Annotated in this window: 47 protein-coding genes and 6 pseudogenes (2 of these 53 cut by a window edge); 32 read left to right on the top strand and 21 right to left on the bottom strand. The window is 71.5% G+C overall.

The window, feature by feature from the left end; all coding sequences use genetic code 11:
- Window positions 1-305, top strand: partial view of a universal stress protein gene (locus FB157_RS19975; protein ID WP_145881596.1) — the final stretch only. The gene continues 514 nt to the left of window position 1, outside the view; only the last 305 of its 819 coding nucleotides appear in the window; the start codon falls outside the window, past its left edge; it ends in the stop codon at window positions 303-305.
- An 82-nt stretch (window positions 306-387) separates the two neighbouring features.
- Here the strand turns inward: FB157_RS19975 and FB157_RS19970 are convergent, their stop codons facing one another.
- Window positions 388-1062: a CBS domain-containing protein gene (locus FB157_RS19970; protein WP_145881594.1), complete on the bottom strand. Its 675-nt coding sequence runs from the start codon at window positions 1060-1062 to the stop codon at window positions 388-390.
- A gap of 117 nt (window positions 1063-1179) precedes the next feature.
- On the opposite strand from FB157_RS19970, the gene FB157_RS19965 reads away from it, so the two are divergent.
- The 3 genes and pseudogenes from FB157_RS19965 to FB157_RS19955 form a co-directional block, all read left to right on the top strand.
- Window positions 1180-2100: a pyridoxamine 5'-phosphate oxidase family protein gene (locus tag FB157_RS19965; protein ID WP_145881592.1), complete on the top strand. Its 921-nt coding sequence runs from the start codon at window positions 1180-1182 to the stop codon at window positions 2098-2100.
- Between the two features lie 151 nt (window positions 2101-2251).
- Window positions 2252-2356 (top strand): annotated as a pseudogene (locus FB157_RS19960) (IS5/IS1182 family transposase); the annotation flags it as partial.
- An 11-nt stretch (window positions 2357-2367) separates the two neighbouring features.
- Window positions 2368-2734 (top strand): annotated as a pseudogene (locus FB157_RS19955) (PP2C family protein-serine/threonine phosphatase); the annotation flags it as partial.
- A gap of 242 nt (window positions 2735-2976) precedes the next feature.
- On the opposite strand, the gene FB157_RS19950 reads toward FB157_RS19955, so the two are convergent.
- Complete coding sequence (locus FB157_RS19950) at window positions 2977-3573, bottom strand: cation transporter (RefSeq protein WP_145881590.1); 597 nt, start codon at window positions 3571-3573, stop codon at window positions 2977-2979.
- Between the two features lie 220 nt (window positions 3574-3793).
- Window positions 3794-4471, bottom strand: a complete 678-nt coding sequence (locus FB157_RS19945) for a CBS domain-containing protein (RefSeq protein WP_186581580.1) — start codon at window positions 4469-4471, stop codon at window positions 3794-3796.
- A gap of 196 nt (window positions 4472-4667) precedes the next feature.
- Here FB157_RS19945 and FB157_RS19940 point away from each other — a divergent pair, with 196 nt between their 5' ends.
- From FB157_RS19940 to FB157_RS19925, 4 genes and pseudogenes are all read left to right on the top strand, one after another.
- Complete coding sequence (locus tag FB157_RS19940; RefSeq protein WP_145881746.1) at window positions 4668-5543, top strand: universal stress protein; 876 nt, start codon at window positions 4668-4670, stop codon at window positions 5541-5543.
- A gap of 56 nt (window positions 5544-5599) precedes the next feature.
- Window positions 5600-8002 carry a glycoside hydrolase family 65 protein gene (locus FB157_RS19935; RefSeq protein ID WP_145881587.1) on the top strand — a complete coding sequence of 801 codons (2403 nt, stop codon included), beginning with the start codon at window positions 5600-5602 and terminating at the stop codon, window positions 8000-8002.
- Between the two features lie 170 nt (window positions 8003-8172).
- On the top strand, window positions 8173-8355 hold the full coding sequence (locus tag FB157_RS19930) for a hypothetical protein (RefSeq protein WP_145881585.1): 183 nt from the start codon (window positions 8173-8175) through the stop codon (window positions 8353-8355).
- A gap of 75 nt (window positions 8356-8430) precedes the next feature.
- Window positions 8431-8799 (top strand): annotated as a pseudogene (locus FB157_RS19925) (sulfatase-like hydrolase/transferase); the annotation flags it as partial.
- Here the strand turns inward: FB157_RS19925 and FB157_RS19920 are convergent.
- Complete coding sequence (locus tag FB157_RS19920; protein ID WP_398946959.1) at window positions 8712-9473, bottom strand: SUMF1/EgtB/PvdO family nonheme iron enzyme; 762 nt, start codon at window positions 9471-9473, stop codon at window positions 8712-8714. The pseudogene FB157_RS19925 and the gene FB157_RS19920 sit on opposite strands and share 88 nt — an antisense overlap.
- Window positions 9474-10101: 628 nt before the next feature.
- Between FB157_RS19920 and FB157_RS19915 the strand changes: the two are divergent.
- From FB157_RS19915 to FB157_RS19905, 3 genes and pseudogenes are all read left to right on the top strand, one after another.
- A pseudogene (locus FB157_RS19915) lies at window positions 10102-10418 on the top strand (alpha-ketoglutarate-dependent dioxygenase AlkB); the annotation flags it as partial.
- A gap of 92 nt (window positions 10419-10510) precedes the next feature.
- On the top strand, window positions 10511-11257 hold the full coding sequence (locus FB157_RS19910) for an MBL fold metallo-hydrolase (RefSeq protein WP_145881584.1): 747 nt from the start codon (window positions 10511-10513) through the stop codon (window positions 11255-11257).
- Window positions 11258-11287: 30 nt separating this feature from the next.
- Entirely contained in the window at window positions 11288-12562 is a 1275-nt protein-coding gene (locus FB157_RS19905) for a DUF4032 domain-containing protein (protein ID WP_145881582.1), read from the top strand.
- A gap of 28 nt (window positions 12563-12590) precedes the next feature.
- Here the strand turns inward: FB157_RS19905 and FB157_RS19900 are convergent, their stop codons facing one another.
- Window positions 12591-13457 carry a universal stress protein gene (locus FB157_RS19900; RefSeq protein ID WP_145881580.1) on the bottom strand — a complete coding sequence of 289 codons (867 nt, stop codon included), beginning with the start codon at window positions 13455-13457 and terminating at the stop codon, window positions 12591-12593.
- 199 nt (window positions 13458-13656) lie between these two features.
- On the opposite strand from FB157_RS19900, the gene FB157_RS19895 reads away from it, so the two are divergent.
- From FB157_RS19895 to FB157_RS19885, 3 genes are read left to right on the top strand one after another with little or no spacing between them, the layout of a single operon-like run.
- Complete coding sequence (locus FB157_RS19895) at window positions 13657-15333, top strand: FAD-dependent oxidoreductase (RefSeq protein ID WP_145881579.1); 1677 nt, start codon at window positions 13657-13659, stop codon at window positions 15331-15333.
- A complete protein-coding gene (locus FB157_RS19890) occupies window positions 15330-16811 on the top strand; it encodes an ATP-binding protein (protein ID WP_145881577.1) in 1482 nt (493 codons plus the stop codon). Before FB157_RS19895 ends, FB157_RS19890 begins: the two co-directional genes overlap by 4 nt.
- Window positions 16808-17158: a UBP-type zinc finger domain-containing protein gene (locus FB157_RS19885; protein WP_145881575.1), complete on the top strand. Its 351-nt coding sequence runs from the start codon at window positions 16808-16810 to the stop codon at window positions 17156-17158. The genes FB157_RS19890 and FB157_RS19885 overlap by 4 nt, the downstream gene beginning before the upstream one ends.
- Window positions 17159-17231: 73 nt before the next feature.
- On the opposite strand, the gene FB157_RS19880 is transcribed toward FB157_RS19885, so the two are convergent.
- The 5 genes from FB157_RS19880 to FB157_RS19860 form a co-directional block, all read right to left on the bottom strand.
- Complete coding sequence (locus tag FB157_RS19880; protein ID WP_145881573.1) at window positions 17232-18452, bottom strand: SGNH/GDSL hydrolase family protein; 1221 nt, start codon at window positions 18450-18452, stop codon at window positions 17232-17234.
- Entirely contained in the window at window positions 18449-20800 is a 2352-nt protein-coding gene (locus FB157_RS19875) for a glycosyl hydrolase family 95 catalytic domain-containing protein (protein ID WP_145881571.1), read from the bottom strand. The genes FB157_RS19880 and FB157_RS19875 overlap by 4 nt, the downstream gene beginning before the upstream one ends.
- Window positions 20801-20812: 12 nt before the next feature.
- The gene (locus tag FB157_RS19870) at window positions 20813-22615 is read right to left on the bottom strand and encodes a carbohydrate-binding protein (protein ID WP_145881569.1); all 1803 of its coding nucleotides are present in this window, start codon (window positions 22613-22615) and stop codon (window positions 20813-20815) included.
- 36 nt (window positions 22616-22651) lie between these two features.
- On the bottom strand, window positions 22652-23839 hold the full coding sequence (locus tag FB157_RS19865) for an ROK family transcriptional regulator (RefSeq protein ID WP_145881567.1): 1188 nt from the start codon (window positions 23837-23839) through the stop codon (window positions 22652-22654).
- Window positions 23840-23994: 155 nt separating this feature from the next.
- Window positions 23995-25779: a M4 family metallopeptidase gene (locus FB157_RS19860; protein WP_186581579.1), complete on the bottom strand. Its 1785-nt coding sequence runs from the start codon at window positions 25777-25779 to the stop codon at window positions 23995-23997.
- 311 nt (window positions 25780-26090) lie between these two features.
- On the opposite strand from FB157_RS19860, the gene FB157_RS19855 reads away from it, so the two are divergent.
- The 8 genes from FB157_RS19855 to FB157_RS19820 all read left to right on the top strand — a co-directional run bounded on the left by FB157_RS19855 (window position 26091) and on the right by FB157_RS19820 (window position 35345).
- Window positions 26091-27290, top strand: a complete 1200-nt coding sequence (locus FB157_RS19855) for a serine hydrolase (protein ID WP_145881563.1) — start codon at window positions 26091-26093, stop codon at window positions 27288-27290.
- Window positions 27291-27371: 81 nt separating this feature from the next.
- A complete protein-coding gene (locus FB157_RS19850) occupies window positions 27372-28616 on the top strand; it encodes a CAP domain-containing protein (RefSeq protein ID WP_145881744.1) in 1245 nt (414 codons plus the stop codon).
- A gap of 56 nt (window positions 28617-28672) precedes the next feature.
- Window positions 28673-29350, top strand: coding sequence for an AIM24 family protein (locus FB157_RS19845; protein WP_145881561.1), 678 nt, complete (start codon window positions 28673-28675; stop codon window positions 29348-29350).
- Window positions 29351-29503: 153 nt separating this feature from the next.
- Window positions 29504-30544: a tetratricopeptide repeat protein gene (locus FB157_RS19840; RefSeq protein WP_145881559.1), complete on the top strand. Its 1041-nt coding sequence runs from the start codon at window positions 29504-29506 to the stop codon at window positions 30542-30544.
- Window positions 30541-31566 (top strand): polyprenyl synthetase family protein, encoded by a 1026-nt coding sequence (locus tag FB157_RS19835; protein WP_186581578.1) that lies wholly within the window; start codon window positions 30541-30543, stop codon window positions 31564-31566. Before FB157_RS19840 ends, FB157_RS19835 begins: the two co-directional genes overlap by 4 nt.
- A gap of 226 nt (window positions 31567-31792) precedes the next feature.
- On the top strand, window positions 31793-33427 hold the full coding sequence (locus FB157_RS19830) for a serine/threonine-protein kinase (RefSeq protein ID WP_145881557.1): 1635 nt from the start codon (window positions 31793-31795) through the stop codon (window positions 33425-33427).
- 122 nt (window positions 33428-33549) lie between these two features.
- Window positions 33550-34584 (top strand): hypothetical protein, encoded by a 1035-nt coding sequence (locus FB157_RS19825; protein WP_145881555.1) that lies wholly within the window; start codon window positions 33550-33552, stop codon window positions 34582-34584.
- Window positions 34585-34691: 107 nt separating this feature from the next.
- A complete protein-coding gene (locus tag FB157_RS19820; RefSeq protein ID WP_186581577.1) occupies window positions 34692-35345 on the top strand; it encodes a DUF2238 domain-containing protein in 654 nt (217 codons plus the stop codon).
- A gap of 15 nt (window positions 35346-35360) precedes the next feature.
- Here the strand turns inward: FB157_RS19820 and FB157_RS19815 are convergent, their stop codons facing one another.
- On the bottom strand, window positions 35361-36344 hold the full coding sequence (locus FB157_RS19815; protein ID WP_145881553.1) for an aldo/keto reductase: 984 nt from the start codon (window positions 36342-36344) through the stop codon (window positions 35361-35363).
- 191 nt (window positions 36345-36535) lie between these two features.
- Between FB157_RS19815 and FB157_RS19810 the strand changes: the two genes are divergently transcribed.
- The gene (locus FB157_RS19810; RefSeq protein ID WP_261386379.1) at window positions 36536-38215 is read left to right on the top strand and encodes a cholesterol oxidase substrate-binding domain-containing protein; all 1680 of its coding nucleotides are present in this window, start codon (window positions 36536-36538) and stop codon (window positions 38213-38215) included.
- A gap of 113 nt (window positions 38216-38328) precedes the next feature.
- On the opposite strand, the gene FB157_RS19805 is transcribed toward FB157_RS19810, so the two are convergent.
- The 3 genes and pseudogenes from FB157_RS19805 to FB157_RS19795 all read right to left on the bottom strand — a co-directional run bounded on the left by FB157_RS19805 (window position 38329) and on the right by FB157_RS19795 (window position 41485).
- Complete coding sequence (locus FB157_RS19805) at window positions 38329-38934, bottom strand: TetR family transcriptional regulator (RefSeq protein ID WP_145881551.1); 606 nt, start codon at window positions 38932-38934, stop codon at window positions 38329-38331.
- Entirely contained in the window at window positions 38931-40424 is a 1494-nt protein-coding gene (locus tag FB157_RS19800; protein ID WP_145881548.1) for an MFS transporter, read from the bottom strand. Before FB157_RS19800 ends, FB157_RS19805 begins: the two co-directional genes overlap by 4 nt.
- 100 nt (window positions 40425-40524) lie before the next feature.
- Window positions 40525-41485 (bottom strand): annotated as a pseudogene (locus FB157_RS19795) (FAD-dependent monooxygenase).
- Window positions 41486-41835: 350 nt separating this feature from the next.
- Here FB157_RS19795 and FB157_RS19790 point away from each other — a divergent pair.
- On the top strand, window positions 41836-42210 hold the full coding sequence (locus tag FB157_RS19790; protein ID WP_145881547.1) for an apotyrosinase chaperone MelC1: 375 nt from the start codon (window positions 41836-41838) through the stop codon (window positions 42208-42210).
- 34 nt (window positions 42211-42244) lie between these two features.
- Window positions 42245-43066, top strand: coding sequence for a tyrosinase MelC2 (locus FB157_RS19785; RefSeq protein WP_145881545.1), 822 nt, complete (start codon window positions 42245-42247; stop codon window positions 43064-43066).
- Here the strand turns inward: FB157_RS19785 and FB157_RS19780 are convergent, their stop codons facing one another.
- Window positions 43067-43759, bottom strand: coding sequence for a ribonuclease H (locus FB157_RS19780; RefSeq protein ID WP_145881543.1), 693 nt, complete (start codon window positions 43757-43759; stop codon window positions 43067-43069).
- Between the two features lie 44 nt (window positions 43760-43803).
- Window positions 43804-44598: a VOC family protein gene (locus tag FB157_RS19775; protein ID WP_145881541.1), complete on the bottom strand. Its 795-nt coding sequence runs from the start codon at window positions 44596-44598 to the stop codon at window positions 43804-43806.
- Between the two features lie 147 nt (window positions 44599-44745).
- Here FB157_RS19775 and FB157_RS19770 point away from each other — a divergent pair, with 147 nt between their 5' ends.
- The 5 genes from FB157_RS19770 to FB157_RS19750 all read left to right on the top strand — a co-directional run bounded on the left by FB157_RS19770 (window position 44746) and on the right by FB157_RS19750 (window position 50447).
- Complete coding sequence (locus tag FB157_RS19770) at window positions 44746-45783, top strand: zinc-binding alcohol dehydrogenase family protein (protein WP_145881540.1); 1038 nt, start codon at window positions 44746-44748, stop codon at window positions 45781-45783.
- 230 nt (window positions 45784-46013) lie between these two features.
- Entirely contained in the window at window positions 46014-47456 is a 1443-nt protein-coding gene (locus FB157_RS19765) for a family 2B encapsulin nanocompartment shell protein (protein WP_145881537.1), read from the top strand.
- Window positions 47457-47472: 16 nt separating this feature from the next.
- Window positions 47473-48525: a family 2 encapsulin nanocompartment cargo protein terpene cyclase gene (locus tag FB157_RS19760; protein ID WP_145881535.1), complete on the top strand. Its 1053-nt coding sequence runs from the start codon at window positions 47473-47475 to the stop codon at window positions 48523-48525.
- Between the two features lie 49 nt (window positions 48526-48574).
- Window positions 48575-49459: a geranyl diphosphate 2-C-methyltransferase gene (locus FB157_RS19755; protein WP_145881533.1), complete on the top strand. Its 885-nt coding sequence runs from the start codon at window positions 48575-48577 to the stop codon at window positions 49457-49459.
- 97 nt (window positions 49460-49556) lie between these two features.
- On the top strand, window positions 49557-50447 hold the full coding sequence (locus tag FB157_RS19750; RefSeq protein ID WP_145881531.1) for an aminoglycoside phosphotransferase family protein: 891 nt from the start codon (window positions 49557-49559) through the stop codon (window positions 50445-50447).
- Between the two features lie 249 nt (window positions 50448-50696).
- Here FB157_RS19750 and FB157_RS19740 read toward each other — a convergent pair whose 3' ends face one another.
- On the bottom strand, window positions 50697-51179 hold the full coding sequence (locus FB157_RS19740; protein WP_145881530.1) for a VOC family protein: 483 nt from the start codon (window positions 51177-51179) through the stop codon (window positions 50697-50699).
- 122 nt (window positions 51180-51301) lie between these two features.
- On the opposite strand from FB157_RS19740, the gene FB157_RS19735 reads away from it, so the two are divergent.
- Window positions 51302-52507, top strand: coding sequence for an epoxide hydrolase family protein (locus tag FB157_RS19735; protein ID WP_145881527.1), 1206 nt, complete (start codon window positions 51302-51304; stop codon window positions 52505-52507).
- A gap of 19 nt (window positions 52508-52526) precedes the next feature.
- Here FB157_RS19735 and FB157_RS19730 read toward each other — a convergent pair whose 3' ends face one another.
- From FB157_RS19730 to FB157_RS19720, 3 genes and pseudogenes are all read right to left on the bottom strand, one after another.
- Entirely contained in the window at window positions 52527-52952 is a 426-nt protein-coding gene (locus tag FB157_RS19730; protein ID WP_145881525.1) for a helix-turn-helix domain-containing protein, read from the bottom strand.
- A 9-nt stretch (window positions 52953-52961) separates the two neighbouring features.
- Window positions 52962-53414, bottom strand: coding sequence for an ATP-binding protein (locus tag FB157_RS19725; RefSeq protein ID WP_145881523.1), 453 nt, complete (start codon window positions 53412-53414; stop codon window positions 52962-52964).
- Window positions 53415-53953: 539 nt separating this feature from the next.
- Window positions 53954-55171: pseudogene (locus FB157_RS19720) on the bottom strand (DUF6777 domain-containing protein); the annotation flags it as partial.
- A 183-nt stretch (window positions 55172-55354) separates the two neighbouring features.
- Here FB157_RS19720 and FB157_RS19715 point away from each other — a divergent pair.
- Window positions 55355-56629, top strand: a complete 1275-nt coding sequence (locus FB157_RS19715) for a streptophobe family protein (RefSeq protein WP_145881520.1) — start codon at window positions 55355-55357, stop codon at window positions 56627-56629.
- On the opposite strand, the gene FB157_RS19710 is transcribed toward FB157_RS19715, so the two are convergent.
- A protein-coding gene (locus tag FB157_RS19710; protein WP_145881518.1) for a serine/threonine-protein kinase crosses the window boundary here: on the bottom strand, window positions 56626-56927 show its end. It continues 694 nt past the right edge of the window; 302 of the gene's 996 nt are visible here — the last part of the coding sequence; its start codon lies off the right edge, out of view; it ends in the stop codon at window positions 56626-56628. The genes FB157_RS19715 and FB157_RS19710 overlap by 4 nt on opposite strands.

The following is a 56927-nucleotide window of genomic DNA, read 5'->3' as shown; positions in this document are numbered from 1 at the left end:
CGTTCGGAGCTTTCGCCACATCTCAGGCCCCGTCGTGGCCCCTGGAGGCCCACCGGCGCCCGCCGGCGCAGGTGCTCGACGACGCCCTGCGCAGCCTGCCGGAGCAGTACCGCGATTCCCTGGTCGAGCCGATCCTGATCGAAGCACCGGCACGCCAGACACTGCTGGAAGCCGCATCAGGGGCGGACCTTCTGGTCGTCGGTGCCCGCCCGCGCCTCATGCATCGAGGTCTGCAACTGGGCCTGATCAACCACGCGGTACTGCATCACGCGCCGTGCCCTGTCGCGGTCGTGCCCCAGATCTGACGACTCCTTGGAGCAGGCTCGTGTCGAGGGCGACGGAACCAGGGCTTCCTCGCGCCTCCCAGCAGCCGCGTCGGCGGTCTGGTCAGGTGCCGGTGGGGGAACGGCGCGCGTCGTCCGTTCGGTACGCAATGTCAGCGGTGACCGAGACCACGCCGTCGACACCACGGCACAGCTGCTCGATGACGGGGATCAGGCTCCTGTACTCCACGGAACCACCGAGGGTGACCCGCCCGTCGCGCACCTCGACCCGCACGTCCGAGGGTTCGAGGCCCATGGTGCGTCGCAACACGTCCCCCGTGATCTCCTCACGGATGGCATCGTCACGGCGCAGGAAGACCCGTAGCAGGTCACCACGGCTGACGATGCCCAGGAGCCGGTCGGCCTCGTCCACCACGGGAAGCCGCTTGACGTGCTGGGCCTCCATGAGGCGAGCGGCCTCGACCACGGTCCACTCGGGGCGCGCGCACACCGCGGGAGCCGACATCAGTTCCTCGGCGCGGGAGCCCTCGGCCTTGGCCCGCTCCCACGCCTCCAGGTCGGGGACCGGGGACCTGCCCGACGGGTCGGCCTGGTCGGCGCTCTTGCGCAGCAGGTCGGCCTCGGAGACCACCCCCATGGGGCGCCCCAGGTCGTCCACCACGGGTACGGCGGTGACGTCGTTCTCGGCCAGCAGCCGGACGAGCTCCTTGAACGGTGTGTCAGGCCGTGCCCGGACGACGTCCCGGGTCATGAGCTCCTCGACCGTTCGGTGGTGCATGGTGCCTCCCGTAGACGGGCCGCCCGCCTCGCGGCCCCGGGGGCTCTCGCCCCATGCGGTGGTCTCTCCCGCGTGGCAGGTTGGATACAGCACCATTCTGAGGAGAGGGCGGCGATCATGCGAGCTCACCTCGGCGACCAACTGGTCATCGAAAGTCCTGCGACCGGCGCCGCCAGGCGCGACGGCGAGATCGTCGGACTCCACCACGACGACGGAACACCTCCCTACGATGTGCGCTGGTCGGACACGGACGAGGTGACGCTCGTCTTCCCCGGGCCCGACGCACACATCCGGCACCTTGAGCATGAACAGTCCGGGGCCACCCACGCGCAACGGCCGGAGACGGGCGGGGCGGAGGCCGTGTCCGCAGCTGCCCCACCGGCCGGAACAACCAACCCTGGCGACATCGGTCGGCGCGTGGCCGTCGAACGCCGGAGACAGGGGATCAGCCGGGAGGAGGCCGCCCGCCGCGCCCGGATGTCGCCCGACTACCTGGCATACCTGGAGGAACAGCCCGCCGACCCGCCTCTGGCGACTCTCATCAGGCTGGCCGACGCACTGGGCACCACGGTCGCTGCTCTGCGCGGTGGAGGCATGGACCTCCCACCCGGTCAGGGGTACGCACTGCTGCACCCTCAGCTGCGGGACCTCGATCCGGAGGAGTGCCGTTCCCTGCTCTCCACGCATGGGGTGGGGCGCATCGCGGTGACGACGTTCGACGGCCGCCCGGCGGTCGTCCCGATCAACTACGACGTCGTCGATGAAGCCATCGTCTTCCGGACCGCACCCGACTCCGTGGCGGCGGCGGCCGCGGAAACGGACATCGCTTTCGAGGTCGATCACGTGGACGAGGCTCTGAGCCAGGGCTGGAGCGTGCTCGCCGTCGGCCGCGCGAGCGTCGTGACTGACCCCGAGGCCGTGCGCAGGCTCACCCAACACGCCCACACCACGCCGTGGGCGGGCGGTGAACGCGAGATGTGGGTGTCGATCCGGCCCACGAGCCTCACGGGCCGTCGGATAACCCCGGCCGATCAGTGAACGGCCACGGGCCACCGAAGAGACACCCCTCCCCAGCGTGCGCCGACTCGCCAGCAGAGTCTGGTGGGCACCTACCGCCCGACGAGCAGGCGCGGCCCTGCCCCATGACGCTGCGGCCGCCCCGTCGATGCACAGCGCGCAGCCTCTTCTCAAGGAGGTCCTCTTCCGCCTCCGTCTGATGTACCCCGAGATCACCATCGTCTGGGCCGACCGCGCCTGTGCCGGAAAGCTCGTGACCTGGGCAAAGAAGCACCTCCTCGCCGCCGGGCGACCATCGCCATCGGCGCCTACCGGCACGCCCGGCGCGTGTTCGTCAGCCTGGCCGAGAAGTACGCCTTCATGGACGACGCCATCTCACGGCAGTTCGGACCCGACCACTTCGTCACCGCCCAGCTGATGCACCTCAACATCGCCACCGGTGAGCTGGAACTGGTCAACGCGGGCCACCCCGCGCCGCTGCTGATCCGCGAAGGCAGCGTCGAGCGGCAGCTGGAGAGCGCGACGACCCTGCCCATCGGCTTCGGCGGCGAGGAGCCCCCGGATCCGAGAGCACCTGCTCCAGCCGGGCGACCGGGTGCTGTGCTACACCGACGGCATCATCGAGGAACACGTCACCGGCGGCGAGCCGTTCGGTGGGCGCGCAGAGCGGGTGCGCGAAGACGTCACGGGTGACCGCCCCCCCCGTACCCGCTCCAGGGCTTTGATCAGCTCGAACACCGAGGTGGAGATGGGAGCGGCCACAAAGGCGCCGAGTCCTACCGCCTCGCCCACACCAAGGCCGAGGCCGAGCAAGCCAGCAAGCCCAGGCCGGCTGATCAGGGGGACATCTGCGGCATCTTCCTCGGTGGAGGGCTGTCAGAACCTACTCGTTCACTTTCAGTGGTGCCCGAAGATCTCTTTCACTTCGCGGACCGCGTAGCACACCAGCACATAGCCGGCGGCCGGATCCGCCCACCACAGCCCTGCCAGGGCGTTGAGGACCAGACCGAGCAGCACCGCGGCGGCCAGCAGTCCGTCGATCAGGGTGACCCGGCCCTCCGTCTTCAGCACCGGGTTGTCCAGCGCGGCACCGGTGCGGGCCTTGCCGAAAGCGAGGACGAACATCACCACCGCGGTCACCGCGGTCCACGCGATCCCCAGCGGCGAGTGATGCGGCCGGAAGCCGCTGATCAGCACCCATGTCGACTGCACCAGCAGATACACCGCCAGCAGCGCGAAGCCGACACCGATCAGCCGCAGGGCACGACGCTGCCGGTCTTCGCCCGTTCCGGACAACTCCCAGATCACCACGGTGGAGGCGCCGATCTCGATCAGGGAATCCAGGCCGAACCCGGCCAGCGCCACCGACCTCGCCGCAACCGCCGCGACGGCCAGCACCACGATGCCGACCACGTTCCAGCCCAAGGTCACGTACTCCAGCACGAAGCCCCGGCGCAGCAGGGACTCACGGAAGATCTCCTTCACGTCGCTCACCAGGCGAGTCTCGCAGCAGTCCCACACGGCAAGCAGCCCGGGCCAGCTCCCGGAGGGGCCTCGGTGCCGTTCCTCGGCAGGAGCCCGAGCCTGCCTTCTGAGCCGACCGCCGTGCACCGCCGAGCGGCGACATGCCTCCTGTCGTAGATGCGTGCGGCGTGCCGGCTCTCCTCGCTCGTGCCGTGTCGGCTTGTTCCTTCAGGCGCCGCGCGTGCGCGGGTCACAGCGTGGTCTCGGCTCCGCCCGAGCCGGCATCCTCGCCGCCAAGCCGGGACTCGACGCCCACCACGCCCTCCAAGGCACGAACAAGGCGCTCGGCGACCCAGATGAGCGAGGTGTCCTGAACCGGGCCACGAAACGTGACGACCCCGTCCTGCACTGACACGTGGATGGCGTGAGCGAGCGTGGGGAACAGGTAGGCCACCACGGTGCGACGGACCTCCTCCTCAATGTCATCGTCCGACCGCAGGAAGACTTTCAGCAGGTCGCCACGGCTGACGATGCCCCGCAGCCTGTCCTCGTCATCGACCACGGGCAGCCGTTTGACGTGTTTCACAGCCATGATCCGGGCCGCCTGCGCCAGGGTGACGTCGGAGCGGACTGTCACAGCGGGCGTGGTCATGAGTTCCTCGGCGGTCAGCGCCTCCACCTTGGCCAGGTCGGACCGGCGACGGATCCGTTCCGGGCGGGTGAGGCCGCGGTCCCGGAACTCCTCCTTGGGCAGCAGGTCCGCCTCGGAAACCACACCGACGACCCGCCCCGCACCCTCCACGACCGGAACGGCGCTGATCCGCCGCTGTTCCATGGCCCGCACGATCTCCTTGAACCGGGCATCGCGCCCGACGGCCACCACGGGCAGGGTCATCACATCGCTCACGATGTGCGGAGCATCAGGCATGTCCTAAGTCCTTCAGGGGCGAGCCGGAGGAGTCGGTCAGGCCGTATGACTCCAGCATCACCGCGCCCTGGCGGACCGCAATCCGGCTGGAGGCCGCCCGATCCGAGACCCGGTCGGTGTGTCGCGGCGGTACCCGGACGGTGCGACGGTATTCACAGGGGCTCTCGGCAGCCGGACGGAGAAGGCGGTGGCGGCGATGGAACTCCCGCTGGTCGTGGGCGTCGACGGATCGGACTCCAGTCTGCTCGCGGTCGACTGGGCGGTGGACGAGGCGGCACGGCACCGGCTGGCACTGCACCTGGTCCACGCCTCCCTCTGGGAGCGATACGAGGCAGTCCAACCGTCGTTCAGCACCGACCGTCCGGCTGAGGCCGTCATGGCACAACACATCATCTCTTCCAGCTTGGAACGTGCCCGGCTTCGCGATCCCGAGGTGAAGGCGTCGGGCGAGGTACTGCCTGACGATGCCGTGTCCGTGTTGCTGCGGGCGGGCCCCGAGGCGTTCGCCCTGGTCACTGGCTCTCATGGGCGCGGCGAGGTCGCGGGGCTGCTGCTGGGGTCGGTCAGCCTTGCGGTGGCAGCTCGTGCCGTGTGCCCGGTCTTCGTGGTCCGAAGCGGGGACCCGATCCATCAGGGAACCTTCGGCCGGGTCGTGGTGGGGGTCGGGGACCCGACCGGTGACGCGGGCGCCGTACGGTTCGCCGTCCGCGAAGCCGAGGTGCGCGGCTGCGCCCTGACGGCCGTACGGGCCTGGCGCAACCCGGCCCAAGAGCCCGTGGACCACATGCTGATCGCCGACGACGCCGCCCGGCTGCGCGAGGAGCGGGCCTCGGCTGGCCTGGACGACGCGCTGCGCGAGGCCGCACGGGAATACCCTCAGGTCGACATTCAGCGCCGACCGGTCGAAGGCCCCGCCCACCGGGTCCTCCTGAAGGCATCGGCCGAAGCCGACCTGGTCGTCGTCGGCGCTCAGCGCCGGCACGGTCACTTCGGCCTGCAGCTCGGCAGAGTCGCCCATGCCCTGCTGCACCACTCGGAATGCCCAGTCGCCGTCGTCCCCCAACCGGTCTGAAGCTCACCGCGCGGGCCCAGGCCCAGCGGCCTTCGAAGGAGAGGGAAGAGTGGCGGATGTCGGAGTGGACATGGGAGTGGACGGGCTACGACCCCACAGCCGAACAACTGCGTGAAGCGCTCTGCACACTCGGCAACGGCTACTTCGCCACGCGGGGCGCGGTGCCCGAGTGCCGGGCGAGCCTGGTGCACTGCCCGGGAACCTACGCGGCCGGGTGCTACAACCGCCTGGAGTCGACCGCGGCAGGGCGGCAGGTGGTGAACGAGGACCTGGTCAACCTCCCGAACTGGCTGGTTCTCCGATTCCGTCGGCGCCGCACCGAGGGAGGGTGGGGCCCGTGGTTCTCCCCCGACACGCATGCTCTCCTGGACCACCGGCACGCCCTGGATCTGCGCCGCGGCACGCTCACCCGGACGTTCCGCCACCAGGACGACGAAGCAACTGTGCTCGGCGTCGAGCAGACCCGCCTGGTGCACATGGGCGATCCTCACCTGGCCGCACTGCGGACGGTTTTCACGGCCGAGGACTGGTCGGGAGAGATCGAGATCGAATCCTGCCTCGACGGGGAGGTGATCAACGGCAATGTGCATCGTTACCGCGCCCTGAACCGCCGGCATGTGGCCCATGTGCGCACTGGGGCAGAGGAACCCAGCACGGTATGGCTGAGCTGCCGGACCAGCGCATCGGACATCGCCGTCGCCCTGGCTGCCCGGACGACGGTCGTCGCCGAAGGGGAACCGGCCTTTTCAGTGCTTCGTCCGGCCCGTCACCGCGCGGTCCACCGCCTGGTGGTCCCGATCTCCCCCGGCCGGCCCGTCACGGTGGAAAAGACGGTGGCGCTGCACACCTCACGGGACGCGGCGATCAGCGACCCGCTCGGCGAAGCGGTCGACCGGGTGTCCACAGCGGCGGACTTCCCCGCCCTGCTGGACTCCCATGTCTCCGCGTGGGAACGGCTGTGGCGGCGCACGGACATCCAGGTGCCCGGCGAAGCCGGCCGCATCCTGCGCCTCCATCTCTTCCACGTCCTGCAGACGCTGTCACCGAACACCGCGGATCTGGACGTGGGGGTGCCCGCCCGAGGCCTGCACGGCGAGGCGTATCGGGGCCATGTGTTCTGGGACGAGCTGTTCGTCCTGCCCTATCTCAACCTGCACTTGCCCGAGGTCTCCCGGACGCTGCTGAACTATCGCTATCGGCGCCTCCCGCGGGCCTGCCGGGCGGCCGCGGCGACCGGCCGAGCTGGGGCGATGTACCCGTGGCAGAGCGGCAGCGACGGTCGTGAGGAGGCTCAGGAGTGGCATCTCAACCCGCACTCGGGGCGCTGGCTGCCGGACCACTCCCGCCTCCAGCACCATGTCGGCTCCGCCATCGCCTACAACGTGTGGCAGTACTGCGAAGCCACCGGGGACACCGAGTTCCTGCACACCAAGGGTGCAGAGATGCTGCTGCAGATCGCCCGCTTCTGGGCGAACCTCGCAACCTTCGACGCCGACACGGACCGATACCGCATCCGCGGCGTCGTCGGCCCCGACGAATACCACGACGCATACCCGGGTGCCGCACAGCCCGGGCTGGACGACAACACGTACACGAACGTCATGGCGGCCTGGGTCCTCACCCGCGCCCTGGACCTCCTGCGGCACCTTCCGGTCTGGCGCCGACAGGACCTCATCGAACGCGTCCGGCTGGACAGCGACGAACTCCCGAAGTGGGGGGAGATCTCCCGGCGGCTGCGGGTGCCCTTCCACCAGGGCGTGATCAGCCAGTTCGAGGGCTACGACAGCCTCGTCGAGCTCGACTGGGACGCCTACCGTGCGCGCTACGACACCATCCGGCGACTGGATCGGATCCTTGAGGCCGAGGGCGACACGGTCAACCGCTACAAGGCGTCCAAGCAGGCCGACGTCCTCATGCTCGGCTACCTGTTCTCGCCCGTCGAGCTGCGGCACCTGTTCCGACGTCTCGGCTACGACCTGGACGACGAACTCTGGGGCAGAACCGTCGACTACTACCTCCAGCGCACCAGCCACGGCTCCACACTCAGCCAACTCGTCCACGGCCTCGTCCTCGCCCGAGCCAGACGAGCCGAGGCATGGCAGTACGTCCACGAGGCCCTGGAGGCAGACATCGCCGACATCCAGGGCGGAACGACCGGCGAGGGCATCCATCTCGGAGCCATGGCCGGGACCCTCGACCTGGTCCAACGCGGCCTGACGGGACTGGAGGCCCGCGAAGACGCCCTGTGGCTGGACCCAGTGCCTCTCCCAGCTCTCTCCGAGTACGGGTTCTCCCTTCGCTACCGCGGCCACTGGGGTGTCGGCGTACGGCGCCGGAGCGGGCTGTTGGAGATCGGTGTGCCCGACTCGGAGGAGACACCGATCCGGGTGGTGCTCGCGGACCGCGCCGTGACCATCGCGCCCGGGGAGACGTGCACGCTCGTACTGCCCGAGAGTTGATCCGCACAGATGGACGTGCCGGCTCTCCTCCTGACGGGCAGCAGCTCCCTTCCCCTCGGACCGCTGGTCACCGGTGTTGGCACAGGGATTCCAGGCGCTGGGTCGCCTCCCGGAAGAGCCGGTCGACGTGGTGTCGGCTCGCCCTCAGGAGCAGGTGGACGGGTGCAGGCATGGCGGAAAGGGGCACGGTCGAGGAAGCCGAGGTCTTCCGTGCGCAGCTGGTGGATCATGACGTCCCGGCCCCTTCCGATGCCGACGCGACGACAGCGCACGGGACCGTCAAGGCCCCTTTCGTCGCGCTCATCGTCACCCGACGCGGACGGACTCTCACCCTGGTACGGCCGATGGGATGAGCTGTCGTCGGGCCCGGTCACCCATCGCTCCGGGGCGGGGACGTTCCCTCTGGCAGAGCCGTCGACGACGGCGTCATGACCAGCGGCTTCCCCGGGTCCAACGGGCGGATCCCGTTCGAGAACGCGAGCCTGGCCGAGGTGCTGGTCGAGCGCGGCTGGAACACCTACGCCCTGGGCAAGTGGCACTTGGTGCCCTCGGACGAGGCCAACCTGGCGTCCTCGAAGCGGCACTGGCCGCTCGGCCGCGGATTCGAGCGCTTCTACGGCTTCCTGGGCGGCGAGGCCGACCAGTGGTACCCCGACCTCGTCTACGACAACCACCCCGTCGAGCCGCCGGCCACCCCTGAACACGGCTATCACCTGTCGAAGGACCTGGTGGACCGGGCCATCGAGTTCATCCGGGACGCCAAGGTCATCGCTCCGGAGAAGCCCTGGTTCACGTACTTCTGCCCGGGCGCCGGCCACGCACCGCACCACATCTTCAAGGAGTGGGTGAGCGGCGTGTACCAATCGGCGCACCACTCCCACACGTTGCCGCACGCGTTGTACAGGCCATGCCCACCGGGCGCGTAGGCGGTCACTGGGGCTGTGCCGTACCAGCCGTCGGGGCGGGTGTGGTGGTCGGGGAAACGGCCCTGCCACACGTTCATCCGGCGCTCCCCGCCCGGCTCCGGCTCGTCCCCCCACGGGAACACCGCCTGCTCCAGACCTCCGCGGGCGGCGTACTCCCACTCCGCCTCGGTCGGCAGGCGCTTGCCCGCCCAGGCAGCGTACGCGGAGGCGTCATTCCAGGACACGTGCACCACCGGGTGGTCGGCGCGGTCGACGAGATCGGACCCCGGCCCCTCGGGATGCCGCCAGCAGGCTCCGTGCACCTGACGCGACCAGGGAGCCGCAGCCACAGCTCGGGTGTCAGGGAAACCGGGCGGAAGCAGCCCAGCGAAGACGAACGACCACCCGTACCGCTCGGCCTCCGTCACGTAGCCCGTGGCGGCCGTGAAGGCGCCGAAGTCCGCATTGGAAACGGCGCATCGGTCGATCCAATAGGCGCCCACAGCCACCTCGTGGACCGGGCCTTCGCCGTCACCCGGGACCGTCCACTCGTCCTGAGAACCCATCCTGAACGTGGCCGCCTCCAGACACACCATGCCCGCTCGGTCACGGCTGCCTGCGGCAGACGCACGTACGGATGGAACCGGCCCCCGGGCAGGTCCGGGCCGCGAAGGGCCGCAGCAGACGGAGCGCACCTCATTGTCGGACGTCATCTGGCCTCCACAGGGATCGTCACCGCTCTCGTTGGCAGATTCTGGGCAGTGGGTGAAGCGTGAGAGCGGCGACACGGCGGTGCCCCGACTCCACATGAGCATCAGCGGTCACTGCCTCCGCAGTGCGGCGCAGGCCTCCCGCACGGTAGGAAACGCCCGCAACTGCCGGGGGGGCCGTCCTCGTAGGGGTGGGCACGCAGTGCGTGGATGCGGTTGGCGTCGGGCGGTGGCGAGCACGGCCGCGGCGCCCCGGGCGTCTGGGTGCTCTGCACGCCTCGCCTTGCCCGCTCGGCGAGCTCGGCGGCGTAGCCGAGGTGGAAGGCCAGCGAGATGTCGCCGGGTCCTTCGTGGAAGTAGTAGGACTCGGGTGTATTGGAGCAAGTCCACGCAGGTACGTGCGATGTCGGCAGCGAGTTGGCCGAGGACGGCGATGTGCGGCCAGTACACCAGGGCCCAGCCCACGGCCACGGCGCAGGCCCACGTGGGCGAGCCCTTCACCACCGCCGGTCTGTGCTTCCACCGCGACGGGCGGGACAGCGTGGCCTGGCACGGCGACCGGATCGGGCGGGGCGCCCGGCAGGACACGATGGTCGCGATCCTCTCCGTCGGCGCACCCCGCGACCTGCTGCTGCGGCCGGCGCCAGGCGGCGGCACGACGGTCCGGCGCCGCTCGGGCACGGCGACCTCATCGTGATGGGCGGCTCCTGCCAGCGCACCTGGGAGCACTGCGTCCCCAAGACCGCCCGTGCGACGGGGCCGCGGATCAGCATCCAGTTCCGCCCGCACGGCGTACAGTGACCGGCCCGTGACGGCCGCCCTCTTGCGGAGGACGGTGCGCCATCTGGTTGGCTGTCCCCCGACGACCGGTTGCTCTGGGCCTCGGGGAGATCATGCAGGCAGACGTACGCCAAGTCGCCGACGGCACCTACCTGGTGCACGGCCACAACACCAACTGGGTGATCCTCAAGGACGGCGACGCCGTCACGCTGGTGGACACCGGGTACCCCGGGGACCGGCAGGGGCTCCTCGAATCCCTCGCCGTGGTGGGCAGTTCGCCCGAAGCGGTCGCCGCCGTACTGATCACCCACGCGCACAACGACCACGTGGGCTCCGCCGAGTACCTGCGCAGCAACTACGGCACCCCGGTCTACCTGCACCCAGCGGAAGTCCCGCACGCGCGCCGGGACTTCCTCCAGCAGGCCACGATCGGCGACGTCGTGCGCAACGCCTGGCGGCCCGGTGTGGTCCCCTGGGCGGTCCATGTGATCCGGGTGGGCGGGATCGAGCACAACCCGGTCACCGCACCCGAGCCGTTCCCGGCCGAGGGCGCGCTCGACCTGCCGGGCCGGCCCGTCCCCGTGCACACCCCCGGCCACACGGACGGCCACTGCGTCTTCCACCTGCCCGACGCCGGCATCGTCATCTCCGGCGACGCCCTGGCCACCGGCCACGCCACCTCACGGCTCAAGGGCCCCCAGATGCTGCACGACTTCTTCCACCACGAGCGCACCCGGGCCATGGCCTCGCTGGACCTGATCGGGGCGCTCGACGGCGACACCCTGCTGCCCGGGCACGGCCCGGTCCACCGGGGCTCCGTGCGGGCCGCCGCCGAACAGGCCAGGGAACGCGCCTCCTGAGAACGCCGGCGGGGCCTTAGGGTTCGTGCCATGGCCTTGCAGATCAGTGCCACGAACCCGGAGCACCCCGCGCTCCTGCTCGAACTCCCCTGGGACGTGCCCCTGGAGGAGTGGCCCGAGGAGTACCTCGTGCCGCTCCCCCGGGGCATCTCGCGGCACGTCGTGCGCTACGCGCACGCCGGCGACGAGGTGATCGCGGTCAAGGAGCTGGCGGAGCGGCCCGCCCTGCGCGAGTACGAACTGCTGCGCGACCTGGACCGGCTGGGCATCCCGGCGGTCGACCCCCTCGCGGTGATCACCGGCCGCACCGACCGCTCGGGCGCCCCGCTGGAGCCGGTGCTGGTGACGCGGCATCTGCGCGGCTCGCAGCCGTACCGCTCGATGTTCGAGACGACCATGCGCCCGGCGACCATGCACCGCCTGATGGACGCCCTGGCTGCGCTGCTGGTACGGCTGCACCTGGCCGGGTTCGCCTGGGGCGACTGCTCGCTGTCCAACACCCTGTTCCGCCGGGACGCGGGCGCCTACGCCGCGTACCTGGTGGACGCCGAGACAGGCGAGCTGCATCCCCGGCTCAGCCCCGGGCAACGGGACTACGACCTCGACCTGGCCCGGGTGAACATCAGCGGCGAGCTGCTCGACCTGGAGGCGTCGGGCGCGCTGCACCCGTCCGTCGACCCCGTCGAGTTCGGCCACGAGATCTGCACCCGCTACGGCGGCCTGTGGCAGGAGCTGACCCGCACCTCGGTGTACCCGGCGGGCAAGTACCACTACATGGAGCGACGGATACGGCGCCTGAACGACCTCGGCTTCGACGTCGCCGAGATGCAGATCGAGCACTCCGCGAACGGCGACTCGGTCACCTTCGTGCCCAAGGTCGTCGACGCCGGCCACCACCAGCGCCAGCTGCTGCGGCTGACCGGCCTGGACACCGAGGAGAACCAGGCCCGGCGGCTGCTGGGCGACCTGGAGAGCTGGATGGCCGGACAGGACGACCACGCACCTGGTGACCCTCCCCCAAGCTCTCGGCTTCGCTCGAGCAGGGGGGACCCCCATGCCGCCCGCCCGGAAGTACTCGCCCACCGCTGGGTGCGGGACGTGTTCCGGCCCACCGTCCGAGCCGTCCCGCCGGAGCTGCGGGGCACCATGGACCCGGCCGAGATCTATCACGAGCTGCTCGAACACCGCTGGTACCTGTCCGAGCAGGCGCAGCACGACATAGGCCTCGAGACCGCGGTCGAGGACTACATCGCGAACGTTCTCCCCAAGGCCCGGGCGACCCTGTTGCCGACGACCCCGGACTAGATCACCCGCACCGGGTCCGCGTACCGGGTCACTCGTGCGGGACGACGGCCACCGGGCAGTCGGCGTGGTGCAGCACGCCGTGGGCGACCGAGCCGATCCGGGCGCCCACCGCCGTGTGGTGCGCCCGTCGGCCGACGACCATCAGCTGGGCCCGGCCGGCCACCGAGAGCAGCACCTGCCCCGCGCTGCCCATCTCGATCTGCTCGGCCACGGGCACCTGCGGGAAGCGCTCGCGCCACGGCTGGAGCGCCTCGCTCAGGGCCTTGCGCTCGTACGGTTCGAGCCCGCCGGCTTCGTCCAGGAGCTTCAGCGAACCGGGGCTGTAGGCGAAGACCGGCGGCACCGTCCAGGCCCGGACGGCCCGGACGGTGGCGCCGCGGGCGGCCGCCGTCTCGAACGCGAACCGCAGTGCGGCGGCGCTGTCCTCCGGTCCGCCCTGCTGACCGACCACGACGTCCCGTCCGGCCGCCTCCGCCGCCGGGTCGTTCCCGGCGCGCACCAGGACCACGGGCCGGTCCGTCGCGGCGATCACCTGCTGGCCGACGGAGCCCAGCAGGAACCCCACCACCGTGCCGTGCCCGCGCGAGCCGAGCACCAGCATCTCGGCCTCCGCTGCGGCCGCGACCAGCGCCTCGACGGCCCCGCCCTCGACCACGTCGACGCTCGTCCGCAGCTCCGGATGGCGCGCGGCGAAGGCGCGCACGGCGTCCGACACACCCTCCGACACCCAGCCGTGCTGGGTGTCCCGGTCGGCCGCGTGCAGGCCCTCGTGGAAGCGCCAGGCGTGCACCACGCGCAGGGGCAGCCCCCGCCGTACGGCCTCCCGGCCCGCCCAGTCCAGCGCGGCCAGGCTCTCCTCCGTACCGTCCACCCCTGCCGTGATCGGGCGTGTCATGCTCGGGCCTCCCAGCCTTCCGTGTCCGTGGGGCCAGTCTTCACCACGGCGCGGTCCTCCCGCCGGTGGCCGTCCCCCGGGGCCGTATCCCGGAGCGAACCGGGGCGATCGAACATACGATGGGCGGGAACCGGTGCGGTGGACTGCGCTCCAGATGGTCCACCGTCCCGTGGAACCGATCGCTCGGGGTGGGAGACCCATGGCACAGGCTGCCGACGCAGCGCGGACCGTCATTCTGACCGTGGACGACGACCCGGGGGTCTCCCGCGCCGTCGCCCGTGACCTCCGGCGGCGCTACGGCGAGTCGTACCGGATCGTGCGCGCCGAGTCGGGAGAGTCCGCCCTGGACGCACTGCGGGAGCTGAAGCTGCGCGGCGACCTGGTGGCCGTGATCCTCGCCGACTACCGGATGCCGCAGATGAACGGCATCGAGTTCCTGGAACAGGCCCTGGACGTGTATCCGGGGGCACGGCGCGTGCTGCTCACTGCGTACGCGGACACCAGCGCGGCGATCGACGCGATCAACGTCGTCGATCTCGATCACTATCTGCTCAAGCCGTGGGACCCGCCGGAGGAGAAGCTCTATCCGGTGCTGGACGACCTGCTGGAGGCGTGGCGCCACAGCGACTACCGGTCGGTGGCCACCACCAAGGTCGTGGGGCACCGGTGGTCGGCGCGGTCGTCGGACGTGCGTGAGTTCCTGGCCCGCAACCAGGTGCCGTACCGCTGGTACTCGGTGGAGGAGCCGGAGGGGCAGCGGTTGCTGGCGGCGGCCGGGCAGGACGGCCAGCGGCTGCCGCTGGTGATCACCCCGGACGGCTCGGTGCTGGTCGAGCCCGAGGCGCCGGAGCTGGCCGCACAGGTGGGCCTGGCGACGACCCCCACGGCCGACTTCTACGACCTCGTGGTCATCGGTGGCGGTCCGGCCGGGCTGGGCGCTGCCGTGTACGGCGCCTCGGAGGGCCTCAGGACCGTGCTGGTGGAGCGGTCGGCGACCGGCGGGCAGGCCGGGCAGAGCTCCCGGATCGAGAACTACCTCGGCTTCCCGGACGGCGTCTCCGGTGCCCAGCTCACCGACCGGGCGCGGCGGCAGGCGGCCAAGTTCGGCGCCGAGATCCTGACCGCGCGCGAGGTGACGGGACTGGAGGTCAACGGCGCGGCCCGGATCGTACGGTTCGCGGACGGCTCGGCGATCGCGGCGCACAGCATCATCCTGGCGACCGGCGTGCAGTACCGGCAGCTGGAGGCCCGGGGCTGCATCGACCTGACCGGCTGCGGGGTGTTCTACGGCTCCGCGCTGACCGAGGCGAACGCCTGCCAGGGACACGACGTGTACATCGTCGGCGGCGCCAACTCGGCGGGCCAGGCGGCGATGTACCTGTCGCGGTTCGCCAAGTCGGTGACGCTGCTGGTGCGCGGCTCCGACCTGTCGGCGTCGATGTCGTACTACCTGATCCAGCAGATCGGCGAGGCCCCGAACATCTCGGTGCGCAGTCAGACGGTGGTCGAAGCCGCGCACGGCTCGGACCGTCTGGAGCAGCTGACGCTGCGTCATGTGGCGAGCGGTGAGAGCGAACAGGTCGACGCCCAGTGGATGTTCGTGTTCATCGGCGCGGCTCCGCTGACCGACTGGCTGGGCGACACGGTGCTGCGCGACGAGCGCGGTTTCATCCTGGCCGGGCCCGATCTGACCGCCGACGGGCGGCCGCCGGCCGGCTGGGAGCTGGACCGGCCGCCGTACCACCTGGAGACCAGCATTCCCGGCGTGTTCGTGGCGGGCGACGCACGCGCCGAGTCCGCCAAGCGTGTCGCGTCCGCCGTCGGAGAGGGAGCCATGGCCGTGATGCTCGTCCACCGGTATCTGGAGCAGTCATGAGCGGACAGCTGATGCCGTGCAGCCCGGGGGAGATCGGCTCCCTGTTCCTCTTCGAGAAGCTGACGCCGGAGCAGTTGGGCCGGCTGTGCAGCGAGGGCCGGGTGGAGCTGTTCCAGCCGGGCCCGGTGTACACCGAGGGTGACCCCGCGACCTGCTTCTTCGCGATGATCGAGGGCACGGTCGTGCTCTCGCGGCGCGTCGGCGGCGACGACGTGGAGGTCACCCGCACCTCGCAGCGCGGGGTGTACGCGGGCGCCATGCAGGCGTACCTGGGTGACCGGGTGCGGCAGGCGTACAACAACTCGATGCGGGTGACGGAGCCGACGCGGTTCTTCGTACTGCCGGCGGACACCTTCGCGGCCATCATGAGCGAGTGGTTCCCGATGGCCGTGCACCTGCTGGAGGGCCTCTTCTTCGGTTCGAAGAACATCCAGGCCACCGTCGGGCAGCGGGAGCGGCTGCTGGCGCTAGGCTCGCTGTCGGCCGGTCTCACGCACGAGCTGAACAACCCGGCAGCGGCGGCCGTCCGGGCCACGTCGACTCTGCGGGAGCGGGTCGCGAAGATGCGGCACAAGCTCGCGGTCATCGCCGAAGGCCCGTTCTCCCGGGACGCGTTGGCGGGCCTGATCGAGATCCAGGAGCGCACCGCCGAGCGGGTCGCGAAGGCTCCGTCGCTCAGCCCGCTGGAGGCCTCCGACCGGGAGGACACGCTCACGGAGTGGCTGGAGGACCACGGTCTCGACTACGGGTGGCAGCTGGCGCCGACCTTCGTGCAGGCCGGGCTCGACGTCGACTGGCTGGAGCAGGTCGCGGCGGCCGTGGACGAGGAGATCCTGCCCGGGGCGATCGGCTGGCTCAACTACACCGTCGAGACCGAGCTGTTGATGACCGAGATCGAGGACTCCACCACTCGTATCTCGCAGCTGGTCGACGCGGCCAAGCAGTACTCGCAGCTGGACCGGGCGCCCTACCGGGTGGTGGACGTGCACGAACTCCTCGACAGCACGCTGCTGATGCTGTCGGGCAAGATCGGCTCGCGCATCCAGGTGGTCAAGGAGTACGACCGTACGCTCCCACCGGTCCCCGGCTATCCGGCCGAGCTGAACCAGGTGTGGACGAACCTCATCGACAACGCGGTCTGCGCCATCAACGGCGCGGGCGGGGAAGGCACGTTGACCGTGCGGACCGCGCTGGACCACGAGCGGTTGCTGGTGGAGTTCCGGGACACCGGGCCGGGAGTCCCGCAGGAGATCAAGAGCCGTATCTTCGACCCGTTCTTCACGACCAAGCCGGTCGGTCAGGGCACCGGTCTCGGTCTCGACATCTCGTGGCGGATCGTCGTGAACAAGCACCACGGCACGCTGCAGGTCGAGTCGGTGCCCGGCGACACCCGTTTCCAGGTGCTGCTGCCGCTGACCGCCGAGACGCCGGAAGACGCGGCGTCCGCCCTGACGACCACCTCCGAGGAGGCAGTATGAGCGACGAGGCCACGATCGACCCGAGCGTTCCGCCCAGCGGCGCCGGGTGTGTGGAGTGCGACGAGGCCGGTGGCTGGTGGTTCCACCTGCGCCGGTGCGCGACGTGCGGGCACATCGGCTGCTGCGACGACTCCCCCGCCAAACACGCCACGAGCCACTACCGGGAGACCGGGCACCCGGTGATCCGCAGCTTCGAGCCGGGTGAGGGCTGGTTCTGGGACTACGCCAAGAACGAGCTGTACGACTCCGGTCCCGAACTCGCGCCCCCGGTCAGCCATCCGGCCGACCAGCCGACACCCGGACCGGCGGGCCGGGTGCCGGCCGACTGGGCCGAGACGCTGCGCTGAACCGGCGGCGGACCGCCGGGGAGACGGAGCACCGGGGCCGGCCGGGTCCGGGCGACCCGGCCGGCCCCGGCTCTCAGCGGGCGCAGTCGAGGCTGCCCGGGTCGACGGAGTCGGCCAGCGCCTGCATTCCCTTGTCGTTGGGGTGCAGATGGTCGCCGTTGTCGAAGAAGGGCAGGATCCGTTCGCGGACGTAGGGGCTGCGCAGGGTGCGGTCGAAGTCGGTGACCGCGTCGAACTCCCCGCTGGTGCGGATGAACCGGTTGACGTCCTGGCGTACGGCTTCGCCGACCGGGTCCCACTCGGACCAGCCCTCGAACGGGCCGACGGTCGCGACCACCACGCACTTCCCGGCGGCGTGCGCCCGCCGGAGGATCTCCCGGTATCCGGCGATCAGGTCGGCCGCGGTGACGCCGGTGTGGGCCTTGAGGTCGTTCACCCCCTCGAAGAGGAAGACGGTGCGCACGCCGGGCTGGCTGAGGACGTCCCGGTCCAGCCGGTGGAGGGCGCTCTGCCCGGCGCCGTCCGCGAGCACCTTGTTGCCGGAGATGCCCTCGTCGGCCACGCCCTGGACGGCCGTACCGGCTCCGCCGAGGCGCCGGGCCAGGTAGTCGGGCCAGCGCCGGTTGAGGTCGGTGGTGGACTGCCAGCCGTCCGTGATCGAGTCGCCGAGCACCGCCACGGCACCGGTGGCGGCGTTCGGCGGACGTACGGAGACGGCGTCGAGGTACCACCAGGATCCGGTCGTCCCGGTCCAGTTGGCCGCGCCGGCCTCGGCGGTGTGGTCGCCCCGGGCGAGGTACGACGTCTGCATCGCCATGCCGTGGCCGGTGGCCGGGCCCGCCGCGTCCGGGGTGTGGAGGCTCACGACCAGGTTGACGGCGGCGGGGACCTTTCCGGGCAGCGGGTCACTCCATGCGACGGCGCCGGCCGGGACGGTGACCGTGCGGGCGCCGTCGAAGGTCAGCCGCCGGTTGCTGCCCGGCCGGAGTGCGGCGCCCTCGCTCTGCAGCCCGGCGTAGACGCTGTCCAGGGTCAGCGGCCGGTCGCCGAAGGCGTTGGACAGGCGGATGCGCAGGTCGCTGCCGCCGACGCTGGTGTGCAGGACCAGCCGGTACGCGCTGTCGGCCGTGCCCTCGCCCAGCCGGTCGGCACCGGCCGCCCAGGTGACGACTCCGGAGCCACGGGCGGTGGCCCCGGGGAACGGGCCGGAGGCCCTGGCGGGTACGGACTGGCAGGCGACGGCCACCAGCAGGACGGCGGCGATCCGGCAGACGCGCCCCAACCGGCCGGTCATTGCGCGAGGTCCTTCAACGTGACGGACTCGCCGGGCTTGAGGCGGACCGTCCGGGACGTGCCTGCGTATCCCACGGAGGTCATGGTGCCGCCGATGCTGCGGATCCGCACCTCGGTGGGTTTCCCGTCCCGCCAGCGCAGGTCGACGACGAAGCCGCCGCGGGCCCCGGCACCGGTCAGCGACCCGGACGCGGCCCAGGCGTCCGGCAGGGCGGGCAGGAGTTCCAGGCGGCCTGGGCGGGAGTACAGCAGCATCTCCACCGCGGCGGCCGGGGTGCCGAAGTTGGCGTCGATCTGGAAGATGCCCCGGCCCTGCTCGACCTGGTAGATGTCGAAGAGGTTGGGAGCGGTGCCGTTGCCGCCGCCGGTGGACGGGCGGAGGTTGTTGACGATCAGCCGGTAGGCCTTGTCGGCGTTCTTCAGCCGGGCCCAGCACAGCGCGCGCCAGGCGTTGGCCCAGCCGAAGCTGTCCATGCCGCGGGCGGTGAGCAGGGCGGTGGCGCCGGCAACGATGTCGGCGGGGGTGGAGCCGTCGGGGCGGATGCGGTCGCCGGGGAAGAGGCCGATCAGCGGGGACAGGTGCCGGTGGGTGGTCTCGCCGAGGTTGTCGGGGGACATCCACTCCTCCAGCCAGCCCGTCTTCGGGCTGACGACCGGGAGGTAGAGGCGGTCGCGGAGTGCGCCGACGGTACGGGCGTACTCCGCGTCCCGGCCCAGCTCGGCCGCGGCGGTACGGAAGTTGCCGAAGAGCGCCCGGACGAGTTCCTGGGCGTAGGTGATGCCCTTGGCGTCGAGCGGGCCCTGCTCCGGTGACCAGTCGCTGTCGGCGATGAGGACTTCCCGGCCGGTGTCCGGCAGCGTGTGGGTGAGCAGCCGTGCCTCCCAGAACTGGCAGGCGCCCTTGAGGAGCGGGTAGATCTTCTTCAGATGGGCGCGTGACGCCGTGAACTCGTAGTGCTCCCAGAGGGAGTTGCACAGCCAGGCGTTGCCCGCCGGGTGCCACCACCAGCCGCCTCCGCCGTACGGGTTGGCCGAGATGGCGACCGTCCAGCCGGCGGTCCTGCCGCTGGAGTTGCGGTAGCGGTTGCGGCGGTCGTCGAAGAGTCTCCCGGTGAGGTCGGTCCACGAGGGGAGCTGGGCCACGCAGTAGTCGGTGAACGCGTCGAAGCAGGGTGAAAGGCCCGCCCGGTCGGCCATCCAGTAGTTCATCTGGATGTTGATGTCGGTGTGGTAGTCGCCCATCCAGTCCGGGTCGTTGCCGTCCAGCCACAGTCCCTGCAGGCCCATCGGCAGGCTGCCGCGGGAGCCGGAGATCATCAGGTAACGGCCGAACTGCAGGTAGACGGCCTCGAGTTCGGGGTCCGGTGTGTCGTCCAGGGCGCGGGCCCTGATCCGCTCCCAGGTGTCCAGGGCGCGCTGCCCGTCCGACGAGGTGCCGAGCCGGATGTCGAACCGCCCGTACAGCGCCTGGTGATCGGCGACGTGGGTGCGCAGCAAGGTGTCCGCCGCGTGACCGGCGGCCGCGTGGACCTTGGCGCGGGCCAGCGCCCCGGGGTCGAGGGAGGGGTCGCGGTAGTGGGCGGCGGCGTCGGGCGCGTAGTCGGTGCCGCCGCTGAGCACCACGGTCAGGTCCTTGCATCCGGAGAAGGCCACGCGGGTGCCGTCGACACGGACGGTGCCGCCGCTGCCGTACGCGGTGACCGCGGCCGCGTACCGCAGTCCGTTGCGGAAGGAGCCGGTGAAGGACGTGGCGTTCGACGTCTCCTCGCCGTGCGTGCCCTCGAGGGTCACGGTGCCGGTGTAGGGTCCGCCGCCGTTCTGGGTGAGGTGCAGGACCACGACGTCGTCGGGGCGGCTGGCGAACAGCTGCCTCTGGTAGGTCACTCCGGAGCGGACGTACGACGTCGTCACCACGCCCTGGGCGAGGTCTAGGGTGCGGCGGTAGCCGGTGACGGCGCCCAGGTCGTGGTCCGGGATGGCGACGGTGAGGCGGGCGAGCAGGGTGAGCGAACCGAAGTCGTCGCGGCCGTAGGGGAACTGGCCTTCGGAGTCGAGGGTGTCGTTGAGCCCGCCGGTCCACAGGGTGGCGTCGGTGACGAGCAGGACGTCGCGTCCGGGATCGTTGGTGGCGAGGGCGCCGAGCCGGCCGTTGCCGACGGGCAGTCCCTGTTCGATGAGCGAGTGCTCGTCGGCGGGGGCCCGCCACCACAGCTGGTGACGGGGGTCGGGCGCGGTGGTCGCGGTGGGCCGCTGCGGGGCGGCGGTCGCCGTGAAGGAGGGCAGTGAGGCGAGGGCTCCGGTGGCCGCGGCGAGGGCGAGGAAGCCGCGTCTGCTGGGCGGATTCTCCATGGCGGGCTCCGATCACCGGCGGGGGGAGGCGGGGACGTCGATGCGGTCGATGTCCGGTGCGTAGTCCGAACCGCTGTCGAAGGTGAGGGTGTTGGCCCCCGCCTTCAGGGTGACCGGCACGCTCACCGTCTCGACGCTCCCCCAGTCGCCGGTGGAGGGGAACTTGTGGCGGGTGGCGCCGCCGGAGTCGGCGGAGACGTTCACGGAGCGGGCGTCGCCGCTGACGTAGGCGACCCTGACCAGGTAGGTGCCGGGCCTGTCGACGACGACGTTGTCGAAGCGGAGCTTGCCGCCCAGGTACAGGTTGCCGACCTTCTTGCCGCCGGAGCAGACGGAGCAGTCGGCGACGGACGCGTTGCCGCTGAGGGTGTTGCCGGCGGACTCGGCCTCGTAGCCGGTGGTGTGCAGGGCGCTGCCGTGCGGGGTGACGGTGAACAGGCGCGAGCCGTGGGCGGGCAGGGCCTCGGTGATCTTGTTCTTGTACGTGCCGAGGTCCTCGTGGTTCCACAGGTCCCGCACGGCCGCGCTGCCGGTGAAGCCGAGGGTGGACCAGTCGGCGGTGACGGCGGCCGGTGAGTCGGCGAGGTTGAACAGCGCGACGGTGTGGCTGCCGTCGGGGTTCTTCGCGGCCCACACCTGCTGCGGGTCGGAGGGCGTGACCGGCCGGGCGGGCGGCGTGTCGCCCTGGTCGACGGCGATGACCTCCTTGTTGGTCAGCAGGGAGAGGCCGTAGCTGTCCAGCCCGGTCAGGTCGTCGCCGGTGTAGAGCGGGGACTTGGCGACGGCCCACAGGGTCGCGTAGGTCTGCCGTTCGGCCTTGGTCAGGCCGTCCATGGCGCCGTTGCCGACGTCGAGCGAGTCGAGGTCGTTCCAGCCGCCGGGGCCCGCGTGCCTCGTCCAGCCGGGGGTGTCGTCGAAGCGGTCGTCGACGGAGTTCTCCCAGCCGACGAGGGTGTTGCAGTAGCACTCGACGTCGGTGTCGACGCGCCAGCCGTTGGAGTACTTCTTCCAGTCGGCGGCGTGCCCGATGTCCAGGGACCAGGAGATCTCCAGGTGGACCGGCCGGCCGGTGGCGGCTATGGCCTGCTGCCAGGCGGCCACGTCGGCAACGTTGTCGTGGTTGTCGCCGCTCTTGAAGGAACCGGGTCCGACGCCGTCGAGCTTGAGGAAGTCATAGCCCCAGTCGGCGACGGCCCGGGCCTGGGAGTCGACGTACTTCTGGGTGCAGGGCCTGGCGAAGTCGAGCTTGTAGGCGCTGTCCCAGCCGTTGGTGGTGCGCAGGTCGCCGTAGACGATGTCGGCGGTGGTGCAGCCGTCGGCGTGCCATATCGGCACCCTGCCGTCGCCGTACGCCTCCTTCTCCAGGCCGACCGGCAGGTAGATGCCGGCCTTGAGGCCCTTGGCGTGGATGTGGTCCGCGACCGCCTTCATGCCGTGCGGGAAGCGGACCGGGTCGGGTGTCTGGCGGGCGTACCGGTCGAAGGCGGGTTTCCAGGTCTTGTCCCGCCACCAGCCGGCGTCGATGTTGACGTACTCGTAGCCGTACTTCTTCAGCTTGGCCGCCAGGGCGTCGGTCTGCTTCAGGACGTTCGCCTCGGTGAGGTAGCTGTAGTCGCCGTCCGGGTTGAGCCCCGGGTACTTGGACGACTGCATGCTCCAACTGGACCAGCCCATGTACGGCTTGGCGGCGGGGCCGGGCCGGGCGTCGGCGTGTGCCGCGGCCGGTGCGGTGGTGGCGAGGCCCGCGGTGAGGGCGAGGACGACGGCGGCTCTGAGCCCGCGTGCGGGCAGGACGGAATACGAGGGTGACCACATGGGCCGTACCTCCTGGGTGGGTTCGGGTCGGGACGCTCAGCCCTTCCGGCTGCTGGGGGGCGAGGTGATGAAGGACTGGATCGCGGCGGCAGCGGCGCCGCGGGCCCACTCCTCGAAGGGGAGCGGGCGGGTCTGGACGTCGCACCGGGCGGCCGAGCCGAAGGCGGCCGCGGTGAACGCCACGCGGATCTGCTCGGCGAAGAGGTCGTAGGCGGCCAGACCCTCGCCGGAGATGATCACGCGCTCGGGTCCGAGCAGGTTGGCCACGGTGGCGATGCCCCGGCCGATGGCCTCTCCGGCCCGCGCGTAGACCTCGCGGGCCCCGGCAACGCCCTGATGGGCGAGGGCCACCGCCTCGGTGCTGTCGGCGACTTGACGGCCGGTCACCTCGCGGACGCGGGTGACGATGGCGGCGTCCCCGGCGATCGCCTCCACGCAGCCGCGGTTGCCGCAGTGGCAGGGCGCTCCCGCCGGGTCGACGACGATGTGGCCGATCTCCCCCGCCACGCCGTGCGCACCCGCGACCACCTGTCCATGGACCACGAGTCCACAGCCGATGCCCGCGCCGACGGTGACCACGGCGAAGTCGCTGAGGCCCGCTCCGGCGCCGAACCACTGTTCGGCGACGGTCAGGGCGCGCACGTCGTTGTCGACGGTGACCGGCAACCCGCTGGTCATTGCGGCGAGTTCGGCGAGGGGTACGTCCCGCCACGCCAGGAACGGCGAGTAGCGCACCACGCCCTCGGCGCGGTCGACGTCACCGGAGACGGCGATGCCGAGCCCGAGGACGGGGGCACCCGACTCGGCGGCGTGGCCGAGGAGTTCCTGGACGAGGTCCGCGATCGAGGCCAGCACCCGGCGGGTCGCCCGGTCCGGCAGGGGGACGCGCCGGGCGAGGCGGATGCGGCAGCACAGGTCGGTCAGTACGGCGATCAGCTCGTCGCCGGTGACCTTGACGCCGATGAACAGGGCCCGTTCGCCGTTGACCCTGACCAGGCCGGCGGGCCGGCCGAGGGCGGGGCGGGCGTCCTCGTCGGCGCCCTCCACCAGATACCCGGCCTCCAGCAGCGGGCGGACGGCCTTGGTGACGGCGGCCGGGGACAGCCCCGCGCGGCGGCCCGCCTCCAGGCGGGTCAGCGGGCCGTGGGACAGGACCGTCGTGAAGACCTGCGAGACGGCCGGTGTATGGGCCGGGAACGTCTCGGCGGCGGGGGTCGAGCGCATGGCCGGGAACCTACGGCCATTATTTTCCGCTGTCAATAAAAGAAACAGCGGTTGTTGCGGCGGCAGTTGGCCCGGCACCGGCTCATGGCCCCGGACATGCGGATGCCCCGCGCGAGGCGGGGCATCCGGTGGTGCTGGTGTACTGCTGCCGTCCGTCAGTGGGCGGCCGACGGCGTGTTGGCGGCGGTGACGTTCACCGCGGCCCACGCCTTGTCCACCGTCTTGTACTCGGTGCTGGTGGAGCCGTACAGGTCCTTGGCCGCCTTCAGCGTCGCGATGCGCGCCTGGTGGAAGTCGGTGGTGGAGACCATGTAGCGGGTCAGCGCACGGTAGAAGATGGCGGTGGCCTTGGTGCGGCCGATGCCCTTGACCGTGGCGCCGTTGTACGTCGGCGAGTTGTAGTTCACGCCGTTGATCGTCTTCTTGCCGCTGCCCTCCGCGAGGAGGTAGTAGGCGTGCGAGGAGACACCGGAACCGGCGTGCACCTCGGTGTAGTAGGTGTCCGGCGACCAGTAGTCGATCGTGCCCTCGAGCTTGTCGAGCGACGGGTGGTCGAGGCGGCGCAGGAACTTCTGGTCGAGGCCCAGCTTCTCCCCGATCAGGTAGTCCGGCGTGTCCTTCGTGTTGTTCGCGTAGAACTCCACGTTGGAGCCGAAGATGTCCGCGAGGGACTCGTTCAGCGAGCCGGGCTCACCGTACTGGTTGCCGTCCGAGTCGACGTAGGTCGGCTCGAGCTTGGCGGTGGCCTCCACGACGCCGTGGGTCAGCTCGTGACCGGTGACGTCGAGGACGACGAGCGGCTTCTTGAACATCGTGCCGTCGCCGTCGCCGTACAGCATGCAGTTGCAGGTCGGGTCCCAGAACGCGTTGGCGACCTTGTTGCCCCAGTGGACCATCGCGCGAGCGGCCTTGCTGTTGTTGGCAATGCCCTTGCGGTTGAAGGTCTTCTTGTAGAAGTCCAGGGTCTTGGTCACGCCGTACTGGGCGTCCGCGGCCGCGCTGGCACGGCTGCTGGTCTTGTTGTTGCCCCACACGTTGGTGGTGCTGGTGAACTTCGTGCCCGCGCCGAAGCTCTCCGTGTACTTGCCCTTGGCGTCCCGGGTCTCGGTGCCGTACCGGCTCGGGTCCTTGAGCTGGTAGTGGCCGCGCGAGGTCGCCGTGGTGGTCAGACCGACGTTGCCCACGAAGAGGGTCTTGCCGGTGCCGTGCGCGGTCGACGGGTAGCTCGTCGCGCCGGAGACACCCGAGCCGAGCAGGCCGGCACTGGCGTCGGAGCCGATGCCGGTGGCCGGGTCGATCGTCTCGCCGCGCTTGCGCAGCGTGTCGACCAGCTTCGGCGACAGGAACTGGTCCGCGTCGGGCGTGTTGCTGCGCACCTTGCCGGTGACGGCGTCGATGACGACGGTGCTGGAGGCACCCTTGTCGGTGACGGTCACCTGGTAGGCGAGGGCGGAGGCGCCGTCACGGGCGTCCAGGACCAGCTGGGCGTCACCCGCGTCACCCTTGGCGACCTGGGCGGCCTTCGCCGCGGCCTGACCCGCGGTCAGCTTCGCCGTGGCGGTGCCGGCCTTGACGGGCTTGCCGGCCGCGCGGGTGACACCCGCGTAGGCCAGCTGCCGGTTCAGGTGGACGATGAGGTCGCCACCAAGAACGGGCATTCCGTTGTGAGTACGGACGAAGCGGACGTGGCGCGCACCCTCGGGGTCGATCATCACGTCCTGGACGTGGAGCTCGTCGCCCTTCGAGACGCCCGTCGCCGCGTTGTGGGCGAAGGCCGCGGTGCGCGCGGCCTCCACCACCAGCGTGGCCGTCGAGGCAGCGGAGGCGGCGGACCGCTCCGCCCCCGTGGAGGGACCCGCGAAGGCAGTACCGGCCAGGCCCGTAGCAGCCGTGGTCACCGCGACGGCGACCGCCACGCTGCGTATGTGCGGTCTACGCAATCTGATCAGGGTTCCTTCGTTCGAAGACGGCTGGGATCACCAACCGCCTTGAGACATGGCACTGTTGGGCGCCATGGGAGCTAGTCGGGCTCCGAGGGGTAACCCTTACGGATGAGTCATGCGCACGTAAAGCCGGAATGATCCATTTCGCGGTTTTCTATGACAATCCTTTACGAATGCCTGCCGCGAGGGTGATCACGATACGGCCAACTGTGTGTCGGCTGTGGAGACGTTGCCCGAATCCTCTAGGTTCCCAGGCCGGAATGTGACCGATGTCGCATCGGCAATCGCATGGACGGAGTGAGGGCCGGATGGTCTCAGCAAGGGTGAGCAGGGGTGCGGTACTCGGAGCGGTCGTGCTGTCGCTCGTCGCGGTTCCGGCGCGGGCCGCGACCGCGCAGGCCGACGCGCCCACGCCGGCGGCGCTGCCGGCGCCCGACACCACGGGCCTGGACGCGGTGCTGCGCTCGGCGGTGGCACAGGGCGCGCCCGGTGCGCTGGCCCGGATCGACGACAACGGCAGCACCTACCGGCTGAGTCGGGGCGTTGCCGACCGCGGCACCCGGCAGAGCATCAGCACCGACGACCGCTTCCGAATCGGCAGCGTCACCAAGTCCTTCTCGGCCGTGGTCCTGCTGCAGCTGGCCGACGAGCACAAGCTCGACCTGGACGCCCCGGTCAACCGCTACCTGCCCGGGCTGCTGCCGGACGACCGCATCACGGTCCGGCACGTCCTGAGCCACCGCAGCGGCCTGTACGACTACAGCAACGACATGTTCGCCCAGAGCGTCTCCGGCTTCGAGGCGGTACGGAACAAGGTCTACACCTACCAGCAGCTGGTCAACCTCTCCCTGCAGAAGCCCCGCACCAACGCGCCCGGCGCCGCGTACTCGTACTCCAACACGAACTTCGTCGTGGCGGGCATGCTCATCGAGAAGCTCACCGGGCACTCCGTGAAGACCGAGTACGAGAACCGCATCCTCAAGCCGCTGAGCCTGACCGACACCTTCTACGTCCATCCCGACACGAAGATCCCGGGCCGGTACACGCGCGGGTACCTCACCCCGGACACGGCCGGCGCCCCGCTCGTCGACGCCACCACGCAGACGGTGTCGTGGGCGCAGAGCGCGGGCGCGATCATCTCCAGCGCGCGCGACCTGAACACGTTCTACTCGGCGCTGCTGCGGGGAGAGCTCATGTCCGCCGCCCGGCTGGCGGAGATGGAGCGCTTCACCCGGGTCAACAGCACCACGGCGTACGGGCTCGGGCTGCGGCGGCGGGATCTGTCGTGCGGGGTGTCGGTGTACGGGCACACGGGGGCGGTGCAGGGGTACTACACGTACGCGTTCGCCTCCAAGGACGGGAAGCGCAGTGTCGCCGCCGTGGCCAACACGTCCAACAACTCGAAGGTGCTGAACACGATGGCGGGGGTGCTGGAGACGGCGTTCTGCGGCAAGCCGGCGCAGGCCATGAGCGGCTCGGCGATGACGGAGAGGGATCTGAAGGAGTAGGGGTTCGTCCTCGCCGGAACCCGCCCGGGCCTGCCGTGCGTTCCTTGTGATGTGACGAACGAGTTGGTCCCCGGAGGGAATGTGCCCCTGCCGGGCGGTGCGCTGGTGTTGCGGGTTGCCGGGCCCTTCGACGTGTCCGCCCTCGTCACGGACGGGGGCGGCAAGGTCGGCGGGGACGCGGACTTCGTGTTCTACAACCAGCCGGGTGCGCCCGGCGTCCGGTTGCACGGTGGCACGCTCCACCTCGACCCGGCGCGGCTGCGGCCCGCGGCCACCCGGGTCACCGTCGCCGTCAGCGCGGCCGAGCCTGGCACGCCGCTCGGGCGCTTGCCCGCGCCCCGACTGGAAGTCACCGACGGCTCCGGGCGCGCTCTGGCCTGCTTTGTCCCGCCGCGCCTCGGGCCGGAGACCGTACTGCTGCTAGCCGAGCTGTATCAGCGGGGTACCGGGTGGAAGCTGCGGGCGATCGGACAGGGCTATGCCGACGGGCTGGCGGGGCTGGCCCGGGACTTCGGGGTGGACGTCGTGGACGACGGCCCGCAGACGGAGCCCGCTCCGGATGCCGACGGCTTCCTGGGGCTGGTCAACTCCGCCCGGGCCCGGGCCGGCTCCCCTCCGGTGGCGCTCGACGCACGCCTCGGCGCCGCCGCACGGGCGCACGCCGAGGCGATGGCCGGCGCCGGCCGGCTCGCCTCCGAGGGCCTGGACGGCGTCTCGGTTCACCAGCGGATCACGGCCACCGGGTACGCGTACGTCACCGTGGGCGAGCATCTCGTGTCCGGGCCGCGCACCCCGGCCGAGTTCGTCGCCTACTGCCTGGACACCGGCCAGGCCCGGCACACCCTGCTCGGCCCCGGCTTCACCCATCTCGGCCTGGCCCACGCCGACGCGGGCGACCGGTACTGGACCGCGCTGTGGGCCAGGCCCCTGACCCCGGGCGAGCTGTCCCAAACGGTCGCCGAGGTCGTCGCGCTGACCAACGCCGAGCGGGCGCGGGCCGGGCTGGCTCCGCTGGCGGCGGATCCACCGCTCGCGCGGGCCGCGCAGGCGCACTGCGCGGACATGGTGGCCCGCGACTTCTACGCGCACACCTGCCCCGACCGCAGCCGGCCCTGGGACCGGGCCGCCCGGGCGGGCTCCCGCCGGCGCACCATCGGCGAGAACATCGCCTGCGGTCAGCGCTCCCCCGCCGAGGTGGTGGACGGCTGGATGAACAGCCCCGGCCACCGCGCGAACATCCTCGAAGCCGACTTCACGCACATCGGTGTCGGCTTCACCGGCGGCGGCCGGGCGGGCACCTACTGGGCCCAGCTGTTCGGTGGCTGACCGGGCACATACCGTGATCTTGGCGGAGCGACCCCTTCCGGGACACCATGCCCCGCATGAAGGGTGATCTGTTTTCCAGTCAGCACATGGTGCGTCCGGCCGTCGAGCCGGGCATGGCCGTCGAGAACGCCAAATGCATCAAGTACGCCGTGAACGGTGAGATGTTCGCCCGCCAGGGCGCGATGATCGCCTACCGCGGCGGTCTCCAGTTCGAGCGCAAGGGCCAGGGCGTGGGCGGCATGCTCAAGCGCGCGGTCACCGGTGAGGGGCTGCCGCTGATGGCGGTCCGCGGGCAGGGCGAGGTGTGGTTCGCGCACGAGGCGCAGAACTGTTTCATCGTCGAGGTGGAGCAGGGCGACCAGTTCACCGTCAACGGCCGCAACGTCCTGTGTTTCGACCCGTCGCTGTCGTACGAGATCAAGACCGTGAAGGGTTCGGGCATCGCCGGCGGCGGCCTGTTCAACAGCGTGTTCAGCGGACAGGGCCGGCTCGGCCTGGTGTGCGAGGGCAACCCGCTGGTCATACCGGTCTCGGCCCAGTACCCGGTGTACGTCGACACGGACGCGGTGGTCGGCTGGACCGCGCATCTGCAGACCTCCCTGCACCGCTCCCAGTCGTTCGGCTCGATGCTGCGCGGCGGCTCCGGGGAGGCCGTCCAGCTGATGCTCCAGGGCGAGGGGTACGTCGTGGTTCGTCCCAGCGAGGAGACCCCGCAGAAGGTTCAGCAGCACTGACGCCCCGTGAGGTGATCTACGCCTCACGAGCAACCCCCTTTGCCGTACCGGCGTCTTGACCGACAACAGACCAAGCCCTGACCCCCGGGGTCAGGGCAAGTTTTCGGCGCGCTATACACATCATGTATACACACCGTGTATAGAAAGGCATGCATGTACGGCAAGGCTTTCGCCCCGGAGTACCAGGGCTCCCTGACCACCCTGTCCGTCAACTCCTCTCTGACCGACGTCCTGAGCGAGGGCACCGAGCGGCTGCGCGAGGCCGAGCGGTCGGGCCGCCCCGACGAGGCGGCCCGCTGCGGTCTCGCCGTCGCCGAGGCGCACCGGCGGCTCGGCCAGGTACGGGACGCCGACCGGGCCTGGAAGGCGAGTTACCGTTCCGCCCGCGAGGCCGGGGACACGGCCGCGATGGCGTGGGCGCTGTGGAGCGGCGGCACCCTGGCCCGGCAGCGCGGCGCCTTCCCGCTGGCCTGGCGGCTGCTCGGGCTCGCGGCCGAACTCGGCGAGCAGGGGGGCGACATCGTTGTCCGCGGCTACTCGCTGGCGGGCCTCGCGGAGACCGGCCGCATCCAGGGCGACTACGAGGCGGTGGGCCGGCTGCACGAGCAGCTGCTGGCCGAGGCCCGCAGGCGCGGGGAGGCCCGGCACACGGTGTGGGCGCTGGAGGGCATCGCGCAGATGCACCGCAACACCGGGGAGTACGACAAGGCGTACGCCCTCTTCGAGGAGGCGGCGCAGATAGCCGAGCGGGCCGACGACCGGCGCGGCCACGCCTGGGCACTGCGCGGACTCGCCGACGTCCTCTCGGTCCGCGACGCGGACACCGAGCGGGCGCTGGAGCTGCTGGCGCTGGCCGAGGCCAGCTGCCGGGCGATGAACCTGTCCAGCGCGCTCGCCTACAACCACAAGATGCGGGGCAACGTCTTCTACCGCGCGGGGCGGTACGCCGAGGCCCGGGACCTGTACGAGCTGGCCCTGGAGGAGTTCCGGGCGATGAGCGAGCCGCGCGGCGAGGCGCTGGCCCGGCTGGGCCTGGCCAAGTCGCTGGCCCGGCTGGGCCACGACCGCGCCGAGACGGCGGCCGAACTCGCGGACCTGGCACGGGTGCTGGAGCGCAGCGGACTCAGGCACGCACGGGAGATGGTGACCCGGGCGCAGGCGGAGTTCGGCCTGGACGCGGAGGTCGTACGGTGACCGGGCTCCACCCGGCGGTGCAGGCGCCGCCCTCGGCTCCGGAAATCCTCGACCGCTGCCGGGAGTTGGTGCGCCCCGCGCTGGCGGAGGCGGTGGGACGGCTGCACCCCTGGGTGGCCGAGATGGCCGCGTACTCCTTCGGCTGGTGCGAGGTCGGCGGCGCCCCCGCCGCCGCGCCGGGCGGCAAGGGCGTGCGGCAGGCGCTGGCGGTGCTCGGCGCCCGGATGGCCGGCGCCGACGGGCGGGCCGGGGTCCCGGCGGCGGTCGCGGTGGAGCTGGTGCACGCCTTCTCCCTGCTCCACGACGACATCATGGACGGCGACGCCACCCGGCGCCGGCGCCCCGCCGTCTGGAAGGCGTACGGCACGGGTCCCGCGGTCCTCGCCGGGGACGCCCTGTTCGCGCTCGCCGTGGAGACCCTCGCCGCCGGGCCGGGCGGTCCGGGTGCCGTACGCATCCTGTCCACGGCCCTCGCCGATCTGGTGCGCGGGCAGGCCGACGACCTGCTGTTCGCCACCCGGCCGTTCGACGGGCCGGAGCGGGTCACGCCCGAGGAGTACCGGGCGATGGCCGAGCACAAGACGGGCGCGCTGCTGGGCTGCGCCGCCGCGCTCGGGGCCGCGCTCGGCGGGGCACCCGCGCCGGTCGTCACCGCGCTGGACCGCGCAGGGCGGCATCTGGGCGTCGCCTTCCAGCTGGTGGACGACGTGCTGGGCATCTGGGGCGACCCGGCCGTCACCGGCAAGCCGGCCGGCGGGGATCTGCGCGAGCGGAAGAAGACCTTCCCGGTGCTGGCCGCGCTCGGCTCCCCCGCGGGCCGCCGGCTGCCGGCACTGCTGGACCGGCCCGGTCGGACCGAGGAGGCGGCCGCGCTGATCGAGCGGGCGGGCGGCCGCGCGGCGGCACTGGCCGAGGCCCGCTGGCACACCGCCGCCGCGCGCTCCCTGCTCACGGAGGTCCCGTCGCCCGCCGTCGAGGAGACGCTCCGGCTGCTGGACTTCCTGGTGGCCCGCGACCTCTGAAACCGCGTTGGTCCCGGACACTCCGAGCGCGGCGGCACACCCGGGCATTTACCGTCGGTTACCCCCAGGTCGATGCCCGGTCATGTGCCGTTATCGCAAACTCGCAAGCGCTTTCGAATAGTTGAATAAAAGGCAGAAACGGGGCCGGAGTTTCGGATTCTTTGAACGCTCCCCCGCACACCCCGCGTACCTGTGAGAAAGGACGAGTCAGGGGTTCCAGCGAGGGATGACCATGGTCAAGGCGCACGTCTCCGCACACGAGTTGGTCGCCGGCCGGTACCGGCTCCTCGAGGTCTTCGCCCGGGAGACGAACCGGCTGTGGTGGTACGCGGAGGACGTGGCGGCGAACCAGCCCCGCCTGGTGGCACAGACCGGCCTCCCGGAGGACTGCGACGCGGACACCCTGCGCCGGGCCACGGCCCGGGTCGTCCGGACCTCCGAGACCATGCGGCTCCTGTGCCCCGGGCAGCTCGCCACGGTCGTCGACGCCGTCGTGGAGTCGGGCACCCTGTGGACGGTCACGGACTGGATCGACGGCACCCCCCTCGGTGAACTCCTCGACCGCGAGGGCCCGTTCACGCCGGCGCGGGCTGCGCGGATCGGGCTCGAGATCCTCGACGTGCTGCAGGCCGCGCACGACGAGGGCATCACCCACGGCGAGCTGAGCCCCGGCCAGGTCTTCGTCCGGGACGGGGGCCCGGTCGTGGTCGCCGGGTTCGGGCTGGCGGGTGCGACGCTGGCCCCGCGGCTCACGGCACCGTCGTACGCCTCGCCGGAACAGGCCCGCGACGAGCGCATCGGACCGGCGGCCGACCTGTGGGCGCTGGGCGCGATCCTCTACACGTCGGTCGAGGGGCGCCCGCCGTTCCGTGACCGGGGCCGCCCGGACGCCACGCTGAAGGCCGTGGACCGGCTGCCGCTGCGCACCCCGTTGCGCACCGGGCCGCTCACCCAGTCCGTCCAGGGGCTGCTGCGCAAGAACTCCCGGGAGCGGCTGACCCGGCCGGTGGTCCGCGAGGCGCTGATCCGGGCCCTCGACGGGGACGCCGACGCGGACCGCGACCCCGCGCCCGCGCCCCGGCTGCGCAGCGCCTACGCGGCCGTGCGGCAAGTGGCCCCGGAACGCGGCAGGCGGATGATGGTGGCCGGGACCGCACTGGCCGTCGTCACCGTCACGGCGGCCGTCCTGACCGCGACCCACCAGCTGCCCGGCACCTCCACCGCGGCCGAGCCGCCGCGGCCCACCGCCACCACCGCCACCACCGCCACCACCGCCACCACGGCCCCACCGGCCGACCGGACCGAGAACAACACCCCCAGCCCGAGCGCCCGCCCCAGTACGAGCTCGAGTACGAGCAGCAGACCGAGCCCCAGCAGCTCCCCGTCGCCGGCCCTGCCGGCCGGCTTCCACCGCTACACCGCCCCGGAAGGCTTCTCCGTGGCCCTGCCGGACGGCTGGAAGCGGCTGACCACCACACGCGGGACCGACCACGCCTACCGCATCACCTTCGGCACGGACGCCGACTCCCCGACGCTCGCCGTCACCTACAGCGAGCAGGCCGGCCCGGACCCGGTCGCCGTGTGGCGGGACGAGGTCGAACCGGAGCTGGCTCGGCTCCCCGGCTATCAGCGGGTCGGCAGCATCCGGGCCACGACCTACCAGGGCCGCCGGGCGGCCGACCTGGAGTGGCTGTCCGGGTCCGGCGACGCACGGGTGCACACCTTCGGGCGTGGATTCCTGCTCGGCGGCGGGCGCAGTTTCTCCCTGCGTTTCACCACCGCGGACAAGAACTGGGACGATGCCGGCAACCGGCTCGCGCTCAGGACCTTCCTGCAGACGTTCCGCGAGACCGGCGGCTGACCTGCGCCCCGCGCCGGACGGGCAGGGCCGGCAAAGCATGTCCAATGGGTGGATATAGGCTGTCCAGCGCACTCGCGCACCGAGTGCGGTCCCGCCCAGACATGCCTCCAGGAGAGTCATCCGTGACCCTTGCGACCGACCCGTCCGAGACGTACGTGCCGACCGCGTCGCCCCTGTCCGACCTCGTGGCGCGGGACGCACGCGAGTTCGGCGTCTACGCGCGCACCGGCGGCTGGGCCTTCGCGCTGATGGTGGCGCGCAGCGTGCGGCCGGGCGGACAGGCATCCGGTGAGACGCCGAAGGTGTCGGCGAAGGAGTTCGCGGAGCTGGCCGGCTGCTCGCCCGAGCGGGTCATGCGCTACTACAAGGCCTGGGACCGCGCGGCCGACGACGGGCTCGTCCCGCACTTCGAGGGGCTCCGGCCGGGCCAGGACGTCGAGCTGCCGGACGCCGACGTCTGGCTGAGCTACTACGTCTCCCGAAACAGCGCCACCTCCGAGCGCGGCACCGCCATCGCGCAGGCCGCCGAGGCCGAGGGCATCCGTCCCACCAAGGCCCTGGAGGTCGCCGAGAACCCCACCGCGCTGCGCGCCGCGATCCTCGCCGACCCCTCCACCGCCCGGGCCGCCCGCTCGGCCCTGCTGGACCGGCTCAAGGAGGACCCGGACCTGCAGGCCGAGCTGGCCCGGGACGTCGTGCGCACGGACGACCTGAAGAAGGCCGTGGCGAGCGAGAGCCGCTCGGCCGACCGGATCGGCTACGTCCGGCAGATCGCCGAGTCCGGACAGATCAGGACACCGGCCGGGCAGACCGTGGACGCGCCCGTCGGGCTGCGCGAGGAGGCCGAGCGGCATCTGTCGCTGATCGACGAGCTGGAGGACGGCGAGGACACCGGCGAGTGGGCCACCGAGGCCTACGACACCCTGAAGTCCCTCGTCGCCGAGACGGTCGAGGCCGACCCCGAGCTGCGGGTCCAGGAGCGGCGGACGAAGTTCTACAGCAGCCTGCAGAAGGCGACCCGGGCGTTCGAGGAGCTGACCTTCGACGACGCCCAGGACTTCTACGAGGACGACATGCTCCAGCGTCTGGAGGACCTCCAGCAGGCCATCGGCACCTGTCTGACCGCGCTGCGCGGAGCACGCGGAAGCCAGTCGTAGGGCCCGGCGGGCGTCCTCAGTCCGGGCTGAGTAGCGGTACTCATGCCCGGGCCCGCCGGCCGCCGCCACGATGGGGGCTCCTTCCTCTCCTCCCGCAAGGAGCCCCCATGACCGCAGTGCACCCCGCCCCGCTGCCCGCACCGCGCCGCGTGCCGCCCGCCCTGTTCGCGGGCGTGGTGGCCGTGGGCCTCGCCGTGTCGGCGTGGGACGTGCGCGACCGCACGACCTGGTTCCTGGAAACGGTCTGGGCACTGGCCGGGCTGCCCCTGGTGGTGCTGGTCTGGCGGCGCTTCCCGCTGACCGGGCTGCTGTGCGGGCTGCTGGCCGTGCACGCGCTGGTCCTCGCGGTCGGCGGCCACTACACCTACGCGCAGGTGCCGGCCGGCGACTGGGTGCGGGACACCTTCGGTCTGTCCCGCAACCCGTACGACCGGTTCGGGCACCTGATGCAGGGCTTCGTCCCGGCCGTCCTCGTCCGCGAACTGCTCACCCGCACCTCGCCGCTGCGCGGCAGCCGCTGGCTGGCCCCGCTCACCGTGTGCGCCTGCCTCGCCTTCAGCGCCTGCTTCGAACTGCTGGAGTGGGCGGCCGCCGTGATCGGCGGGCACGGCGCGCACGCCTTCCTCGCCACCCAGGGCGATGTGTGGGACACCCAGTGGGACATGTTCTGCGCCCTGATCGGCGCAGTGCTGTCGCTGCTGCTGCTCAGCAGGGTGCACGACCGTCAGCTGGCCGCCCTGGAGGCCCGTACGGCCGGCTGACCGCCCGGAGCGCACCTACCAGCGCTGCTCCACCTGGTCCTTGATCCGGCGCTGGTACAGCTCGCGGATCGCGATGAACGCCTCCGCGGGCAGCGGCGGCAGCTTGGCTGCGGCCGCGTTGGCCCGGGCCTGCTCCGGGTTGCGGGCTCCGGGGATGACCGTGGTCACGCCGGGCTGCTCGGCGATCCAGCGCAGGGCCAGCTGGGCCGGGGTGTACCCCTCGGGGGCGAGCGCGGCGAACTCGGCGGCCGCCTCGACTCCGGTCGCGTAGTCGACGCCGGAGAAGGTCTCGCCCTGGTCGAAGGCCTCGCCTTGCCGGTTGTAGGTGCGGTGGTCGTCGGCCGCGAACACCGTGTCCTTCGTGTACTTGCCGGACAGCAGCCCGGAGGCGAGCGGCACGCGCGCGATGATGCCGACGCCCGCCTGCCGTGCCGCCGGGAGCACCTCGTACAGGGGCTTCATGCGGAACGGGTTGAGGATGATCTGCACGCTCGCCACGTTCGGCCGGGCGATCGCGGTCAGCGCCTCGGCGCAGGTCTCCACGCTCACGCCGTACGCGGCGATCCGCTCCTCGGCCACCATGGTGTCGAGGGCGTCGAACACCTCGTCCGAGGAGTAGACGGGGGTGGGCGGGCAGTGCAGCTGCACCAGGTCGAGGCGGTCGACGCCGAGGTTGCGGCGGGAGCGGTCGTTCCAGGCCCGGAAGTTGTCCAGGACGTAGTTCTCGGGGATCTGCTCGACCCGGCGGCCCATCTTGGTGGCGACGAGCACGTGCAGATCGGGCCGGCCGCCCAGGAAGGCGGCGATGGCCGACTCGCTGCGGCCGTCGCCGTACACGTCGGCCGTGTCGAAGAATGTGACCCCGGACTCGGCCGCCGCCTCGAGGACGGAGCGGGCTTCCTTGTCGTCCACGTCGCCCCAGTCGGCGCCCAGCTGCCATGTGCCGAGTCCGACGACCGATGCACGCTGACCCGACCTGCCGATTACGCGTTCGTCCATGGCGTCAGTGTGTCACCAGGTCCCGCGTCCCGCGGAACGCCTCGCTCCGGCGGGAGTCCGCATGTGTTTCACCCACATGAGTGATTGAGGACTCGACGGAACGCCGGTTCCCGTAAAGCGGCCCTTAGCTTGAGTCCGTGATCGATCGTTCAGCGACCAACTTCCCTTCCTCAAGCGGAGGTTCGGCGCCCGTGAGCCGTCGCGGCCTCCTGCGCGCCGCCGCCGCGCTGGCCGCCGTACCCGTGCTCGTGGCGGCGGATCCGGCTCTCGCCGCGGCCGAACTCCCGGGGTTTCCGGCCGAGGTGGCGCTCCACCGCTCGGCGTACCGCAACTGGGTGGGCGAGATCACCGCGGACGGGCTGTGGGCCTGCGCGCCCGGCACCCCCGAGCAGGTGCTCTCCGTCGTCAACTGGGCGTGGCGCAACGGGTGGCGGGTGCGCGCGCGGGGCAGCTCGCACGGCTGGTCGCCGCTGACGGTCACCGAGGGCACCACGGCGGACACCCGCGTCCTGCTGGTCGACACCGCACCCCGACTGACCGGCGTGGCACTGGAGGAGGCGTCGGCGGTGCGGGCCGGTACGGGCGTGACCCTCGAAGCCCTGCTCACCTTTCTGGAGGCGCACGGTCTCGGGCTCACCGCCACACCCGCGCCCGGTGACCTCACTCTCGGCGGTGCCCTGGCGGTCGACGCGCACGGCACGGCCGTGCCGGCCGACGGTGAGCGCCCGCCGGCCGGCACGACGTACGGCTCGCTGAGCAACCGGGTGCTGGAGCTGACCGCGGTGGTGTGGGACGAGGCCGCCGGGGCCTACGTCCTGCGGACGTTCCACCGCGCCGAGGCGGACTGCGCCGCGCTCCTCGCCCATCTCGGCCGGTCCTTCGTCACGGAGGTGGTCCTGCGGGTCGGGCCCGACAGCGACCTGCGCTGTGTCAGCCGTACCGACGTCCCGGCCTCCGAACTGTTCGCGGCGCCCGGCGCCCGCGGGCGCACTCTGGAGACGTTCCTGCGGCGATCGGGCCGGGTCGAGACCATCTGGTTCGCCTTCACCGAGTTCCCGTGGCTGAAGGAGTGGAGCGTCGCCCCCGTCAAACCGCTCACCTCACGCCACGTCACCTCGCCGTACAACTACCCCTTCTCCGACAGCGTGCCGCCCCCCGTGGCCGACCTGGTGGGGCGCATGTTCACGGACGCGGCCTGGTACCTGGCCCCGGTGCTCGGCAACGCGCAGCTCGACATGGCCGGCCTGGGGCTGGCGGCCACACTGTCCGCCGATCTGTGGGGGCCGTCGAAGAACACCCTGCTGTACCTGCGTCCCACCACGCTGCGGGTGACGGCGAACGGGTACGCGATCCTCACCACACGGGCCGGGGTGCAGCGGGTGGTGCACGAGTTCACCACCCACTACCGGGAGCGGCTCGAGGCGTACGCGGCGCTGGGCCGGTTCCCGGTGAACGGCTCGGTGGAGATCCGGGTGACCGGCCTCGACGACCCCGCCGACACGGGCGTCGCGGGCGCCCGCGCCCCGCTGCTGTCCGCGCTGCGGCCGAGCGGGGCCCGCCCCGAGTGGGACACCGCGGTGTGGCTGGACGTGCTGACCCTGCCGGGGACGCCGTACGCGGAGGCGTTCCTGCGCGAGTTGGAGCGGTTCCTGCTGGACACGTACGACGGCGGGTACGCCCTGGCCCGCGTGGAGTGGTCCAAGGGCTGGGCGTACACCGGGGACGCCGCCTGGAGCGACCCGGAGGTGCTGGGCTCGGCCGTGCCCGGCTCGTTCGACGCGGGCGTCTGGGAGCAGGCGGTCGGGATCCTCGACCGTCTGGACCCGCACCGGGTGTTCGGGAACGGCTTCCTCGACCGTCTGCTGCGCTGACTTCGCCCCGGAGCGGCCGACTACGCCTCGAAGCAGTGGCCCTCGTCGAGGTCTGCGAGGAGACCGGGCCTGCGCGGAGGCGCTGCTGCCCCGCCCCCAGGCCGTCGGGTGACTCAGGTGCCGGGCGTCAGCTGTTCCTGAACGAGGGGCCCGTAGCGGTCGGCGATGGCGTCTACGTCGGTCTCGCGCAGGTGCGGGCCGCGCGCGATGCCGTACATCGCCCCGAGCCCGAGGAGGCCGGCGACGGCGAGTTCGGCGCGCAGGCCCGCGTCGGGGCCGGTGAGCCGGGCGGCGAGGCGTTCGGTCACCTGGGCCCGGAAGTTGGCGCGCAGGATCTCGCCGTGGTCGCCCTGCAGCGGCGCGAAGGCGATGCGCACCAGCGGGTCGGTGCCGCGCTCGCGCTGGCTGGCGAGCACATGGCGGACCATGTGGCGGCCCAGCTGCTCCAGGGGCGCGTCGAGCAGGTCGTCCGCGTCGGTGTCGAAGGACATCACGCGGGCGAAGAGGGCGTCCTTGTTGCCGAAGTACTTCAGGATCAACGGCGGGCTGACACCGGCCCGTTCGGCGACGGCCTTCAGCGTGATGTCGGCGTGCGCGTGCCGGGCCAGCAGGTAGCGGGCGGCCTTGAGGATGACCGCCTTGGTGGCCTCGGCGTCCCGGCGCGCAGGGGTTTCGGAGACGTGCGTTCGGGGGCCGGATGGAGTACTCACGGCACTCATGCTCCCTCCATCGCCTCGTCACGCGCGCCCCGGGTGGCTCGTCCGGCCCGCCGGGTGTCGCCGGAGGGCTCGTCGCCCGGGATGGACAGGGCCGCGGCACAGGCGACCAGGGCTATGGCGCCGGCCATCGCGAAGGCCAGCAGATAGCCGTGCAGTGTGGGCACCGGAACACCGCCGACGGGACTGCTGTGGTGGACGAGGACGGCGGCGACGGCGGCGCTGGAGACGGCCTGGCCGATGGTGCGCATGAGGACGTTGACGCCGTTCGCGGAGGCGGTCTGGGCGGCCGGGACGGCCCGCAGGATCAGCGTGGGGAGCGCGGAGTAGGCAAGGGTGGTGCCGGTCGCCACCACCGTGGCACCGAGGATGATCATCCACAGGTCGCGGCTGTCGGCGATGCGGACCGCGTAGCCGCAGGCGATGACGGCGGCGCCGAGGGCGAGGGTGACGCGCGGGCCGCGCGCGGTGGAGATGCGGGCGGACAGGGGCGAGAAGAGCAGCATGGTGACGCCGCCGGGCAGCAGGCACAGGCCGGTGGCGACGATGGACAGCCCGAGGCCGTAACCGGTGGCCTTCGGCGCCTGCACCAGCTGGGCGGTCACGAGCGAGTTGGCGTAGAAGGCGAACCCGGTCAGCAGGGCCGCCACGTGGGACAGGCCCACCCGTGGCCGGGTGACCAGGCGCAGGTCGACCAGGGGCCGCTCGGCGCGCAGCTGCTGCCACCACCACAGGGCGAGGACGACGGCGGCCGCGAGGAACAGCCCGAGGATCCGGGGGCTGCCCCAGCCCCACTGGCCGCCCTGGGAGACACCCAGCAGCAGGCACACCAGCCCGGCGGCCAGGCCCAGCGTGCCCAGGACGTCGAAGCGGCCGGGCTCGCGCACCGGCGACTCCCTGACCGCCCACCAGGTGGCCGCGACGCCGAGTGCGCCCAGGGCGCTGGTCAGCCAGAACATGGTGTGCCAGTCGGCGTACTGGACGACCAGCGCGGCGAGCGGCAGGCCGAGGGCGGCGCCGATGCCGACCGTGGAACTCATCAGCGCCACCGCCGAGCCCCGGCGCTCGGGCGGGAGCTCGTCGCGCAGGATGCTGATGGAGAGCGGCACGACGGAGGCGGCGGCGCCCTGGAGGGCACGGGCCGTGATGAGCACGCCGATGTCGGCGGACAGCGCGCACATCACCGAGCCGACGGTCATCAGGCCCAGCGCGGCGGTGAGCACCCGGCGCTTGCCGTACATGTCGCCGGCCCGGCCGAGCACGGGGGTGAGAACCGCCCCGGCCAGCAGGGTCGCGGTGACCATCCAGGAGACCGCGGCCGCCGAGGCGTGGGTCAGCCGTGGCAGGTCGGGCAGGAGCGGTACGACCACGGTCTGCATGACGGCCATGAGGATGCCGCCCGACGCGAGCACCGGGATGGTGAGGCGGTCCCGCAGCCGGGGCGCCGCGGTGGACGTGCCGGGCGGCTGGGGTATCGGGGCGGGGTGGCCCATGGGCGCTCCTGGGAACGTCGGACTGAACGGTGAATAGGAATTCACCTTATCGAGTGAATGGCCATTCACCCAAGATTTCACCCCACACCGCGGCCGCCCGTCAGCTGAGCGGGGTGCGCCGGCCCCGGTGCGCCGTCGCCCTGGCGTGCAGGGCGCGGGCCGCCCTGGGGCCCAGCCAGCGCTTGAACCTGCGCAGGACTTCCAGCCGCCCTGCCGCCTTGTCGATGCCGTAGTAGAGCTGCGGCGGGACGTACGGCAGCAGCGGGGAGTGGCGCTGGCCGAGCAGGGCGAACATGCGGTGCGGGGGCAGGTGGATGTAGCGGGGCAGGTTCTCGTACCACCGGGCGCTGCAGCGGGCGGCGCTCCGCGCGCAGAGCAGTTCGGACCTGCGCTGCCGTTCGTAGGCGGCGAGCGCCTCGGGGAGGGTCGTGTGCTCGCCCAGGGCGGCGGCGAGGCACAGGGCGTCCTCCAGGGCGAGGGTGGTGCCCGCGCCGATGGAGTAGCGGGTGGTGTGGGCGGCGTCGCCGAGCAGGACGAGGTTGCCGCGGTGCCAGGTGCGGTTGGTGAGGGTGCGGAAGGTCGGCCAGGGGGCGCCACGGCCGGCGATGAGGGGGTGGCCGTCGAGGATGTGGCAGAAGAGCTTCTCCAGCAGCGCGAGCCCCTCGCCCCCGTCCGCCCGGTCCAGGCCGAGGCCGGTGAGGGTCTGCGGGGCGCACTCCATGACGCAGGTGCTGTGTTCGCCTCTGTAGCCGTAGCCGTAGCACCAGATCCAGCCGTGCCCGGTCTCCACGAAGGCGAAGGTGAAGGCGTCGAAGACCTTGGTGGTACCGAGCCAGAGGTAGTGGTTGCGGCCCTCCGCGAGCTGCGTGCCGAAGTGGTCGGCGTGGCGGGTGCGCAGTGCGCTGTGGACGCCGTCGGCCGCCACGACCAGGTCCGCCCCGGGCAGGTCGGGAGCCGTGACCTCGCTCGTGGACGGTGATGTCGTGGGCGGGGTTCTGCCGCTTGAGCAGGATGGCGAGGTACAGGCCCGCGGGCCCGCCTCCGACACGGACGACCTTCACGCACACACCCCTGACGATCACCACTCGTGACTGAACGGCACCGCAGGGTAGCGGGATTGAAGGGTACGGCCGGACTTCCGGATCGCGTCAGTCTGGCGCGGTGACCCGCGCCACTCGGACGGATCGCGAACGAGAAAGATCACCGGATTCCGGGACGTCCCGGCAAGGAATTCCCCGTTCCGCAGCAGAGGAGCCCATCCCCGCAGCAAGATCATCTTTGTTCAATCTTCCACGACATGTGACCAATTGTCCGGATCGCAGCCAACCGGTTCCGGGTGATTTCTTCCCCTCCCGGGCGGCCAGGTAGGCATGCGGAGTCACCACTCGAACTCCCCCACAGGAGGACACGCATGCCCGAAATCACCCGGCGCCGCGCGCTCACCGCGGCGGCCGCCCTGGCCGCAACGGCCTCGGCCGCCGCGCTCGTCGCACCCGGCGCCTCGGCCGCCGAACACCCGCACGGCGCACCGGATTCCTTCGACGAGGTCTACAAGGGCCGCCGGATACAGGGCCGTCCGATGAGCATGGGCGGTCACCACCACGAACACGGCGGCGGCTACTCCGTGTTCGTCGACGGGGTGGAGCTGCACGTGATGCGGAACGCGGACGGCAGCTGGATCAGCGTCGTCAGCCACTACGACCCGGTGCCCACGCCGCGCGCCGCCGCCCGTGCCGCGGTGGACGAGCTGCAGGGCGCCCCGCTGCTGCCGTTCCCCGCCAACTGACCGCCCCCGCCAGGACAACCGGAGCACCACGCACATGACCGTTCGCAAGAACCAGGCCACTCTGACCGCCGACGAGAAGCGCCGTTTCGTCAACGCCGTCCTCGAACTGAAGCGCAGCGGGCGCTACGACGAGTTCGTCCGCACGCACAACGGCTTCATAATGGCCGACACCGACAGCGGTGAACGGACCGGCCACCGCTCCCCGTCCTTCCTGCCCTGGCACCGCAGATTCCTGCTCGACTTCGAGCAGGCCCTGCAGGCGGTCGACTCCTCGGTCGCCCTGCCGTACTGGGACTGGAGCACCGACCGCACCGTACGCGCCTCGCTGTGGGCGCCGGACTTCCTCGGCGGCACCGGGCGCAGCAGCGACGGCCGGGTGATGGACGGCCCGTTCGCCGGGTCCACCGGCAACTGGCCGATGAGCATCCGCGTGGACGGCCGTACGTTCCTGCGCCGGTCGCTCGGCACGGCCGTGCGTGAGCTGCCGACGGGCGCGGAGGTGGAGTCCGTGCTGGCCATGTCGACGTACGACGCGGCGCCGTACAACAGCTCCTCCGACGGCTTCCGCAACAACCTCGAGGGCTGGCGCGGGGTCAATCTGCACAACCGGGTCCACGTGTGGGTCGGCGGGCAGATGGCCACCGGGGTCTCCCCCAACGACCCGGTGTTCTGGCTGCACCATGCCTACGTCGACAAGCTGTGGGCCGAGTGGCAGCGCCGGCACCCGGACTCCGCCTACGTGCCGACCGGCGGGACGCCCGACGTCGTCGACCTGAACGACACGATGAAGCCGTGGAACAACGTGCGCCCGTCGGACCTGCTGGACCACACGAAGTTCTACACGTTCGACAGCTGATCAGGCCTCGGCGGTACGGCACTCCGGGTGACCCCAGCCCTGCGCGTTCTTGGCGATGGACTCGCCGGCCGCGTAGCTGCGGCCGCACAGGCAGCGGCCGGGGAACTTCGCCTTGATGGTGCGCGAGGACGCTCCGCCGTCGGTCCGGCGGGGCGCCTTGCGGCGCGGGGCGGCTGCCTTGGGGGTGTCGGGCGACGGGGGCGGCTCCGGGGAGCCGAGGGCACTGCCGGCCTCCTCCTGGACCGAGGCGGCCTGGCTGGCGGCCCGGTCGGCGAAGTCGTTCAGCGGGTCGCCGTCGACCTGGTGGGCGGGCACGTAGCGGAACTCGACCGAGCGGCCGTCGAGCAGCTCGTCGATGCGGACCACCAGCTCCTGGTTGGCGACCGGCTTTCCGGCGGCCGTCTTCCAGCCGTTGCGCTTCCAGCCGGGCAGCCAGGTGGTGACCGCCTTCATCGCGTACTGAGAGTCCATGCGGATCTCCAGCGGCACGTCCGGTTCGACGGCCGTCAGCAGGCGCTCCAGCGCGGTCAGTTCGGCGACGTTGTTGGTGGCCCGGCCGAGCGGGCCCGCCTCCCAGCGGGCCGGGGTCCGCTCGTCGTCCGAGACCACCCATGCCCATCCGGCCGGTCCGGGGTTTCCCTTCGAAGCCCCGTCGCACGCGGCCACCACACGTTCACGCATGCGGTCGATCATGCCATGGCCGCGCCGGCCGCCGCTCGTACCTGGTCAGGACCTGGTCAGATCTCCTGGAAGCTGGGCCTGTCACCCTCGGTCGTCGTGGTGTCGATCACGGAGAAGTTCGCGCCCTGCGGGTCGCTGAGCGCCGCGAACCGGCCGAAGGGGCTGCTCATGGGCCCGAAGCGCAGAATGCCGCCCAGCTTCGTGGCCCGGGCCACGGCCGCGTCGCAGTCGTCGACGCCGAAGTACACGTTGATGTACGACGGGATCTCGGGCGGGAACTCGTCGGTCATCCGCATCCGGCCCAGGACCGTGTCGTCGCCGAGGTTGAAGACACGGAAGTCGACCCCGTCGTCCTCGAGCTGCTTCGCCGCGTACGGGAAGACGGCCGTGAGGAAGGTGTCCGTTTTGTCGGGGTCACGGGTGAAGACCTCGGCCCAGGTGTAGGCGCCCGGCACCGCCGTCGCCTCGAAGCCCTCGTGAACACCCGCCTGCCACACGCCGAACACGGCACCGCTGGGCTCGAGAGCCAGACACATCGTGCCGAAGTCACCGACCTGCATCGGCTCCATCAGCACTTCACCGCCGCTCTCCCGGATCCTGGCCGCGGTGGCCGCGGCGTCCGGCGACGCGAAGTACAGGCACCACTGCGACTGCCCCTCCTGGCCGGGCATCGGCGGTACGACCGCGGCCACCGCCCTGCCGTTCGCATAGGCCTGTGTGTAGTTGCCGTACTCCGACGACGCATCGCCGAAGGTCCAGCCGAGGACCTCGCCGTAGAACTTCTTGGCGCCCTCGACGTCGGTGAACATCGCGTCGGCCCAGCAGGGCGTTCCCTCAGGTTGCACGGCCATGGTCGCGGCCCTCTCCGGTGAGGCGGATTGTCCGTATTCTCACGCTAGTCATCCCTGGGTCGGCCCGCGCGCCGAACGGGTGAACCTGCCCGACACTGGACGGGGGAGCCCGGAGAGACGGCGGGCTTCGGCGAGACGGAGCGCGGAATGTCGGAGTTGACGGCGACGACAGGGACGACGCGGGCGTGGTCGCTGACCCGGCCCGCGCCGGTGGAGGAGGATCCCCTCCGGTTCGTCGAGCGACCGGTGCCCGTGCCCGGGGACGACGAGCTGCTGGTCCACGTCCGCGCCTGCGGAGTGTGCCGCACCGATCTGCACGTCACCGAGGGGGACCTGCCGGTGCACCGGCAGGGGGTGACCCCCGGACACGAGGTGGTGGGCGAGGTCGCCGGGTTCGGGACGGGAGTCGAGGGTTTCACCGTGGGCGACCGGGTGGGCGTGGCCTGGCTGCGGCACACCGACGGCGCGTGCGCGTACTGCCTGCGGGGCGCCGAGAACCTGTGCCCGCGGTCCCGGTACACCGGCTGGGACGCCGACGGCGGCTACGCCGAGTACACGACCGTACCGGCGGACTTCGCCTACCGGCTCCCGGGCGCGGTCGACGACGTGCCACTGGCGCCACTGCTGTGCGCCGGGATCATCGGCTACCGCGCGCTGCGACGCGCCTCGCTGCCGCCGCGCGGCCGGCTCGGGCTGTACGGGTTCGGGGGCAGCGCGCATCTGTGCGCGCAGGTGGCCATCGCCGAGGGCGCCACGGTGCACGTCCTCACGCGCGGCGCGGCCGCCCGGCAGCTGGCCCTCGAACTGGGCGCCGCCTCGGCACGCGACGCGTACGACCCGCCGCCGGAGCCCCTCGACAGCGCGATCCTGTTCGCGCCGGTCGGCGACCTGGTCCCGGTCGCGCTGCGGGCACTGGACCGCGGCGGTGTGCTGTCCGTGGCGGGCATCCACCTGAGCGACGTACCGCCGCTGCACTACGAGACCGACCTCTTCTACGAGAAGGAACTGCGCAGCGTCACCTCCAACACACGCGCGGACGGGCGCGAGTTCCTGGAGAAGGCCGCGCTGCACGAAGTCCGCGCGACGACGCACACGTATCCCCTGTCGCGGGCGCCACAGGCCCTGAAAGACCTCAAGGCCGGACGCTTCGACGGGGCAGCCGTGCTGGTGAACGATCTTTCCTGAGCGCAAACGTGAGGATTCACCGCGTGCGGAGGCAGAGTTCACGCGCGTGATCACGAACACCGACTCGCAACGCTCTCGACGGCGGGTGTGCACCACTGTTGATCAAAGGCGCCCCCTTCGCGCTGTACCCGAAGATCACGCGTCCTGTTTGGCTGGTCGGAGCGCACCGGCACCCCGCGCACCACCGACCCATCCCCATCACCCCCGTTCGCCTCTCCGCAGGAGGGAATGTGTCCACTCCGGACATCGCCACAGGTTCCGCAGTCGACGAACCCGATCCCGGGCCCCCGACCGACGGGCGGCTCACCAGCCTGAGCACGCGGGCGGCCCGCAACCTCGCCACCACGACCAAGTCCGAACCGCAGATGCAGGCCATCACCTCGCGATGGCTGCTGAAGACCCTGCCGTGGGTGGACGTCAAGGGCGGCACGTACCGGGTCAACCGCCGTCTGCAGCTGCGTACCGGACGCGGGCGCGTGCACTTCGAGCAGAACGGCGCCGACGACATCCGGGTCATTCCCGAGACACTGACCGAACTGCCCATCCTGCGCGGGTACTCGGACCTGGACGTGCTGCGGGAGATGGCCACCCGCTTCCAGCCCCGGGAGGTGCGCCCGGGCCAGGTGCTGTTCGAGGCCGGACAGCCGGTCACGGAGGCGTACCTGGTGGTGCACGGCCGGTTCACCCGGTTCGCGGCCGGCAAGTACGGCCAGGAGGAGATCGTCGGGGTCGTCACGGACGGCGACCAGATGGGCGACGAGGCGGTCGGCCAGTCCGACCCGTTGTGGCTCACCTCGGTGCGGGCGGAGACGGCCGGTGTGGTGCTGGCGCTGTCCTGGGACGTCGTCCAGGAGTTCACCGAGCGGGTGCCGTCCCTCGCCGCCCATCTCCGCGCGTACGTCGAGCAGCAGCGCAGGCCGATGAACCGCAAGGGTGAGGCGGAAGTGCCGGTACAGGCCGGCCACGTCGGCGAGCAGACACTGACCGGCGGCTTCGTGGACTACGAACTCGCCCCTCGTGAATACGAGTTGTCACTCACCCAGACCGTGCTGCGGGTGCACACCAGGGTCGCCGACCTCTACAACAGCCCGATGGACCAGACCCAGCAGCAGCTGCGCCTCACGGTCGAGGAGATCCGTGAGCGCCAGGAGTGGGAGCTGGTCAACAACCGCGAGTTCGGGCTGCTGCACAACATCGACTACGGCCAGCGGATGAGCTCCTTCACCGGGCCGCCGACGCCCGACGACATGGACGAGCTGCTCTCCATGCGCCGCAAGACCAAGGTGTTCCTGGCGCATCCGAAGGCGATCGCGGCCTTCTTCCGGCAGTGCAACCGGCGCGGTCTGATGCCCGCCTCCGCGAACATCGACGGGCACGAGATCCCGGCCTGGCGCGGTGTCCCGATCTATCCGTGCAGCAAGATCCCGATCAGCGACGACCACACCACCAGCATCATCGCGCTGCGCACCGGCGAGGCCGACCAGGGCGTCATCGGCCTCTACCAGACCGGTATCCCGGAGGAGTTCCAGCCGGGCCTGAACGTCCGCTTCATGGGTATCGACACCGCCGCGATCATCAAATACCTCGTCACCGCCTACTACTCGCTGGCCGTCCTGGTCCCCGATGCCGCCGGGATCCTGGAGAACGTCCAGCTCGGCCGGACCGCCGGCTGACGGCCTGGAGCACGCCATGAGCACACCCACCCACTCCTACGCGCTCCCCGGGCCGCCGAACATCGCCCAGAGCCTGCGCCGGCCGCGGCGCACCGGCGTGATCCCCGGACTGCGCTACCAGCCGGCCGTTCCCGCCGACCCGGAGAAGGCCGCCGAGATCGACCGCCGGCTCGAAGCCTGGGCCCGCGACCTGGATCTGTTTCCCGAGGCCTGGACCGGAGACTTCTCGGACTTCCAGTTCGGCCGGGCCGTCGTGCTCCAGCATCCCGGCGCTCTCGACCTGGACCGCCTCACCGCCGCGGGCAAGCTGCTGCTCGCCGAGAACATCGTCGACTCCTGCTACTGCGAGGAGGACGAGGGCCGGGGCGGATCACGGCGCGGCCTCGGCGGCCCGCTGATCATCGCCCAGTCGGCGCTCGACCCCTTCCACGGCATCCCGGAGCTGGAGGAGGAGTGGCGCGAGGGCATCCGGGCCGACGGTCCGCTGCGCTCGTACCACTTCGCCCTCGCGGACTACGCGGCCATCGCCACGCCCAGCCAGACCGGCCGGTTCGTGCACGACATGGCCCGGCTGCACATGGGCTACCTGGGCGAGGCCGCCTGGATGGAGACCAAGTACGTGCCGCGGGTCTGGGAGTACCTGGTGATGCGGCAGTTCAACAACTTCCGCCCCTGTCTGTCGCTCGTCGACGCGGTGGACGGCTACGAACTGCCCGAACAGGTCTACGCCCGGCCGGAGATCCAGCGGATCACCGCCCTCGCGTGCAACGCGACCACCATCATGAACGACCTGTACTCCTTCACCAAGGAGCTGGCGAGCGATCCGGACCATCTCAATCTGCCCCAGGTGGTCGCCGCCAACGACCGGCGCGGACTGAAGGCGGCCTATCTGAAGTCCGTCGAGATCCACAACCGGATCATGGAGACCTTCGAGGAGGAGTCCGCCCTCCTGTCCGCCACCTCGCCCCTCGTCGAGCGCTACGCCCAGGGGCTGTCCGCCTGGGTCGCCGGCAACCACGAGTGGCACTCGACCAACACCAGCCGCTACCACCTTCCCGACTACTGGTGATCACACCAGTTCTCCGAAACACCGTCAGACGCACTTCGAGGAGCCACTGTTGACCACCGCCCCTGTCGCCCGGAAGACCCCCACGTCAGCTCCGGTGCCGACCCAGTCCACGTACCAGACCCGTGTCGCGGACTACTGGAACGCCGAGGAGAACCCGGTCAACCTCGAACTCGGAAAGATCGACGACCTGTACCACCACCACTACGGCATCGGGGACGCCGACTGGTCGGTACTCGACGAGCCCGACCCGGACCTGCGCAGGACGCGGGTCACCGGTGAACTGCACCGTCTGGAGCACGCCCAGGCCGAACTGCTGGCCGGCCACCTCGGCCCGCTCACCCCCGCCGACCGTGTCTTCGACGCCGGCTGCGGCCGGGGCGGCGGCAGCGTCGTGGCGAACCTGCGCCACGGCTGCCACTCCGACGGTGTCACGATCTCCGCCAAGCAGGCCGACTTCGCCAACGAGATGGCCCGCAAGCGGGGCATCGACGGCAAGGTGCGCTACCACCACCGCAACATGCTCGACACCGGCTTCGAGTCGGGCGCGTACGCCGCGTCGTGGAACAACGAGTCGACCATGTACGTCGAGCTGGACCTGCTGTTCGCCGAGCACGCCCGGCTGCTGCGCCGCGGCGGACGGTACGTGGTGATCACCGGCTGCTACAACGACACCTACGGGCAGGCCTCGCGCGAGGTGTCCCTGATCAACGCGCACTACATCTGCGACATCCACCCGAGGTCGGAGTACTTCCGCGCGATGGCCCGCAACCGGCTGGTGCCGGTGCACGTCGAGGACCTGACGCAGGCCACCATCCCGTACTGGGAACTGCGCAAGGAGGCTGACCACCTGGTCACCGGCATCGAGGACACCTTCCTGTCCGCGTACCGCAACGGCAGCTTCCAGTACCTGCTGATCGTGGCCGACCGGGTCTGATACCGGCAGGCCGACGGGCGGGGGCGGTGTCCGACGACGCCGCCCCTCTCGGTATTTCGCTCGACAGGGCACGCGCCGGGCCGTTGGATGGGGCCCCATGTGTGCGGTGAAGATGCACGAGGACGAGGTCGAGATCGACGCGGCGCTGGTCGGGCGGATGATCGCACGGCAGTTCCCGGCCTGGGCGTCGCTGCCCGTCCGGCGCCTGAAGTCCTCCGGCACCGAGAACGCGATGTTCCGGCTGGGGACGGAACTGGTGGTGCGGCTGCCCCGGCGTCCCGGCGCCGTGCCCGACGTGGTGCACGAGCAGCGCTGGCTGCCGCTCCTCGGGGCACGCGTTCCGGTGGCCACGCCCGAGCCGGTCGGGCTCGGCGAACCGGGCGAGGGCTTTCCGTGGCCCTGGTCGGTGTACCGCTGGCTGGAAGGGCGCAACCCGGTCGCGGGTGCCGTCGAGGCGCCGGAGCGGTTGGCCGAGGAACTGGGGGCGTTCGTGGCAGCGCTGCGCCGGACCGGCCTCGGGGACGGACCGTCCGCCGGCCGGGGCGTCCCGCTCGCGAACCGCGACGAGCCGACCCGTGCGGCCCTGGCGCAGCTCACCGGCAGGATCGACACGGCCCCGGTGACAGCTCTGTGGGAGCGTGCGCTGAGCGCCCCGGCGCACGCCGGGCCACCGGCCTGGATGCACGGCGATCTGTCCCCGGGGAACGTGCTGGTGGCCGACGGGCGGCTGAGTGCGGTGATCGACTTCGGCTGCGCCGGGACCGGCGATCCCGCCGTGGACCTGATCGTGGCCTGGAACCTGCTGCCCGCGACCGCCCGAGACACCTTCCGCAAGACCGTGGGCGCCGACGACGCCGAGTGGGCGCGCGGGCGGGGCTGGGCGCTGTCGATCTCGCTGATCCAGCTGCCGTACTACTGGCACACCAACCCGGCGCTCGCGGAGAACTCCCGGCATGTGATCGCCGAGATCCTCGCCGAGGCCGGCTAGGTCCTGTCGTCAAATTCCCGTCGTCGCCCGAAGGGCGGCCTCGCGGCGTCTGGTGCGTGCTCTCGGCGTGCCGGGCGGAAGTCCTCGTACTGGACGTACTTGGGCTTTCGCCCGGTGCGGCGAGAGTGCGTGCCAGGCGTCGTGGGGCAGACGGGAATTTGACGACAGGGCCTAGGGCCGGTCGTCACATTCGCGGGGCGGACGGGAACGTGACGACGGGCCCTGCGGCCCGGCCCGTCGCGGGACGGCCTACTCGCCCGAGTACGCCCTGTCCAGCTCGGCGATGTCGAGCTTGCCCATGCTCAGCATGGCGCGGCTGGTGCGGGTCGCCTTCTCCGGGTCCGGGTCGCCGATCATGTCGATCAGGCGGTCGGGGACGACCTGCCAGGAGACGCCGTAGCGGTCCTTGAGCCAGCCGCAGGGGCCGCCCTCGCCGCCGTTCTCGGTGAGCCGGTTCCAGTAGTGGTCGATCTCCTCCTGGTCGGCGCAGAAGATCTGGAACGAGATCGCCTCGTTGAACTTGAACTGGGGGCCGCCGTTGAGCGCGACGAACTTCTGCCCGTTGGCCGTGAACTCCACGGCCACCACGGAACCGGCCGGTCCGGGCCCGGCCTCGGTGAAGCGGCCGACGCGGCCGACACTGGAGTTCTTGAAGATCGACACGTAGTAGTCGGCGGCCTCCTCGGCCTGGCCGTCGAACCAGAGACACGTGGTGAATCCGTCGGTGGTCATGCGCACCTCCTGGGGCGTGGAACACGGTCATGTGTATCGACCGGCCCGCACCCCGAAACTCATCGGCCGGCCAACGACCGGCTTCCCGGGGACGCGGCCCGCCGGGCACTAGCATCCGGGCCATGACGTCTGCGTCCGCCGAGACCATCCGGCCGTTTCGACTGTCGGTCCCGCAGAGCGAGCTGGACGACCTGTACGACCGCCTCGACCGCACCCGCTGGCCGGCCGAGTTGCCGGGGGCGGGCTGGGAGTACGGCGTTCCCGACGGTTACCTGCGGGATCTGGCCCGGTACTGGCGGCACGAGTACGACTGGCGGGCCGCCGAGGCACGGCTGAACGAGTGGCCGCAGTTCACCACCACGGTGGACGGGGCGCACGTCCACTTCGCCCATGTGCGCTCCCCCGAGCCGGACGCGACCCCGCTCATCCTGACCCACGGCTGGCCGGGGTCGATCGTCGAGTTCCTGGACGTCGTCGGCCCGCTCACCGACCCGGTGGCACACGGCGGCGAGGCCGCCGACGCGTTCCATGTCGTGGTGCCGGGGCTCCCGGGCTTCGGTCTCTCCGGGCCCACCACCCAGCCCGGCTGGGAGCCGGCCCGGGTCGCCGACGCCTGGGCGGAGCTGATGCGGCGGCTCGGCTACGAGCGCTTCGGCGCGCACGGGGGTGACTGGGGCGCGGTGATCTCCCGGGAGCTGGGCCGCGCCCGTCCCGACCGGGTGATCGGCGTCCACCTCACCCTGCTGCCGGGCGCCCAGGCCGCCGCCGAGCCCGACGCGGTGGAACTGAGCGGGCTCGGCGCGCGGGAACGGGAGAACACCCTCGCCTCGTGGCGAAGGTGGGCGCAGTGGTCGCGCGAGGGCACGGGCTACGCCGTCCTGCAGTCCACCCGGCCGCACACCCTCGGGTACGCGCTGACGGACTCGCCGGTCGGTCAACTCGCCTGGATCGTCGAGAAGTTCCGGGAGTGGACCGATTCCGAGGAGGTGCCGGAGGAGGCCGTCGACCGGGACCGGCTGCTGACGAACGTCATACTGTACTGGCTGACCGGCACGGCCGGTTCGTCCGCGCGCATCTACTACGAGCGGGCCCACGCGCACGGCCATACCACGCGGCCCGCCGAGCCGTCCACGGTGCCGACGGCTCTCGCCCTGTTCCCGGCCGAGCTCCAGATCCCGCTGCGCCACAGGGCGGACCGGACCGAGAACATCGTGCGCTGGACGGAGTTCGACCGGGGCGGGCACTTCGCGGCCCTGGAGGAACCGGACCTGCTGGCGGCCGACCTCCGGGCCTTCTTCCGGCAGCTCCGCGAGAAGGGCAACGGCTGAGCGGACCGGGGCCGGCGCCTCAGGCCGCCAGGCACAACCCGTTGTACGGCTGGTACGAGCGCTGCGGCACCGCGGCCGTACGGCGGCCCGCGGCGGTGTGCCGGGTCAGCTCGCCCTGCGTCAGCGACAGCAGATCGCCGAGGCCGAGGCCGAGTGCGCGGGCGGCCGCCGCGAGGACCTCGGAGGAGGCCTCCTTGCGGCCGCGCTCGATCTCGGAGAGATAGGGCAGGGAGATCTGGGCCTCGTCGGCCACGTCCCGGAGCGTGCGCTCCTGCGCCAGCCGCTCACGGCGCAGCACCTCACCGACCAGATCACGCCACAGGGGCTCCCTGGGCGCGGGCTCCGGAGCGTCCGTCCGGACCGGTTCGGGGCGGTTCGACTCCGGGCGGTCGGGCTCCGGGCGGAGCGGGATCACACGGGCTTCGTTGCTCACCTGGTTACTCACACCCTCACCCTAGGACGCGAGTTCCACCCGCGCGCACACGCGCTTGCCCACCGGCACGCGCTCCACGGTCACCTGCGCGGCCAGGGCGTGCACGATCTCCATACCGTGCCGGCCGACGCGCTCGGGGTCCTTCGGGAACCGTCGGGGCAGCGCCGAGCTGCTGTCGTACACCACCACCGTGACGGCGGTGTCCGTACCCTCCAGCTCCAGGATGTACGGGCCGCTGCTGTGCCGGTCCGCGTTGGTGACCAGCTCGCTCACGACGAGGAGCAGCTCGCCGTCGGCCCGGCTGTCGATGGCGGCGCACCACTCGGTCCTCAGCTGCTGCAGGAACTGGGCCGCGAAAGCCCGTGCGTCGCCGATGCATCCGGGTTCGCCGGTGTAGTGCGCCGCGCGTCGCAGCGGCTCCACGGGTACGTCGAAACCAGTTGGTATCACTGCCCCGCCCAGGTATGCGGTCATGCGTGTCTCTCTTGGAAGCCCGATCCGGCCGTTCAGTGTTGCACCAGTCTTCGTACCCCGAGCCGGGGCCGCCAGTCCCCTGGAGTGTTCGCCGACCGCGCACAGCGAGCTTTGTCACAGTCGCCGGGGCCGGACTGTGGGACCGCTCACGTCGCCGGGGCGTTCTCGGCCGGGGAGTTCTGGGCGGGCGGGTTCTCGGCCGGAGAGTTCTCGGCCGGAGAGTTCTCGGCGGGCGAGTTCTGGGCCGACGGCTGCTCCTGAGCACTGGACTTCGCCGCCGACGGCTGGGTCTTCGAGGACTCACCCTGGCTGGACGGGGGCTCCGACACGGATGACTTCGAGGACGGCGCTCCCGAAGTGGAGCTCTCCGTCTTCGGGGACTCCGAAGACGGGGACTCGGAGGTCGGTGACTCCGAAGACGGAGACTTCGACGACGGGGACTCGGAGGTCGGTGACTCCGACGACGGAGACTTCGACGACGGGGACTCGGAGGTCGGTGACTCGGAGGTCGGTGACTCCGACGACGGCGACTCGGACGACGGCGACGTCGGTGACGACGACGGCGACGGCGACTCGGAGCTGGGCGAAGCCGATGTCGAGGACGACGAAGAAGGGGACGAAGGTGACGAGGGTGACGAGGGTGAGGGGGACAAGGAGGACAGGAAGAACGAGGACGAGTTCGAGGGGCTGGTCGAAGTCGGCATCGGCGTCGGCGGGACGCTCCAGGGGTGGGTGTCGCGGGGCGGCTTGGTGTGCTGGTCGTGGCGGCCGGTGTCATCGCCGCGCTGGCGGTGGAACCAGTCGCCGTGGTGGGAGTCGTAGATCACGAAGACGTTGACGACCACGATGGTGGGCCGCACCACGATGACGTTCGCGGGGTGGTACGACGCCCAGTGGTCGCCCGTCTGCCGTGTCGTGGTGCGCTGGGCGACCGGCGGGGCCAGCGGGTTGCCGCAGGCGCAGCGCGCCCGGGGCACACCGTGTCCGTCGACCAGAACGGCGGTGCCCGACTGGAGGACGGCCTGGTAGGGGCTGGCGGAGCCGTTGCGGTAGCCGTGGTTGGTGACGCGGGTGTCGGCACGCAGCGTCACGGGGGTGAGCGAGCGCAGGTAGCTGGGGACGGCGGAGGGCTGGACGCCGACCGCCTCCGCGTACGCGCGGTTCTTGGCCGGATCGGCCTGCAGGGCCCTGATCTGCTTCCCGACGTCACAGCTGGGGCGGCTCTGGACACCGCTGTAGAGGCCCGGCGCACCGCCGTCGACCACGCGCACCTGGTTGACGTGTGCGGGTGCGGAGGTGGTCGCCCGGGAGGTGTTGGCCGGGGCGGAGGCCTTCGGCGGGGAGGTCTTCGGCGGGGCGGAGGTGTTGGCCGGGGCGGAGGCCTTCGGCGGGGTGGAGGTGTTGGCCGGGGCGGAGGCCTTCGGCGGGGCGGAACTCTCCGTCACGGTCGACTCCGTGAAGGGGTCCGGGCCGGTCTTGCTCGCGGCCTGCAGGAAGACCTCGCCGCTCTGCGCGGTGCCTCCGCCGCCGGGGCGGGTGAGGACCAACGCCACCACGACCGCGGCTACCACGACGCCGGTGAGGGCGGCCACCCGCGGGGCGGACCTCCACCACGGCCGGTGCGGTCCACCGGCCCCTGCCCCGGAGCCTTGGCCGGGTGGTGGTTCAGGCGGTCCGGAGGGGGGCTGGGAGGGTCCCGAGAGCGGGCCGGAAGGCGGTCCCGTCGGGCGGCCGGATGACGGAGGTTCGACGCTCACGAGCACTTCTTCCCGTCACGCTTCCCGTCGCGAAGCGTGTCTTATATCAGAGAAAGTCCCGTTTGCTGTGCTTTTGCAACACAATTCCCCCTATTGTGTGCTCCTGCCCCATGTGACTCGCAAGCCGACGCGGACGGGCCACCCGGCGGGCGGGGCGCCCGCACGCTGCCTAGCGTGGCAAGGGTGAGCCCTGAGACCGTCCCCGCACGGCCCGTCGCCCGCCACGGCTGGGTACAGGCCGCGGCCACGGTGCTGACCGGGCTGGCCGTCATGGTCGTACTCGCCACGCTGGGCCTGTGGGCGGCCGGAGCCGCTGATCTGCCGGACGGCGCCTTCCCCCGGGTGGTGACGGCGACCGTGGTCGCGGCGGTCGGCGGCACGCTCGAACTCTCCGGCAACGCGGGCGAGCTGGCGCAGGCCCGGGCAGGCCTCACCGTGATCCCGCTGTCCGTGACCCTCGCCGGTGCGCTGGTGATCGGCGCGGGCTTTCTGCGGCCGCTGCGGCACCGGGCGGTCGCCTCGGCCCGGGAACTGGCGGGCTGGGCCGCCCGTATCGCGGTGCTGTGGCTGCTCGCGCTGCTCGGCCTCTCGTTCGCCGCCCGGAAGACCTTCGCCGTGGACGTGGGCAAGGGCACCCTCAGCGATCTCACCGACCTGTTCGACTCGACTCCGAAGGTCGGGTTCACCACGAACGTGCCGCTGACCGTGCTGTTCGGGCTGCTGTGGCTGGCCGGGGTGCTGGTGCTGACCATGCTGGTCGCGCCCGGCGCACCGCTGCCGGGGCGCCTGCTGCGCTGCCAGGAGTCGGTGCGCCCCACCGCGCACGCCATGGTCGTCCTCCTGCTGGTCTACGTCGGCCTGGGTCTCGTCGCCGCGCTGGCGTCGGCGGTGACGCGCGGGCACGTCGCCGAGACGTTCGCGGTGATCCTGCTCGGCCTGCCCAACCTGGCCTGGCTCGCTCTCTCCCTCGGTCAGGGCGCCACCTGGCACGGCCGGGTCGAGGGCCCGTTCGGCCTGTCGATGCCGCATGTCCTGGACCGGATCCTGCGCACGCCCGATGTCGCCACGCTGAATCTGCGCACGCTCACCGAGTACGACCACGGGATGTGGTGGCTGCTGATCACGGAGGTGGTGGCGCTCTCGGGGGTCGCCTTCCTGATGGCGGCGCGGTCCCCGGCCCGGGTCCGGGCCTGGCAGCACGCCCTGCGGCTGGCCGTCGCCCTGGCCCTGACAGTGCTGATGATCTGTCTGCTGTGCCGGGTCTCGGCGCACTACGGCCTGTCCCTGCTCGGCATCGGCGAGCTTGGCGGCGGTCTGTCCGGGGAACTGTTCCTCGAACCCCAGCTGTGGCAGGCGGTGGGACTCGGTGTGCTGTGGGGGCTGGCCGCCGGCTTCCTGGGCGCGCTGCTGGCCCGGCCGGTGCACCGGAGGGGCAAGGTCGAGACGAAGCCCCTCTAGCGGAAGAAGGGCCGAGCCCACTCCGGAGGCTGCGGGGGTTCGGCCGGTTTCCGCAGGTCCGTCTCGGTGTCCGGTTCGCCGTCTCCGTCACCCTCACCGTCGTCATGGCCGACGCCGCCGGTCGGGGCCGTGCGCAGGGCGGCGACGAAGTCGAGGCAGGTGTCGTACCGGGCGTCCGGGCTCTTGGCGAGGGCCCTGGCGAACACGGCGTCGACGCCCGGGACGAGGTCGGGGCGGGAGTCGCTCGGCGGGGGCGGCTCGTCGTACTGGTGGGCCCAGAGCAGCGCCATGTCGTCCT

It is taken from the genome of Streptomyces sp. BK340, assembly GCF_007827595.1.
GTDB lineage: Bacteria > Actinomycetota > Actinomycetes > Streptomycetales > Streptomycetaceae > Streptomyces.
This window is presented reverse-complemented; position numbering and strand designations above follow the sequence as displayed.

What these genes read in the sequence shown, in the direction of transcription:
- FB157_RS19970 (WP_145881594.1), bottom strand. Translation starts at nt 1,062, where the DNA reads ATGCACCACCGAACGGTCGAGGAGCTCATGACCCGGGACGTCGTCCGG.
- FB157_RS19965 (WP_145881592.1), top strand. Translation starts at nt 1,180, where the DNA reads ATGCGAGCTCACCTCGGCGACCAACTGGTCATCGAAAGTCCTGCGACC.
- FB157_RS19945 (WP_186581580.1), bottom strand. Translation starts at nt 4,471, where the DNA reads ATGCCTGATGCTCCGCACATCGTGAGCGATGTGATGACCCTGCCCGTG.
- FB157_RS19940 (WP_145881746.1), top strand. Translation starts at nt 4,668, where the DNA reads ATGGAACTCCCGCTGGTCGTGGGCGTCGACGGATCGGACTCCAGTCTG.
- FB157_RS19935 (WP_145881587.1), top strand. Translation starts at nt 5,600, where the DNA reads ATGTCGGAGTGGACATGGGAGTGGACGGGCTACGACCCCACAGCCGAA.
- FB157_RS19930 (WP_145881585.1), top strand. Translation starts at nt 8,173, where the DNA reads ATGGCGGAAAGGGGCACGGTCGAGGAAGCCGAGGTCTTCCGTGCGCAG.
- FB157_RS19920 (WP_398946959.1), bottom strand. Translation starts at nt 9,473, where the DNA reads ATGGGTTCTCAGGACGAGTGGACGGTCCCGGGTGACGGCGAAGGCCCG.
- FB157_RS19910 (WP_145881584.1), top strand. Translation starts at nt 10,511, where the DNA reads ATGCAGGCAGACGTACGCCAAGTCGCCGACGGCACCTACCTGGTGCAC.
- FB157_RS19905 (WP_145881582.1), top strand. Translation starts at nt 11,288, where the DNA reads ATGGCCTTGCAGATCAGTGCCACGAACCCGGAGCACCCCGCGCTCCTG.
- FB157_RS19900 (WP_145881580.1), bottom strand. Translation starts at nt 13,457, where the DNA reads ATGACACGCCCGATCACGGCAGGGGTGGACGGTACGGAGGAGAGCCTG.
- FB157_RS19895 (WP_145881579.1), top strand. Translation starts at nt 13,657, where the DNA reads ATGGCACAGGCTGCCGACGCAGCGCGGACCGTCATTCTGACCGTGGAC.
- FB157_RS19890 (WP_145881577.1), top strand. Translation starts at nt 15,330, where the DNA reads ATGAGCGGACAGCTGATGCCGTGCAGCCCGGGGGAGATCGGCTCCCTG.
- FB157_RS19885 (WP_145881575.1), top strand. Translation starts at nt 16,808, where the DNA reads ATGAGCGACGAGGCCACGATCGACCCGAGCGTTCCGCCCAGCGGCGCC.
- FB157_RS19880 (WP_145881573.1), bottom strand. Translation starts at nt 18,452, where the DNA reads ATGACCGGCCGGTTGGGGCGCGTCTGCCGGATCGCCGCCGTCCTGCTG.
- FB157_RS19875 (WP_145881571.1), bottom strand. Translation starts at nt 20,800, where the DNA reads ATGGAGAATCCGCCCAGCAGACGCGGCTTCCTCGCCCTCGCCGCGGCC.
- FB157_RS19870 (WP_145881569.1), bottom strand. Translation starts at nt 22,615, where the DNA reads ATGTGGTCACCCTCGTATTCCGTCCTGCCCGCACGCGGGCTCAGAGCC.
- FB157_RS19865 (WP_145881567.1), bottom strand. Translation starts at nt 23,839, where the DNA reads ATGCGCTCGACCCCCGCCGCCGAGACGTTCCCGGCCCATACACCGGCC.
- FB157_RS19855 (WP_145881563.1), top strand. Translation starts at nt 26,091, where the DNA reads ATGGTCTCAGCAAGGGTGAGCAGGGGTGCGGTACTCGGAGCGGTCGTG.
- FB157_RS19845 (WP_145881561.1), top strand. Translation starts at nt 28,673, where the DNA reads ATGAAGGGTGATCTGTTTTCCAGTCAGCACATGGTGCGTCCGGCCGTC.
- FB157_RS19840 (WP_145881559.1), top strand. Translation starts at nt 29,504, where the DNA reads ATGTACGGCAAGGCTTTCGCCCCGGAGTACCAGGGCTCCCTGACCACC.
- FB157_RS19830 (WP_145881557.1), top strand. Translation starts at nt 31,793, where the DNA reads ATGACCATGGTCAAGGCGCACGTCTCCGCACACGAGTTGGTCGCCGGC.
- FB157_RS19820 (WP_186581577.1), top strand. Translation starts at nt 34,692, where the DNA reads ATGACCGCAGTGCACCCCGCCCCGCTGCCCGCACCGCGCCGCGTGCCG.
- FB157_RS19815 (WP_145881553.1), bottom strand. Translation starts at nt 36,344, where the DNA reads ATGGACGAACGCGTAATCGGCAGGTCGGGTCAGCGTGCATCGGTCGTC.
- FB157_RS19805 (WP_145881551.1), bottom strand. Translation starts at nt 38,934, where the DNA reads ATGAGTGCCGTGAGTACTCCATCCGGCCCCCGAACGCACGTCTCCGAA.
- FB157_RS19800 (WP_145881548.1), bottom strand. Translation starts at nt 40,424, where the DNA reads ATGGGCCACCCCGCCCCGATACCCCAGCCGCCCGGCACGTCCACCGCG.
- FB157_RS19790 (WP_145881547.1), top strand. Translation starts at nt 41,836, where the DNA reads ATGCCCGAAATCACCCGGCGCCGCGCGCTCACCGCGGCGGCCGCCCTG.
- FB157_RS19785 (WP_145881545.1), top strand. Translation starts at nt 42,245, where the DNA reads ATGACCGTTCGCAAGAACCAGGCCACTCTGACCGCCGACGAGAAGCGC.
- FB157_RS19780 (WP_145881543.1), bottom strand. Translation starts at nt 43,759, where the DNA reads ATGATCGACCGCATGCGTGAACGTGTGGTGGCCGCGTGCGACGGGGCT.
- FB157_RS19775 (WP_145881541.1), bottom strand. Translation starts at nt 44,598, where the DNA reads ATGGCCGTGCAACCTGAGGGAACGCCCTGCTGGGCCGACGCGATGTTC.
- FB157_RS19770 (WP_145881540.1), top strand. Translation starts at nt 44,746, where the DNA reads ATGTCGGAGTTGACGGCGACGACAGGGACGACGCGGGCGTGGTCGCTG.
- FB157_RS19760 (WP_145881535.1), top strand. Translation starts at nt 47,473, where the DNA reads ATGAGCACACCCACCCACTCCTACGCGCTCCCCGGGCCGCCGAACATC.
- FB157_RS19750 (WP_145881531.1), top strand. Translation starts at nt 49,557, where the DNA reads ATGTGTGCGGTGAAGATGCACGAGGACGAGGTCGAGATCGACGCGGCG.
- FB157_RS19740 (WP_145881530.1), bottom strand. Translation starts at nt 51,179, where the DNA reads ATGACCACCGACGGATTCACCACGTGTCTCTGGTTCGACGGCCAGGCC.
- FB157_RS19735 (WP_145881527.1), top strand. Translation starts at nt 51,302, where the DNA reads ATGACGTCTGCGTCCGCCGAGACCATCCGGCCGTTTCGACTGTCGGTC.
- FB157_RS19725 (WP_145881523.1), bottom strand. Translation starts at nt 53,414, where the DNA reads ATGACCGCATACCTGGGCGGGGCAGTGATACCAACTGGTTTCGACGTA.